Genomic DNA, 57,671 nt, shown 5'->3' on the forward strand with positions numbered 1-57,671 from the left:
CGTCGGCGGTGGAATTCTCGGGCCGGTCGCTCAATTTAGTGCCGGCGCAATTACCGGGATAGTTGACGCTGATGTGATTAAGGTTTACATGACCGTAACCGGTTCGGACGTTTAAGGGTTTTTCTCAATGCCGACAGCATATTATTCGATTGACCATACAAAGATAGATTCGGCGTTAACTGACTTTCCGGTTGGTATAAAAATCGAATCATCGACCGGGTTCATGTCCGGATTAGGATCGACCGACTGGCAGAACTTGCATGCCACGGTTGATTCGACGGAATGCTATGTTGAAATCGAATATTGGGATACGACCAATGATGAGGCGGTTTTATGGGTATGCGTTCCGACTGTTTCTTCTTCGGTTGCCACAGTTATTAAAATAGAAACCGGTGGGATAAATATTTCTTATGTTGGTGAAACCGGTGATTCGGCTGCACAGGCCGTTTGGGATGAGAATTTTTTATCAGTTTTGCACTTGAGAGATGATGCCACCGATTCGACCGACAACGGCAATGATGGGACCATCTATGGGAGTATGGTATTTGATGAGGATGATGATTTTGCTTACGCTCATTTTGATGGAATCGATGATTACATAAGCCTGCCGATTACCATTTCAGGAGATTTCACGATCAGTTTTGTGTATAACAGGCAACAGATTATCACGGGGCTTTTCCTGCCTGTTATTACAAGGAACGTGAGTGGCGGTAGTTATCAAGGTTTAGCTTTTTATGGTTTTTCAGATACCTTTCATATCGATTTAGATGTGACTGGTGGTACTGCATTTCAAACTAATCCGGCCTTTACTAATTATGAATGGAGTCAAATTGTTGTAACCAGAAATGGTAGTACTTGCTCACTTTATATTGATGGATCGTTTTTTGATAGTGGAACAGTTACAACAGATAATTTTTTATTGGAAGTTGTCGGCTATCGTCCAATATATGGTTCTAAACATGAGTTTTTTATGAGCAATCTATTCATCAGCAATGATGATAGATCGGCAGCATGGACCAAAGCCGCATATAACGTTCTAAACGGTTCACTACTCACCTACAGCGCAACCGATCCAAACGGCGAAAGCCTTTATGAACCCGATGTCGGTATAGATTCAATCTCTCTTGGCGAAATTGTTGGCCGGAGTATTGAGAAAAACGTTGCATCATTATCGACGATTCGCTTTTCAGAAATATCCGGCGCTTCTTTTGATACGGAGAACGAATTTGACGCGTTGCCTTCTGTTCTTGGCGTTCAAGACCAGGCGGGCGCCAATATTGAGAAAAATGTTTTCTGTATTGCCGGAATAGGCTTGGCCGAAGCCATCGGCAGGAATATTGAGAAGTCAATCGGCGTTGTTGAAAGCCTTGTCCTGTCCGGCGGGATAGGCGCGTCTGAAGAATTAACATATGACGCCGAATCAGACATCGGGATTGATGAATCAATAGGCGCTAAGTATGTCGCCACGCCAATTGGTCCACTTGACGATTTCCGGTTTAATGAAAGCGATAAATCAAGCCATATTGATCTTGAAGCCGATGGAATGCGTTTTGTTGTTGAGAACCAGACAGATGATTCAGCATTGGCTCGAACGGTCGGTTTTAAAAATGGCGGTCAATGGTATTTTGAAATCATTTTGGAGCAGTATGACGGTTCCGGGCATGGGTACGGGATAGGTTTAATTGACAGCGAACACGCGATAGATCAATATCGTATCGGTGGGGATAGTAGTAATACAGGAACGGGCTTTGACTGCAACGATGGGGACGTAAGATCTAACGGAAGTATTGTTAATACATCAACAACGGCGGCCGATTCTGGCGATTATTTACAATGTGCCGTTAATCTTGACAACGGAAGAATTTGGTTCGGAATAAATGACACATGGATTTTGTTCGGCAACCCATCGAGTGGATACAATCCAACAGACATCAATTATTCGATGGTTGGTGAAAACATGTATCCATGCGCAAGCGCTAATATTTCAACGGTATATGGAAATCGTCAACTAACTATCAAGACAAAGCGTTCTGAATTCCTTGGAACCATACCAGACGGGTTCAATGCCCTGTCTGAAGAATTGCCATTATGGATGTACGGCAGAGTTGGCCTTTATGGCTTTGCGTCGGGGCAAATGGTCGGTTTGGAACAAGACGCTTTTTCAGTGTCTGGTATCGGCTTTGTGTCCGGTTCAGGCGGCCTGAACTATTCCCTTTGGTTACGGAAGAACAAGGAACACGCCGTTTATCGTTATTTTGCCAGAATCACTGGCAACGCCAATGGTATTCAAGACTACGAATTGACGGCACCAAAGTCAATTCAATTACGGATGCGCAGCGGCGAAACGAAGTCTTATCTCTCTTTTGTAATCCCATACTCTCAAGCCGATTTAGAAGCCGTTCAGGGTAGGCCGGACGGTCAGCTTATCATTGATATGGTCGCGAGCATTGGCGGCTTAGAATCCTTACGAGAGGAATTATTGCGGGCCGATTTTTATTCAATCCGGTTTGATCGTGGACCGCGTTCTCAATCAATAACACTGGTTGGTTATGGCGATCAGTCTTTCGGGCCTGGTTTTGCCGAGCTTGATAACATTGTTTCTGAATTCATGAATGCAGATGGAACCTTACGCTATCGATGCGCGCAACCTGATTTTTACTTAAAACCAGGCCATACGGCAAAATTCGGCGAAAACGAAATTATCGTGGACACAATCACATGTTTCATCGGTGAAAAAAACCAATATATGGAAGTTTCCGAATAATGGGGAAGGCCGTCATAGTTCGAGATAATGGCGCCGGCCATTATGTGGTGCGCGTTTCTCTATATACTGACAGGGCCAACATGCGCTTGAACAGGCTAAACGGGATACTGGCGGCTGTTCAGACCGAAATTGATACAGGCGCGATAGGTGCAAGGTTTATTTTTCTTAACGCAAGAAAAGTCGCGCTTGAGAAGGAAATAAACCGGCTTGAAAGCGCTGTTGATGCGGCTGAAGAGGTTGATGCCTGGTGTGCTGATTTGTCGCCAGGTTTAGCCGGTGAAGTAGGCACCATTGAAATAGGGACGGAACGCAAAAACGGCATCCAAATACAGCCAGGCTACCAGGGTATGAACGCATATAACGGCGCCAGGGACGGTATTGAAACGCCGGTAAAAACATTGCCCGTTTCAACAGCTATTTTTAATTTTGCCTTGATGCCGGCCATCCAGAAATGGCGGCCAACATACCGTTATGGCGAAATCATTTCGATTGACCATGATAATAATCGATGTGATGTCGTTCTTGATCAATGCAACAGCAGCATTATGGGTATTGATATTAACGTCGTTAATACGATCACAGGCGCGCCGATAGAGTATATGTCTTGTAACCACGTTGTTTTTGAACCTGGTGATGCCGTTCTCGTTCGATTTGATCCGTACAGCATAAACGGCCAACCGAAGGTTATCGGCTTCAAGAACAACCCGAAGCCTTGTGAATCAAGATATATCAGGATCCAGACCGGAAGCGCTATTTTGATTTATGACATTGTTGGCCAAAGAATAGGCGGGAATTTACCTGATAACCCGCCGACCTTCCCATGTGAAAAGACAACGCAGGTTAATAGCTGGTTGGCGGCGCATGTATCAGAGTCGGCTATAAATACCGATGTCGCCAGTATTTCGAATACTATCACAGAAAGCTATGTTGATCCTGTAAATTCGCTGAACGATTTGGTCGACGATTATCACTTTGATATTTTTCCTACATATGAGGACTCTTTCCGTTCGTGGTCTCTTGGAACGCGCACAGTATATGATGAAGGTGAATGGGATTGCGATGAAGTTTTTTATGACGATGGGCCGCCAAGTCATACCGGTGACACGCTTCAAAGCACATATGGTCCGTACAAAACCGACGTGACAACAGAGGCGGTTGGTTATGATCTTGGGCCAAACAATGAACCACGATATTTTTTATACTGGAATAGGTATATGGATTGCTTCCAGCCATTGGTTTGCAGGGGCGGCATGTGTAAAGTTGTTTCTTGCATTAATCAACAAGACAGATCTTTTATAGTTTCTTCTGATTCGGAAGGGACAACACTTGAAGACTATCAGACACCGCCACTAGAAACACACGATATTTATAGTGATTTAATCTTTCATAGTCCATTTGAAAATGCTTCCGTCCATATACAACAAGTCTACCATAACGCCGATCCAAGCGCCTGGTGGGGTGAATCGATAGCGGCTTTTTCAGTCGCGATAGGCGCGAAAAGAAGTGGCGACGATATGCTTAACTTCTGCATTTTTACGTATTTAATCCATGAAAATAATGGTGATACATACACCAGACCGCAAAACCTTCCCGTCGCTAGAATGATGTCAAAAACCGGTATCGATAATTTTAACGATGTCAACCCTTTCGACGATTTGAATTTCGATCCTGTTTTAAGCTCTGCCGTAGTTGATTTTATAAATAATTTTAATAATGGCGCGCTAACAGGTTTATCAATAGACTTTATCGATGTGTCTTAGGGAGAAAAAAAAAGGGGGGGGGCATGTCACCAGACAACGACGACACCTGTAGATGTCACGCCGCACATACAGAACTTTTGCGGCAGCATGAAAAACGAATAGACGAAAACCACTTTAATCATGTCGACATGTGGGCGGCGATCAAGGCGAAGGTCGACTTCAAACTTTTTTCATTGTTGGTTCTTCTGGTCGTGGGAAACCTTGGGTTCCAAATGGCAATCTATAACACCGTCAAAGAGACCGAAAAGGATGTCGCCGTTATCAAGTCGGAACTTAAAACCGTCGGACTTGGGAGGATAGGAAATGTTAAAAAATAAAAAACTTGCTGTTGGTCAATTATCGTAAATTTTTGGTTAAGTGAATTCAATGGTTGAAGAATATATGAGATCGGAAAGGACAGACCGGCATGGAAAACATTAGAAGGCAATTGATAAGACATGAAGGCCTTAGGCTTAGGCCTTATAAATGCAGCGCCGGTAAAATAACCATTGGCGTTGGCAGAAACATCGAGGACAGGGGAATCACCGAAGCCGAGGCCATGGTCATGCTCAAGAATGACATTGCCGGCGCCCGGGCGGATGTGGATTCCCTGCTTGATGAATTTGGGATCCGGAAATGGGAGTTGAACCAGGCGCGCCTGGATGCCTTGACCAATATGGCATTTAATCTGGGGCGAAAGCGGCTGTCCGGCTTCAAAAAAATGATCGCGGCCATCAAAGATAGAAACTTTGACCTGGCGGCGGCCGAAATGCTGAACTCGAAATATGCCCGGGACGTTGGGCAGCGCGCGGTTGAACTGTCAAACCAGCTTTTCAGCGGAAAATACCAGGATCAGAGAGGATAGGGGGATGGGGTTTTTCACATCACTTTTTTCAACGAAAAAGGTCATTGACGCGATCCCTGAAACCGCCGGCAAGGTCGTTGACGGGGTGGTCACGGGAGTCGACAAGCTGTTTTTTACCGACGAGGAAAAGACCGAGGCCAGCCAGAAGGCAATGGACTCGATCTATTCCTTTATCAAAACGACCATGGATGAAAGCTCGATCCGGTCGATCACCCGGCGGGTCCTGGCAGTCGAAATCGTCTCGGCGTTTGTGTCCCTTCTCTTGGCCGGCGCCATGATTTACATTTGGAACCCAACCTGGGCGGCGCATGTGCTGGCCTGTGCCAAAGCGCTTTCCAACCTGGTCCTGGCGGTCTCGGTGTTTTATTTTGGGCCTTATCAGGTTGGTGGAATGATTAAAAAGATAAAGGGGGATAACAAGGAATAGGGAACCAGTCAATCTGGAAAACAAAGCCTGGCATCCCCCGAGCTTTGTTGTTTTTAAGTGATGGTAATTTAGAAAGTGGTTAGGATACCCGGTCGATTCCATTAACTCCCGACCCCATTTGGCATATCCACCCTTTCCTTCAGCTCTTTTCCGGCTTTGAAGAACGGCAGTTTCTTGGGTTTGATCTTTACCTTTTTTCCGGTTTTAGGATTCCGGCCAATATATTCATCGTAATGTTTGACAAACATACTGCACAGCCCGCGTATTTCAACTCGCTCCCCCTGGGCCAGGGCCTTGGCCATTGAATTGAAAAAGATGTCTACAATTTTATGAGCTTGGGACCTGGGCAGGTCGGTGGCTTCACTAATTTTTTCGATCAGTTCAAGTTTGTTCATTTAAATGATTCCATCTGTATTAAATTCTTCGATTCTTGTGAATTGAACCCCCCCGTTTCTTAGCTTTGGCAAGCCAGGTGTCATTCCTGGCAACCGGGTCTCTTCGTTCCGTAGCATTTGGCTACAAGGCGTGAAGATGAAATCCCTTTGTTGGCCAAACAACCGACTACGGATTCAGCCCGATTTTGTGATAGATGATAATTATCGTCCGATGATTCCATATCATTCGTGTGTCCTTCAACGATAAAATTCAAGTTCGTGCTTTTTCCCATTATTGCCGCTATCCTATCGAGCATTTTGGGGAAGACGGGCGTTAGGGTTGCCTTGTCTATATCGAAGGCAGTCTTCGTGCACCTGTCCAACGAATTCGGTAAGCCGTCACCATCCAAATCCAGTTCATTGCCGATAATTGGCCCAATACTAACATTCGTGACCCCTACGATTGCCTCTTCAATCCCTTTCTGTGTATTCTTTTTCAAAAACAAGGAGACCGTCAGTCTGCTGCTAATTAAATATTTAATATAAAAGAATATATTGGCGTTTGTTCTGGTTTTTATACAAAATATAGCTGCTTCAGAAAAAGATTCTTAATTATGATTCAAGTGTCCCGCCAAACAGACGATTCATTATTCAGAATGATTGATAGAACCACAATTGATGAACACTTTATTTTCATAATTGGATAGCGGAATATTCACTATATGGCCCAATCTATCAAGGAAAAGCTTAAGAAACTTGAAAATCAGAATCGTATCCTGACAGACAACCTCATGGAAGCCGTTTGGCTTGTAAATGCTGGGAATTTAATATGTGAATACATTACCCCCTCTATATACCGAATAAATGGATACACTGCCGAAGAAATTATAAACAAACCGGTCAGTGACGGCCTTGTTCCTGAATCGTTTAAAAAAGCGATGGTGTTGTTAGAAATATCCTTAGACGACTATGAACACGGCAATAAGGGTATACGGACGGTTGAAGTTGAGATGAAGCATAAGAATGGAGGAACTTATTGGGCTGAGATACGAGCGGCATTGATGGAAGAAGCTGGCTCTCCACTTAAAATCGTTGGTGTCATGAGAGATATCACGGCCAGGAAGATTACTGAGCTGAAGCTGGAAGAAAAAAATCGAAAATTGATTGAAGCTTTGGCAGAAAAAGAACGACTCACGAAAAAAATAAAGGTGTTAGAGGGGCTGTTGCCAATTTGCAGTGGCTGCAAAAGGATTCGTGATGATAACGGAAAGTGGTGGCCCTTGGATTATTACATCAGGGAACATACAGAGGCTGATATCACTCATACCATTTGCCAAGATTGTAGGAACGTGATTTACCCTGATTATTAGAAAAAAATAACAAAAAGCTGATGTGAAAATTTGATAACTTAATGGAAATTTAGAGGAAAAACCATTTCTTCCGTTTCCGGATAGAGTGCCGGTTTAGGTTCAGATCTGTGCACTCGTGCACGCTAAGGTGCCGCCTACTTAACACTGGGAATTAAGTTCGTCATGCCGGTTCTGGATACTGATCCCAGAACCGGCCATCAAGATCGCGGCCGGCGGCTTTCTTCTTCAGGCCACCCCATTGTTTAAAAAGGAAAGGGACGCCGGTGGTCACACACTGATCCCGGAGCGATCGCACCCAATCCGGATTCATCTGGTGAGCACCGGTTATGGCTGAATTTTATTTCAGGGGATCTAATTTAAGGCTGCCATACGCCATGAGATGCCAGGCATTTTAATATCACCGCGCTCGTTGTTTTCTACGGTAATCTCTGTGACAAGTTTTGTGGTATGCGTAGCTTGTTGATATCGTTAAGTTTGTGGGGCTGTCGTGTTCATGACAATACTTGCATCTTGGCCAATCTGCATGCCCAAACGCATCATATGCCCGTTGCCTTTGGTGTAATAATAAATGGTACCCTTGGTCCTGGCATATAACTAAATTATTAGGTGAATTATTTTTGCGATCACCATCGACATGGTGAACAACGGCACCGTCCGGAAGGGGCTTACCGAGGACCTTTTCAGCAATTATTATGTGCTCAAAAACATAAACACCATTGCTCGCCCTATTGTAGGCTGGGCGGTACAACTGTATATACCCATTTGAATGAAGACGTGGATCGAAAAATTTTTCATATCTGCAGGCTTCATTTTTTTGGTCTATCACTATTTGGTTATGGCTGTATTTAAGGCTGTTGCTGACATTATCATATATTTCATTGGCAATTTTTTTGTCTTTTGTTCTTAAGGAAACACGTTTGCCTGATCCATAGCGAATATAATATGATAAAAATCTGCCTTTTTTGAACCGCTTATACAGCCTAATTGAAATCATCAAAATCACCTTTTTTTGTGTGTCGCTCGTGTGCTGAAAAGTGTGTTCCAACCTAGCACACAAAGGGCTATTTCGGGTATTTTTTACCCGGTTTGCGAAAACCGCTTGACGGAGCCTAAAAGGCCGTGATAGTAGGCTTTTCAACGATTTGCCACCGTAGCTCAGCTGGTAGAGCAGCTGATTCGTAATCAGCAGGCCCGCGGTTCGAGTCCGCGCGGTGGCTCCAGTGTCTATTTTCGGGTTCCCCCAGCTTATCTTGTGGGAACCCGTTTCTTTTGGGCTGCTTTGTTTGTTGTAACCCGCATTGCTTTTGCAACCGCCCTTTGCGATCGTGGTCTGGCCATACCGTTTTTATGCCTGCTCTATACAGGCGCCTGGCAGTCGGCCACCTGGCCAATGCCGCCAGCATGACAGGAGAAAGAAAATATGCAGCTTTCCGCCGAGCAGCAAGCCGCTGTGGAACATACCGGATCACCGGCCCTGGTGGTGGCCGGCGCCGGATCAGGAAAAACCCGTACATTGACCGCCAAATTTGCCCATCTGGTGAAAAACGGCATGGCACCGGAACAGATCCTGGCCATTACCTTTACCAACAAGGCGGCCGACGAAATGAAGAGCCGGCTATTGCAGATGACCGGGCTGCCATTGGCGCGCTTTCCCTGGGTGCGTACCTATCACTCGGCCTGTCTGCAGGTGCTCAAGATTCACTGCCGGCGCCTGGATTACCAGCCGCCGCTGCAGATTTTTACCGCCTACCACCAGCAAAAAACGATCAAGGAAATCCTTCTGGGGCTCAATTACGATAAAAAACACGCCATGGGCGTATTGAGCCAGATCTCCAACGCCAAGAACAGCGGGAATCCCAGGGCCTATTTTGACCGGCATCCCCGCCAGGGTAACGTTCGGTTGATTGATGTGTTCGATCGGTACGAACACACGCTTAAGACGGCCAACGCCGTTGATTTCGACAACATCCTTTTGCTCACGCGGAACCTGCTGCGCGATCATGCGGACATTCGTGAACAGTACCAAAACCAGTTCAATTATATTCTGTGCGACGAGTACCAGGACACCAATGATCTCAACGAGGAGATCACCCGGCTGCTGCTCAAGAACGGCAACCTGTTTGCCGTGGGCGATGACTGGCAGTCCATTTACTCGTTTCGTATGAGCAACGTGGGCCATTTTTTGTCGTTCGAGAAAAAATACAAGGGTGCCAAGATTTTTCGATTGGAACAGAACTACCGCTCGGCCGATGAAATCGTGCAACTGGGCAACCGGATTATCGGCAACAATGAAAACCGCATGGAAAAGGAATGTTTTTCCGCAAAAGAGGGCGGGGTGGTACAGGTCCACGAGTTTGACAGCGATCAGGAGGAGGCCCGCTGGGTTGTGGACAAGGTCAGAAGCCTTGGGCGCATGGATATCCCCCTGGAGAAGATGGCGGTGCTCTATCGGACCAAGTTCTGTTCCCTGCCGTTTGAACAGGCGTTTCGCCGGGGGAACATTTCCTACCACATGATGGGGGGCAAGGGGTTTTTCGAGCGCATGGAAATCCTGGACCTGAACTGTTACCTGACAGCGGCGGCCTTTGACAAGGACGATACGGCCTTTGAGCGGGTCCTCAATACCCCCAAACGGGGGATTGGACCCGGTACGGTGAAAAAGATTTCACAGATGCGCAGCGGTGACATGAGTCTGAAGGAGGCCGCCCGCAAGGCTGTGGCCGAAAGGGTGCTTACCCCCAAACTATACACATCCTTGAACGAATTGTTGGCCCTGCTCGATGACATTCGTGACCTGAAACCCGACGAGGCCATCAAACGCACCATTGCTGGCACCGGGTATATGGATTACCTGGAAAACTATGTACGTCGCAGCAATATGGACCTGACCACCAGACAGGAAAATATCGAGCAGCTGATTCACGCCGCGGCGCAGAAGGAAACCATTGTCGAGTATCTGGAAGAGGCGGCCTTGATTCGGGAAGACAAGGACGAAGAGGAAGAAACACGGGGAATCAACCTGTCCACGGTTCATGCGGCCAAAGGGTTGGAGTTTCACACGGTGTTTGTCGTGGGCTGCGAGGAACAGCTTTTTCCGCACTGGCGCAGCATGGAGCGGGCCGAGGATTTGGAGGAAGAGCGCCGATTGATGTATGTGGCCGTGACACGGGCCGAAAAATGTCTGTTCGTCACCTCGGCCAGTTTTCGTAAAGGACAGTTTAATCCCCGCAGCCGTTTTCTGGATGAGATCGAAAGCGTGTTGGATCGGTAATACTATTAAACTTGACATCATCTGGTCTTGCGGTTATTTAATAGCTGTATGATTTTATTGAACAAAGCGATCTTTTAATGCTATTGGCGCAGACGCTTCGCACCGTTGGTGTAACCATGGGAAGTAGGACCGATGATCGATGAACTGTATTGAGGCTGTTGAAGGAACGGCAAAAGCGGTGCTGATCAAGCTCCTTGATCTTGCCACGGAATACCGGATGGACGCCAGTGAGTATATTCGCAATGTTAAAGCCGTCATGGATGCCATTGCGGTATTTGTTAAAAACAATCCGGAAATCAGCGTGAAACCCGATACCCTTCGGGACGTTTTATATGATTTTGCAAGAGAGCAGTGGTTGGCGCGCTATCAAAAATCTGTGGAACTTGGCGAAATTCAATCCGAAAAGGCTGATATTGAATATCAAACCTATTGCTATGATTATATTTATGCCCACGGCGACTATCCACGTTGATCGGCATGGGATATCGTGAGGCGCATAAATCCAATTGAAAATGGAGAATGGAGAATGGAGAATTAAGGATTCAAAACGAATGGTGATGACTTGTCATTCCCAATCCTTAATTATCCATTTTCCATTTTTTAATTATCCATTAAATAAAGGGGCGTGCCAGATGACCGAATCAGATGATCAAACACTCAAAGCCGAGATTGATGAGATCATGAACCAAGTGGACGCAATTATGGAAAAAGTGGCCCGGGTCATCCCCAAAGACGAGCAGGAGACGGACGGCCAGGAGTGACGAATCGAGCTCCATGATCCGTTAACATAACCTAATTGCTGAGAGGCAACTGGAAACCATTTTTCTTCAGGAGGCGCAATGGCATTGACCAAAAACGATATCGTCGCAAAGGTGAACGACCTGGGCTTCACCAAGAAAAAATCCATTGAAACCGTCGAGTCCTTGCTTGAAATTATAAAAGATACCCTTGAAAGCGGAGATGATGTGCTCGTATCCGGGTTCGGCAAATTCTGTGTCAAAGAAAAAAAGAAACGGCGCGGCCGTAACCCTGCGACCGGGTCCGACCTGATTTTACGAGAGCGTAAGGTGGTGACCTTCAAATGCTCTGGGAAATTGCGCAACAAAATCAACCAGGACTAGGACTACCCCCTTGAATCCACCGCTGACCCCACAGCCAAGCGGGGCGGTTCAAACGATGTTTTTGCTTCTTTCATGCCAAGCGACCGGAATCATGCTTCTACACACGGTGTGAGACAGGGAAAGAAATAGCCTGTCTCACACGCCTTTTTTGACTCCCATCCCATGTGACAGGTCAACGCCGCATTGTAGATCCCGCTTAACGAAACGGCCGAATATATTCAGGCGCTTATGATGGTGGTTGGCCCAGCTTGCTCAAATGGGTTCTGCGCCTCAACTTCAGCAGGGTTTCATCTTCCTGCACAAGGTAATGGACCGGATTGTTGTTCTCATCATAACAGGTATACAAGGCGGTATATCCTGTCTGGTCGCTAACATCACGCATTCGTCTGACATCGTTATCGAACCGCTCGCAGACCGTTTCCCACGGTTCCGGTTTTGCATTTTCAATCCGTTCGATGGTTCCGGATGCATCATCGTAGTTGACATGAAGAGATTGCATGAATTCTCCGTTGGGTGAATTTAAAATGTCAATAATTGGTGGTGCGGTGAGTTCGCATTTTGTCTTCAACGGCTTCGACAAACATGAATGTGCCGTTGCATTGAAATCAAACTCGTCTTATCATTTAAACATTAACCTCTCAATGTCTCAAGGAGGAAATCATGCGCTGGCAACCACAAAAAACAATAGTGCTTTGGGTTTTGCTTGGCCTTTTGGCCGGATGTTCCAGCGTCCAGGTGAGCCAGGACTATGAACCTGGATGGGTTGCTGACCGTCCCCAAACCTGGCAGTGGGAACACAGCGTTCAGCCTGCGACCAATGACCTGCGTGTTGACAATCCGCTTTTGAACAGCCGTATCCGCCGTGCCATTGAAAGTCATCTGGCAGGCCGCCGTATGGAGCGAAATCAAGAACACCCTGATTTGTCGATTTCCTACCATCTTGTCATTCAGCCGAAATTGCAAAGCTATTCGTCCTATTCGACGCTGGGTATGGGGGGCTATTATTATCCCTGGGCATGGGACTATGGCACCGACACGCACATCTATCAGTACGATGAATGTCAGCTGACCATCGACATCAAGGAGGTCGGCACCGGGTCCTTGATATGGCGGGGGACGGGGGTTTACCGTTATCATACATACAAAACGCCGGATGCGGCGGCCGAGGCCATGCAACATACCGTGGACCGGATTCTTGCTCAATTCCCGCCGGGCAATAGTTAATTCAGTAGCAGTTCACGATGGGGTCCGATCCGAATCGTTTCGATGGTAACACCCGCCTAGGCGGTTTGCCGTGTTGAAATCAGCCAAATGCAATTCTGTTGAAATGACTTGCCAAATGATTTGTGGTATGCCAGTAGAATTAAGCGGTTACACCTGTTTCCAACCCACCGCCGTTAACCTGTCACAATAAGGAGAGGGGACCCCATGAGACGATCTGTCTTCTGCATGACTATCATCGCAGTGTTGTTTTTTGCCGGCGCTGCCATGGCCGAAGTCAATATCAAGCTGGCCGTGGTCACCAAGCCTGGATCGGCTCAGAATATCGTGGCCGATAAATTCAAGGAATTCATCGAGGCGCGCTCTAACGGGACGATCAAGGTCAAGGTTTACCACTCCGCGTCTTTGGGCAACGAGACCGAGATTCTTCAGCAGGTCCAGATGAACACAATCCAGATGGCCGTGGTGACCGGCGGGCCGTTCGACACCTTTGATCCCATTACGCGGGTGATCAACTATCCTTTCTTATTCAAGGACAATGCCCAGGCCGATGAAATTCTCGATGGTCCCCTGGGGGCGGAAATTCTCAAGAGTCTGGAACACTCAAAATTCAAGGGCCTGTGTTTTTCCGAAAACGGGTTTCGCAATCTGACCAACAACAAACGCCCGGTGGGCACCCCCGACGACATCAAGGGGCTTAAAATCCGGGTCATGGCCTCCACTATCCACCAGGCCATCTGGAAAGCGCTGGGCGCCAATCCCACGCCCATGCCCTGGCCGATCTATACCGAATTGGAGCAAGGGGTTATCGATGGGCAGGAAAATCCCTTGTGGGTCATGGAGGTTTATAAATTCTATGAAATCCAGAAATACATGACCCTGACCCGGCATGTCTATTCGTGTCATATCGACGTGGCTTCCCTTGACTGGTGGAATGGTCTTTCCCCGGCGGATCAATCGCTGATCCAAAGGACAATTTATGATGCCGCCGTGTTTCAGCGTCAGGACAACCGGTCTAAAAATGCTCAGCGTCTGGTGATGCTCAAGGAAAAAGGCATGCAGGTGGTCGAGGCGCCGGACATCGCGGCCTTCCGTGCCAAGGTGGCGGGCCTGAAGGACATGGATCTTTACAGTGATCCCAAAGTCAAGGCGATGCTTGATAAAATCATGGCCGCTACACGTTGAAGCCCTGAACGTATCTATCGCTTGTCGGAGCGCATGTGACCGCTTTACATCAATTCAGTACATGGATCAACCAGCGCATTGAGTACCTGCTGTTTGGTTTAGGCTTTTCCATGGCGATCCTCGTGGCTGTGCAGGTCTTTTTTCGCTATGTGCTCAACCAGTCCTTGTTCTGGTCCGAGGAACTGGCCCGTTATCTGTTGGTCTGGCTCACGTTTTTAGGGGCGTCATGCGCCTATTACCGGCACGCTCATCCCGGGGTGGACATCCTGTACAACCGTATGCCGCCGGCCTTGCGCAAGGCCTGTGCACTGGTGATCCATCTGGCCTCGATGGGCCTGTTTGTGGTGATGGTCGTTTACGGGTACCAGTTCGCCCATTTTGTACGCCTGCAGACAACTCCGGCCCTGCAGTTGCCCAAATGGCTGGTGCTGGGGATCATTCCCGTGAGCGGTCTGGTGCTCTTGATCCACGGCACATCGTTTCTGATCGACACGCTCAAGCGGAGCAGCCATGACCTCTGAAGTGCTGCTCATCTCACTGTTGGTGCTGTTTGCCATCAACACCCCCATCGCCATTGCCATTGGCGTGGCCTCGGTGGTGGGAATCCTTGTCCAGGGCGATTTCAGTCCCATGATGATGGTGCAGCGGATGTTCGGCGGCACCGATTCGTTTCACCTCATGGCCGTGCCCTTGTTCATGTTTACCGGTACGATCATGGAAGCCGGCGGCATCAGCCGCCGGATCATTGATTTTGCAAACGCCCTGGTCGGCTGGCTGCCGGGCGGTATGGCGGCGGTGACCATCGTATCGGCCATGTTTTTTGCCGGGATTTCCGGATCAGCGGCGGCCGATGCAGCGGCCGTGGGTGCCATTTTGATCCCGGCCATGAAAAAATCGGGCTACGCATCTGATTTTGCCGCGGCCGTACAGGCCTCCGGTGGATCCATCGGCGTGATCATTCCCCCGTCCATCCCCATGATCATTTTCGGTTTTCTGACCGGTGCCTCAATCGGTCAGCTTTTTGCTGCGGGCATATTACCGGGGCTGCTGGTCGGTGTGTCACTGATCATCGTGGCTACCCTGATATCATGGAAAAAAGGCTACAGTGCCACGACCCGCTTTTCCATCGGCGATGTATGGCGGACCTTCCGTCGGGCACTGCTGGCCTTGGGCGCGCCGTTGATCATTTTGGGGGGGATTCTGTTCGGTATTTTTACGGCCACCGAATCGGCAGCCGTGGCCGTGGTGTATGGTCTCGTGGTGGGGATGGTCGTCTATCGCCGGATTGGACTCAAGGACCTTTACCCTTTATTCCGGGACGGCGCCATTACCTCATCCATTGTCATGCTGATCATTGCTACGGCCTCGGTGTTCAGCTGGCTGGCGGCCATCGAGGATATCCCCGCGCGTCTGGCCGGTGGTCTGCTCGGGGTCACGACAAATCCGGTGGCCTTGCTGCTGTTGATCAACCTGGTGCTGCTGATCGCCGGAACGTTTGTGGAAACCACGGCGGCTCTGATATTGCTGGTGCCGATGATTACCGCCATGCTGCCCGCTTTGGGGATCGACCTGGTTCAATTGGGGGTGATCGTGGTTACCAACCTGGCCATCGGCATGCTCACCCCGCCCATGGGTATCTGTCTGATCGTCTCCTGTTCCATCTCCGGCGACAGCCTGGCCGCCATCAGCCGGCGGGTTTTGCCGTTTTTAGCCATTTTGCTCGTGGACCTGTTGATCATTACCTTTTACCCGCCCGTTACCATGTTCATGGCCCGCTTGGTGGGTCGATGATATTTGGGAACAAGCCGTAAACAAAAAATCCAAAGTAAAAAGACGAAGGACGAGGGAAGACCGCTTCGCTCGGACGAGGGACGTCCGAGGTCGTCCCTCGTTTTTTTGGATCGCGACACCCTGTCCAAAAACAAGGGGGTGTCCGTCATGGCAATGGCGGCTGAATAAAATTCATCTTGATGCGAAGCCTAACATAAGGTAAATGATCGTTTTGCCCAGTGAACACCTTTTTCACAAAGGATAAACCCTATGGACTTTTGGCGTGAACCGCTAGATGCGAAAGTAGTCGATATTACCCGGGGTATCGTTCATATCATCACCGATCGATGCAAGGGATGTGGTTATTGTATTGAATTTTGTCCCCGCAATATTCTGGCTTTCTCCACCCAGTTCAATAAAAAGGGCTATCATCCCCCTGAGGTTTTGGATCCCGATGGCTGTGTCAATTGCCATTATTGCGAAATCATCTGTCCGGAGTTCGCCATCTATTCGGTTGCCGATTCCTGACCATTGGTGCTTTTGGGTGGGATTGATCTTCCGTTTGGCCCTTGCAAAACCATTAACACTGGAACCTTTGTCTCATGAGTAATAGACCCGCTGTCTTGACTGGAACCCATTACATCACCGGCGATGAAGCCTGTGCCGAGGGCGCCCTGGCTGCCGGCTGCCGGTTTTTCGGTGCCTATCCCATCACTCCGGCCACGGAAATCGCCGAACGCATGTCCATCCGATTGCCTGAAGTGGGGGGGACGTTTATTCAGATGGAAGATGAAATCGCCGCCATGGCCTCGATTTTAGGGGCGGCCTGGTCGGGCCAGAAAACCATGACCGCCACGTCGGGGCCGGGATTCAGCCTGATGATGGAAAACATCGGCCTGGGGGTGGTTACCGAAACGCCTTGCGTGGTGGTCAATGTGCAGCGTGGCGGTCCATCCACGGGACTTCCGACCATGACCGCCCAGGCCGACATGATGCAGGCGCGTTGGGGCTCCCACGGTGATTATGAAATCATCGCCCTGGCGCCGTCTTCGGCCCAGGAGATTTTCTACCTGACCATCACGGCCTTTGACCTGAGCGAGATCTATCGCACGCCCGTGTTCATCATGACCGATGAAGTCATCGGCCATATGAGCGAAAAAGTGGTCATCCCCGAGGCATCCGTCATCAAGCCCAAAAGCCGGCCCAAGCCCAAAGGGCGCAAGGACCGCTTTTTACTCTACAAGCCGGATAAAAACGGTGTGGCCCCCATGCCGGCCGCAGGTGACGGATACCATGTGCATGTGACCGGTCTGACCCACGATGAAAAGGGCTATCCGGTCATGGCTGTGGAGGCCCAGGAGCAGATGATGCAGCGGTTGATGCATAAAATTATGGATAACCGTGAGGATATCATTCTGACCGAGAGCCACAACCTTGACGATGCCGAGATCGTATTGATTTCCTATGGGATTTCGGCCCGTACCAGCCAGGCGGCCATGGTTCAGGCCCGGGCTCAAGGCAAAAAAGTGGGCTTGCTGCGCCTGATTACGGTATGGCCGTTTTGCGAGGAAAAGATCCGGGAATTGGCCGAGCGGGTGCGCGGTTTTATCACCGTGGAGATCAATCTGGGGCAGGTTCATCTGGAGGTTCAGCGCTGTGCCGGCGATCGGGCGGCCTGCCATCTGGTGGGGCATGCCGGCGGCACCGTCATCACGCCGGAACAGGTCCTGGCTAAAATCGAGGAAATTATAAGATGAACACAACCCATTCAATCGCCGTTGAAAAGCAAACGCCCGAGGCGGATCAACATCCCCTGGACGATTTGATTCGTACCGACCGTATTCCCCATATCTGGTGTCCGGGATGCGGCATCGGTACCGCATTTGCCGCGTGTCTGCGGGGGATGCAGGCCAGCGGAATCGATCTTGAAAAAACCTGTATGGTTTCCGGGATCGGTTGCTCGGGCCGCGCCGCAGGCTACATCAACCTGGATTCTTTCCATACCACCCATGGCCGGGCGATCCCTTTTGCCACCGGGCTCAAGCTGGGCAATCCCGAACTCAACGTGGTGGTTTTTTCCGGGGACGGGGATCTGTTTGCCATTGGCGGCAATCATTTCATTCACGCCGCCCGCCGCAACATGGACCTGACCGTGATCTGCCTTAACAATTTGAACTACGGCATGACCGGTGGGCAGGTGGCGGCCACCACACCGCATCAGGCCAAAACCACCACGACCCAGCACGGCAACCCCGAGTCGCCGTTCAATCTTCCGCTGTTGGCCTTTGCTTCCGGTGCGACCTATGTGGCCCGCTGGACCATCCTGCACACCCGCGAGATGACCAAGTCCTTTGAAAAGGCCCTGCAAAAGCCTGGATTTTCCTTTATCGAGGTGCTGGGGCCGTGCCCCATCAATTACGGCCGCCGCAACCGTGAAAAGTCCATGGATACCCTGCGCCTTTATCAGGAACGGACCATCATCGCCAATCATCCGGACATCACCGATCTGGACATTGACTTCAAGAAACGGGTGACCCTGGGAGAATTCGTGGACAAGGAAAGGCCGACGTGCATTGAGAATTATGATCGGACGTGTCGGTTACTATAGGCCGAAGGTGTTTAGGCTGAAGGCTGAAGGAAAATAAATGAATAAACAAATCGTAATCACCGGTTTCGGGGGCCAGGGCGTTGTCCTGGCCGGGCGCATCGTGGGCAAGGCCGCGGCTATTGTCGATGGCCTGGAATCGACGCTGGTGCAGTCCTATGGCCCTGAATCCCGGGGCGGGGCCTGCAGCGCCCAGGTGACCATTGCTGACGGCGAGATCCATTACCCGTATATCGAGCAGCCGGATATCCTGGTGGCCATGTCCCAGGCCGGATACGAAAAATACAAAGACGCACTGGTCCAAGACGGTATGCTGATCGTGGATCAGGATCTGGTCAAGCCCGAGGCCGAACAAAAGGCGTTTTTCAGCGTGCCGAGCACCCGTTTTGCCGAGGAAATGGGGCTGATAATGATGGCCAACATCATCATGGTCGGTTTTTTTACCGCCATTACCGAGGCCGTTACCCTGGAGGCCGCCCGTCAGACGGTGCTTGAATCCGTTCCCAAGGGCACCGAGGAAAAAAACCTGAAGGCCTTTGAAAAAGGATGGGAATATGGTCGGGTTACCCTGAAGGCCCGCGCCAAGACCGCTGCCGGACAGACAGGAGTGTTTGCATGAAAAGTCCCAAGAACCGTTTGCACAGTGCCATGGTGGTGGGCGCCACACCCGCCGGTGTATCGGCCGCCAACAAGCTGGGCGAACTGGGCATTGCCGTGACACTGGTGGATAATGGTATTGACCTGAATCAGCGGCTGAGCGATGACGCCTACCGGCTGCCCGGTGGGATTCCTTTGAATTTTGCCCATCGTCCGGGGCTGATCCGGATTTTGCGCAACCCGGGCATCAAGTGCATCCTGCCGGCCAAGGTGCTTGGCATTCGGCACAACCAGCAGGGGTTTGCCGTTACCATCGAGCGGGAGCAGACCTTTGTGGATCCGTCGCGCTGCACCTTGTGCGGCCGCTGCGTCGAGGTGTGTCCGGGACAGGGCGAAGGGAGCGAAAAACCCATTGGTTTTGAAAGTCGCATGGTCCTTCCGGGACGCGCGGTAATCGATAAACGGCAGGAGCCCCTTTGCCAGGCCAACTGCCCCTTGGGAGTCAATGCACAGGGGTATATCGCCCTGGCCCGGGCCGGACGCTATGCCAAGGCCCTGGAGCTGATCCGCAAGGACAATGTCCTGCCGGGCATTTGCGGCCGGGTGTGTACGCATCCTTGCGAAAACGCCTGCCGTCGGGCGGAGGTGGACGGGCCGCTGGCCATTCGGGACATCAAGCGCTTTTTGGCCGATGTGGAGGCCGGGCAGGGCAACACCGAGACCCAACAGGATCATAGGCCAGCTCCCACCCGTTCGGAGACCATTGCCGTGGTCGGGTCCGGTCCGGCCGGTCTGGCGGCTGCCGCGGATCTGGCGCGCCAGGGATTTGCGGTGACCGTTTTTGAAAAAGAGGATCAGGCCGGCGGACTGTTGCGTTACGGCATCGGCTCCCACCGGTTGCCCCGGGACATTATCGATCGTGAACTGGACGTTATCCAGGCCATGGGCGTGACCATTTTTACCGGCCATGGGATCGACCTCGATGGAGGACTGTCTGATCTTACCAACCGCTTTTCCGCCGTGCTGCTGACCGTGGGATCATGGGCCGACCGCCGCCTGGGCGCACCGGGGGAAGACCTTGACGGCGTGCATGGCTGCCTTTCCTTTTTACAGGACTTTTATCGCGGTAAAATTGACGGCCTGAACGAAGACGTGGCGGTTATCGGTGACGGCAATGCCGCCTTTGATTTGGCCCGGGTACTGAAGCGCTTGGGCGCCCGGGTGACCCTGATCTCCTGGTTCCCGGAATCAATGATTCCGGCTGACGCCGAGGAGGTGGACGCAGCCCTGGCCGAAGGCATCACCATTGTCAGCAGCCGGCAGGTAACGGCATTTAATGGTGCCGGCAATCGGCTGCAGGACCTGACCCTGATGCCCACCCGTCCGGGCGAGCCCGACGCAAAGGGAATTCACTGGCCGGTGATCGTGGATGACGGCACCGCGTCCACACTGGCCGTGGATCGCGCCTTTGTGGCCATCGGCCAGAGCGGTGCGCATGCAGGGATAGACGGCCTGCTAACCGCTACGGCCCACGGCTACCTGGCGGTGGACGAAAACGGGCGCACCGCCACGTCTGGTATCTACGCGGCTGGCGATGCAGTAACCGGTGCGAGTTCGGTGGTCCAGGCCATGGCCAATGGCCGGCAGGCCGCGGCAATGATTTTTACGGACCTGACCAGTGAGCTTGCGGATTTCATTGCCGCCAAAACCCTGCGCCCGGCCGATCGGGACTTTACGGCCATTGATCCGGCCATGCCCACCTGTTTGCGTACCCCCATGCCGGAAACGCCGCCGGGTGCCCGGCAGGACAGTTTTCAGGAAGTGGCCCGGGGGTATGACGAAAAGCAGGTTCAACTGGAGGCGGCGCGCTGCCTGCAGTGCAGTGTCTGCGCCGAGTGCATGGAGTGTGTGGAGGCTTGCGGTGACATTCAAGCCATCCGCCACGATGAACCGGCCACCCGGACCACTCAGAACGTGGGCGTGCTGATTGTCGCCGATCCGTTGCTTGTACCGGCCACGCGCGGCGAGGATGTGATCCGCGCCTATGGACCACCCACGGCCAAAACCGATGTACTGGCCATGATCCTGCGCGGTCAGGCAGCCGCGGCCAGGGCCCTGGTGCTCTTCAAGGGAACCACGGCCAGCCCCAAAGGCCATGGTATTTCTTTTATGCCCCCGGATCCAGGACTTCAAAAGACCATCCGCATGGGCGTCTTCGCCTGCCGTTGCAACGATTCGCTGGGCTGGTCCGATGGCATGGACGACTATTTGAAAGGGCTTTGCCAGCGGCCCATGATCACCCATGCCGAAACCCTTAACGCGGCCTGCACACCGGCAGGCATCGCTCACATCCTGGCCGAGGTTCGGGAGCAGGGACTGACCCGGGTGGTATTGGCATCCTGCGTGTGCTGTCCGCTCAATTTTGTTTGCAGCTCTTGCACGGATCAGCGCAGTCGGCTCAAGGAGGGACTTTTCAATGGCACGGGGATCAGTCGTTCCATGGTGCACACCGTCAATCTGCGTGGCGAGGTCCTGCGACTTCTGAAAGATGATCCGGAACTGGCCCTGCAGCGGTTTACCGGGTTCCTGGACCGGGCCATTGGTCATGCGACCAATCTTTTGCCGTTCCCGACACCGGCCCGCAATTACAATTTTACCACTGCTGTGATCGGCAGCCAGGAAGCTGCGCTGACTGCCGCCACCACCCTGGCCGAGGCCGGACAGGACGTGCTGCTTTTTGACGGTGATGGGCCGGCTGATAGCATGGTGGCTGATCATCCCAATGTTTTCCGTGTAACCGATGCCACGGTGACCGGCATCAGCGGCACCATCGGCAATTTCAAAATTCGTACGCGTAGTGAGACCATGGCGCGCAGCTATTCCGTGGGCAGTATCATCTGCGGTGAGCGCAACCGTAGTCTGGCCCTTTACCGACGCCATGAGGGGCACCCCGAGCGCACCGTGCACACCACTGCCCTGGACGGGGCGGAAAACGGGGCGCCGTTTCTCTATCCGGGAATGACCTCCATTTCGGGATTGTTCCTGGCTGATCCGCCCGGCGTGCAAATTTCAAAACGCACCAAGGGGGCGGCTTCGGCCATTCAGGCTGCGGCTGCCATGCCACGGGGTCCGCGCCACAGCCGGGGGTTTTCGGTCAAGGTTAAAGAGAATTTGTGTCGCGGTTGCGGCCGCTGTCTGGAGGTCTGCCCATACCAGGCGATTGCCTTCCGGCCCAATGATGTGGGCGGGTATTATGCCGAGGTGGACGATGCCCTTTGCAAAGGCTGCGGCAACTGCATTTCGGTCTGCCCGTCCGACGCAGCTGATAGCCCCTACCGGGACCATGTTTATCTGGAACAGACCGTTGAGCGGTTGTTGGCCTGATGGGTTGAAAGGACGAGGGAAGAGGGACGTGGGACGTGGGAAGATGGAAGAGGGAAGAGGGAAGAGGGAAGAGGGAAGAGAGAAGAAGTGGCGCGGGTACGATCTTTTTCGTCCATCATCCGAGCGAAGCGGTCGTCCATCGTCCATCGTCTCTATGAGGGCGAACAACGAACCACAAACCATAACTAAGAACTATTAATCCGGAACTTACGTTAAATGCCAGATTTCAACATAATCGTTTTCCTTTGCAACTGGGGCCCTCATGCCGCGTTTCAGACCCTGCAGGATCAGTGTGCGGATATTCCCCGTGAAATCAAAATGATCCGTATTCCCTGCAGCGGTCGTATCACCAAGGCACTGCTGCTGCGCTCCTTTGAAATGGGGGCTGACGGCGTGCTGCTGTTGGGATGCAAACCCGGCAGTTGCCGCTATGGCAGCGGTACTCAGAGTGCCCGGGACAATACCTCGGGAACCTGCCGGATTCTTGACCTGATGGGAATCGGCGCCGAGCGTTTACAGTTGGGCAATGTCCTGCCCGATCAGCCCCAGGCCCTGCTCGATTTCCTGAAAGACTTCACAAGCCGGATTCGTAAACTGGGCCGTAGCCCGGTGGCCCGACGACCGCTAATCGATGATCAGGCGATACCGGCAGACCTGACACCGGCGGCCATTGTTGCCGCCCATGACGTCTATGCCTGCCAGGATTGCGGCAAATGCACCTCAGCCTGTTCCCTGGCCCTGGCCGGCAAACCTTATTCCCCCCGCGATCTGGCCAATCGGATTATCGCCGGGCAGGCAGATGATCCGGATGTCCGTCAGGCGGTCAATGCCTGCCTGACCTGCGGCGTCTGTTACGAGCGCTGCCCGTCAGCGGTCAATTTCCCGGAATTTATTCGTTCCATGCGCACCTATTATCACAGCCGCCAACTGGCTGAAGCGCCGACCCATGGCGGTTTCTTTCAGAGCATGATGCGGGCCATGACCGCCGACGAACTGGTCCCCCGGCGCTGGCAGGATCTGCCCGAGAAGATCCATACCAGCAGTGGCAAAGGGGACATATTGTTTTTTGGCGGCTGTGCGCCGTATTTCGATATTTTTTTCAGCAAATTTCTCGGTGTGCAAACCGACCGTATTCTCGAGGACAGCCTGCGTTTGCTCAACTTCTTCGATGTCCAGCCCGTGGTGATGGAAAACGAGGTCTGTTGCGGCCATGATTTGCTTTGGACCGGCGACCGGGAGAACTTTTTGCGCCTGGCTAGGCGCAACGCGCGAGCATTTGCCGAGACCGGCGCCAGTGAGCTGATCACTGCCTGCCCGGAGTGTTATCGCACCCTTCGCCATGACTACCCGGAGCACGGCGTGACGCTGCCATTGACCGTGACCCACATTCACACGTTCCTGGAACGCGAAATCGACAAGGGCGCCGTGGGCTTCAAACCCTTGGGCCGCACCGTGACATTCCAGGACGCGTGTCGTCAGAGCCGTTTTGAAGACCAGGCCGATCTGCCGCGCAAGCTGTTGGCACGCATGACCGGCACCCCGCTGGCGGAGATGCCGGAATCGGGTAAAGGGGCGGTGTGCTGCGGTAACAGCGCCTGGACCGGCTGTGACGCCTATTCAAAAGCGTTGCAGGTTAAACGGCTGACCAGTGCCCGGCAGACCGGCGGGGATCTCATGCTCACCGCCTGTCCCAAGTGCCAGATCCACCTGCGCTGTGCCATGGAGGATACCATGCGGGCATCCGAGTTGCAGATTGAAACAATGGACCTGGTCAGTGCGATTGCTCAATGTATTTATTGGGAGTCGGTTTAAGCGACTGGAAAAGAGTGCGCTTATCTCAAAAACAACCGTAGGTTCTACATATCTTTTTAACTTGTTAAAAACTTATCACTTCAAGAAATATTATATATAGGTATCCCCATGACGACGAAAGCCCCTATATCAACCTCAACCCCTGATGTGAACGCTGCGCAGGATGCCCCGCGAGTAGGCGTTTATGTGTGTCATTGCGGCCTGAATATCGCCAAAACCGTCGATTGCGACGGGATTGCCGCACGGGCAGCCGATCTTCCCGATGTATGTATGGCCAAGGGCATTGGCTACGCCTGCAGCGAACCGGGTCAGCGGGAGATTCGCGATGATATCGCCGAGCACGGTCTCAACCGCATTGTGGTGGCCTCTTGCTCACCGCGTCTGCATGAACCGACGTTCCGGCAGATGCTCACCGATGCCGGCCTCAATCCCTATCTCTTGGAGATGGCCAACCTGCGTGAGCAGTGCAGTTGGGTGCATATGCACGACAAGGCCGCCGCCACGGCCAAGGGCTGGGATCTGGTCAAGATGGCCGTGGCTCGGGTACGCCGCTTGACGCCCCTGAGCGAGACCCGCCTGCCCATGACCCAGCGCGCTCTGGTGATCGGTGGTGGTGTGGCGGGCATCCAGTCGGCCCTGGACCTGGCCGACAACGGGTTTGATGTGGTCATGGTAGAAAAACAGCCCTCCATCGGCGGGGTCATGGCCCAGTTGGACAAAACTTTTCCCACAATGGACTGCTCCATTTGAATCCTGGGGCCTAAAATGACGGATGCCGGTCGGCATCCCCGCATCACCATCCACACCTTGAGCGAGGTGGTGGATGTCAATGGCTACGTGGGTAATTTCAATGTCAAAATTGTCAAAAAAGCCCGCTATGTGGATGAAACCGCATGCACCGCGTGCGGCGAGTGTGCCAAGGTATGCCCAGTGGTTCGGCCTGACGAGTTCAATATGGGCCTTAGCTCGCGCCGGGCGATCTACTCGCCGTTTCCTCAGGCCGTGCCGTCGGCCTATGTGCTCAATCCGCATGAGTGCCTGGGCAACAACCCCACGGTATGCACCAAGTGCCTGGAGGCCTGCGAAAAGCAATGTATCGATTTTCACATGTCCGACCAGACCCTGACCGAGCAGGTCGGCACCATCGTCGTGGCCACCGGCCTGTCCCCTCACGATCCGCGGGCGTTGGATGAGTACGGCTATACACGCTTCAAGAATGTTCTCACCAGTCTGGAGTTCGAACGCCTGGTCAATGCCGGCGGCCCCACGCAAGGGGAACTGGTGCGTCCCACCGACCGCCAAACGCCCAAACGCATCGGTTTCGTACAGTGTGTGGGATCACGGTCGGCCCGCAGAGGCAAGTCCTATTGCTCCAACATCTGCTGCATGAACACGGTCAAAAGTACATTGGTGCTCAAAGAGCACTATCCGGACATGGAGATCAAGGTTTTTTATATTGACATGCGCGCTTTTGGAAAAGGCTTCGAGGATCTTTATACCCGCAGCCGCCGTAAAGGGGCGCATTACGTGCGCGGCCTGCCCGGTCACGTGGAGGAAATGCCGGATGGAAGCCTGCGGGTGGCCGTGGAGAACACCGCCACCGGACGTCTAGACACCTATGATCTGGATATGCTGGTACTGGCTGTGGGTATTGAACCGGCTCCCAGTACGCAGCGATTGCAGGAGATGCTGGGCCTTCAACTCACATCGGACGGATTTTTTCTGGAAGCCCATCCCAAACTGCAGCCCGTGGACGCCGCCACCCGGGGCGTTTTTTACGCCGGCTGCGCCGAAGGACCCAAGGATATCAAGGAGAGTGTCACCCAGGCCTCGGCCGCCGCGGTACGTGCCATCCGACTGATGCATGCCGGGCATATCACTGCTGAGGCCATCACCGCTGAAGTCATCCCAGAGCTGTGCAAATCCTGCGGTAAGTGCGCTGATGTATGTCCCTACAATGCCATTAGCGTGGATGTGAAGTCCAAACAGCCGGCTGTGATCACCACCGCCGCTTGCAGCGGCTGTGGCACTTGTGCGGCCGAATGTCCCTTTGGCGCCATCACCACCAATCATTTTACCGATCCACAGATCACGGAGCAGATCGATGCCTTGTTGGAAGAGGCGCCCGAGGAGAAAATTCTCACCTTTGCCTGCAACTGGTGCTCCTATGCCGGGGCCGATTATGCCGGCGTATCGCGGCTGCAATATCCACCGAACGCGCGGCTGATTCGCACCATGTGCTCAGGACGGGTGGATGACGCCTTTATCTGGCATGCCTTTAAAAAAGGGGCGCCGGTGATCCTGGTCAGCGGATGTCATATCGGCGATTGTCATTACATCGACGCCAACCACTGGACGGAAAAACGCATCAAAAAAGTCCGCACCAAAATGGAAAAACGCGGTATCCGGCCCGAGCGGCTTCAATTGGAGTGGATCAGTGCCGCCGAGGGCGTGCGTTTTGCCGAGGTCATGAACCGTATGGAGACGTTGCGGCAGACCGTCAGCATGGATGAAATCAGCGAGACAATTGCCATGCTCACAAAAACGAGATAATAGTGATGGATTCGAAAGCCTTGATCTCGGGTTTTTTACGAATCCGTCTGAACGGCGACTTTTTACGGGCTCATCAATATTGATAATATCTATATTTTTAGGAGGACCCCATGGCTAACGCGCGTTCATCGGCAGATACCGCTACGCAGTCCGCTCCAGACACCCATAACGTGTCCGTTTGTCCCAATGGCGAATATTTCGAGCTTCCCCAGCCGGAAGACTATGCGGCTGAATTCGAGCGGCTCAAGAAACTTGCCGACGAGCAGCGGCAGCAGGGCAGGAAAGTCGTTGTTGTCATGGGGGTGGGATTCGTCGGGGCGGTCATGGCCGGTGTGGTGGCCGACTCCACCGACAAAACCGCGCAACAGCCGCTTTATTTTGTGATGGGCATGCAGCGACCATCGACGCGATCGTATTGGAAAATCCCTTATCTCAACCGGGGCATTGCGCCGGTTGAGGCGGAAGACCCGGAAGTTGCGCCGATGATCGAAAGATGCGTCAACCAGCGCAAGACCTTGACGGCAACCTTTTCCTATGATGCGCTGTCCTTGGCCGATATCGTGGTCGTCGATGTTCAGTGCGATTATCTCAAGGATACGCTGGGGGATGTGAAACAAGGATATGCCGATATCGCCGCCCTTGAAGACAGCCTGAAGGTCATTGGTGAAAAAATCTCACCCGAATGCCTGGTACTGATCGAGACCACCGTTCCTCCGGGGACCACTGAATATGTAGCCTACCCGATTATCAAAAAGGCTTTTGCCAAACGCGGTATCAATGAAAAGGAGCCCTTGCTGGCCCACTCCTTCGAGCGGGTCATGCCCGGGCGAAAGTATGTTGCCTCGATCCGGGATTTCTGGCGGGTTTGCTCCGGCATTAACGACAAGGCCAAGGAGAAGGTGGTTGCCTTTTTGTCCGATGTGCTCAATGTCGATCAATACCCCCTGACGGTATTGGAGCGTCCGGTTGAAAGCGAGACGTGTAAAATCGTGGAGAACTCCTACCGGGCCACGATCCTGGCTTTTCTCGACGAGTGGAGCCGTTTTTCGGAGAAAAACGGGGTGGATCTGATCAAGGTGGTGGATGCCATCAAGATTCGGCCCACGCATTCCAACATGATTTTTCCGGGGCCGGGCATTGGCGGCTACTGCCTTCCCAAGGACGGGGGGCTCGGTGTCTGGGCCTACCACACCCTTTTGGGATTTGAAGACCAGATTTTCAAAATTACCCCCCAGGCCATCGACATCAACGATACGCGTGCCCTGCACGTCACGCAGCTGGTGCGCGACGCCCTGCGCAACATGGGGCGGATCGTGGCTGCCAGCAAAACGACCCTGCTTGGCGCATCGTACCGTGAGGACGTGGGGGACACCCGCTACAGCGGCTCAGAGTTGATCGTGCGCAAGTTGACCGAAATGGGCGGGGAGGTGACGATTCATGATCCCTATCTCAAACACTGGTGGGAGCTGGAAAAACAGGACACCTATCCGGCGCCCGGCCATTCGTGGGCCCGTTTTTTCCGAAACCAGGAGTCGCTGACAGACACCCGGATCCGGCATGAGTTAAAAGATGCCCTCAAGCAAACCGACGCCGTGGTATTTGCCGTTCGCCACGAACCATACATGGCCTTGTCGCCGGACGATGTGGTGGAGATGATTGGCGGTCCGGCCGCCATTATCGACTGTTTCGGTATCCTCGACGATGAAAAGATAAAGCGCTATTTTCAGCTGGGGTGTGAAGTCAAGGGCCTTGGAAGAGGGCATATCCAACGCATCAAGGAGGCCGTACGCAAGGAGAAGGCAAAAAATTAGAGCAATTAATTGTTCACCGGTTTGCCAAGAGCCATTGGGCCGCTTCGTAACGATTGGTGACCTGGATTTTTCGAAAAAGATTATATACGTGGGTTTTTACCGTATGCGGGCTGATGCACAGTGCCTTTGAAATATCAATGTTGCGCATCCCCGTTGTCAGCAAATTTAAAACCTCTCGTTCTCTTTTCGTAAGTAATATTTCTCTTGTCATCGACGGGCAGCAGGGAGGCGGCTGGCTATCGATCAGGTGCTGCTCCAAAAGATGTCGAGGATACCAGAGCTCTCCGCTGAGAACGGCGCGTATGGTCTTTATAAAAAGCGTGACCGACTGGTTAGGATAAATAACGCCGTCCACACCCCGCTTCAGCGCTTTTTTATCCCGATCGGTATTGGGATCGATATTAAAGCAGACGGTCTTGTGATGCGGGTTTAGAAAAAACTGTTTTTGAAAACAGGCGTGGTCGCACGCCTTGCGAACACCCTTGGCGGCGCAGTCGAGAAAGAGGAAAACCGGCTTTTCCGATCCGATTTTGCAAAGGCGCTTTAATTGGCTGCTATGGATGCCATGGCAGGGCATTTCGGCTTTTTCAGATATATGGCCGGCCAGAACATCGTTGTTGAATGAATAATCTCCAGCAATATAAAGATCAACACCTCCCGATAAAGACGGTAAGGCCAGTGACCCCGCAGATACTTTTAGATGTTTCATCCCCGATCCTAAACGTTTAACAGGTGCATTGCCCAGCGCGAGGCGTGTAGCCGATTCGGGACGTCGATTTTTTTGTATATATTGTAAAGATGGTTTTTGACCGTGTTCAAGCTGATCAGCATGGCGTCGGCGATTTCCTGGTTACTTTCGCCGAAAGCCAGATGCTCAAGGATTTCCAATTCCCGATCCGACAGCAAGGTTCTTGAGCGCATGGATATCATGGACGTCGTATGGTTGACGGTTCGAATGCATGCGGTGAGCATTCTCCGAGAGAGCCACAGGTGCCCGTCCAATATAATTCGAACGCCTTTGACGATCGCCGCCCGGCAATCCCCCGTGTAGAAAATACCTCTGATTTGATAGCATTTGATCATTGTAACCAATTGATTGTGGTGAGTGACGTTGTAAAGTGCGATCCGAATATGGCTTGGCACCGGTGTGGGCAGTGTCTCAAGAATGGTGTAAATCGCATCGATGTCCGCCTCAAGGCAGTCAATCAAAAAGAGACAAGGATTGTTAAGCGGAACCGAAAATACCGGTCGGGGAGGCATATGATTGATTCGGTGAACCGTTGCCGAGAATTCTTGCTCCAAGAGCATTTTTAGTCGCTTTGCCGGGCCCGGGTTAGGGCTAACAATGAGAAATGTATCTAAATTCATCATGAAAAACGGTTCGCTTGGAACATTTACAAGTCACCACCAATCAATCATCTGCGAAGAAAACCGGAGTAGAATTCGAATTTGCCGTTGTACCGATTCTCATCAAACCAGATCTTGGCCTGTAGACGATTAAAGACATTGATTTTCCTGTAGATATTGTACACGTGGGCTTTGACTGTATGCAGACTGATTTGATACTGATCGGCAATACTGCTATTGGTCATGCCTTTGGCAATACAGTCGAGTATTTCTAATTCACGCTTGGACAGTCGCCCCCGTCCGTCTTCGTGAGTTGGATTATTTTTTTGCGTTGCCGCCTTTCGTGGCGGTGCACAGGCGTTTGGGGTAACCCAGGTGTCACCCTTCAGGATCGTTTTTATGCCTTTGATAAAATTGGTTTTTGATTCGTTGTGGTAGAAAATACCATGAATGCTACCTTTATCGAGAAAGGTGGATAAGGTTTTGTCGGCATCAGCGTTGAACAGGACCAGTTTTGTTCCCTTGGCAATGGCTTCGGAATAGTGTCGTATCCGGTCGTTGATGGTACGCCTGTTACAAGCCAGACAGTCGATCAGATAAATCGTTGTGTTTACGGATTCTGAATTCATCTCAGACGTTGACGGACCACTATTGCTCCAGCTGCACCAGACATCTTTGAAGGTTTCCAGTAGGAAGACCAAGGACTGATTCAACGGACGATTGGTACCGATAACGTGAATTCGGGTTAATGCCGTATCAACGGTTAAACGACCATTGTCGGATGGCGCACCGGCAATCTGCTGATGAACGCATTTTGCTTTCATGCTGCCAACTATTGCTAACTATGGGTTTTGTAACGCTTGGTGATTTTTTGAACGAAGATTATACTATGCATGTGCGATGGAGATGAAGGCAAACATAGTAAATATAAAAATACATTACCCCATTTTGTTAAGAATATCAATATATGAATTATCGATGATCCTCGAGAAGTCCATCATTGATGATGAACCCCTCACTGCTGTTGAATACCGTGAAACGGTCACCAATGTGAGGGGAATAAAGTACTAATACTTTCGTATTAGACCCCATGCCTACTCAATAGGAAGAAAATCAGTTGTTATACTGATTGATCTATTGACCGGTTATAGTAGAATTCCACACGATCCGATCAAATCTCAAGGGGCGGCGTATTCCCCGATTTTAACAGCGTCTGCTCCGAATAAACACGCACCATACACAAAAATTCCTCTCCTATGATTCACCATGCGCCTAGCCGGGTGGAATCGAAGCGGCGGAGCTATACACTGCGAGATGCCCCTTCTTTTTTTTAGGGCTTTATTACATCATAATGTAATAAGGATGTAATCATCTCCTATATAATAAGGAAAGATTTCATTGGGGCCCCAAAAAGGTTCCAGGAACCGATCCTTTGTCTTTTTAAAATTCAGGACGACTATGAAACGCACCCAGATTCAACTTCACGATGAGCAGTTGAAATGGTTGAAACACGAGGCATTGGAGAAAGGCGTATCCATGTCTCATTTGATTCGTAAAAGCGTCGACAGATACCGCTTGCAAGTTGAAAATCATCGGCAGTTCAGCCTCCAGAAGGAGAATGCCTTGAATGTGGTAGGGCGCTTTTCTTCAAAACGATTAAAATGAGTAGTAAAGCAGTGCTGTGTGAAAAGGCGCAAAGATGGGAAGGATGGCGACCCCCACAACTTCTTCAATGGTTGTTGAGATCTGATCAGTATTTTAAGGCGATGAACGCTTTTTAGAAAGGCGAACAACGACATCCATGCAACCCGATCTGGTCTATATCGATACCTCCGCGTTTTATGCATTGATCGATCGTGCCGACCCATACCATAAGCAGGCTAAAACACTGTGGCCGTCGCTTCTGGATGCGCGCGTTACCCGCATTACGAGCAGTTATGAGGTTGTCGAAACCATGGAACTGGTGCAAAAGCGCCTGGGCTGTGAGGCAGCTGTAATCTGGCAAAGGGCTGTGCTTGCGGTTGTGGATGTCAAGTGGGTGGACCAATCTCTTCATGACTTGGGTTATGAGCTATGGTTGAGTCTGGGACGCCTTGGTTTCAGTTTTACCGACTGTGTGGGGCAAATCCTTATGAGCCGTTATCAGATAAGCACGGCATTTTGTTTTAAACCCAAGTTTGCCGACCGGGGGATCGCTGTGGTGCCATCGTGTAGCCATCGTCAAGGAAGCGCGAGGAGATAATCATGAAAGTAACACAGCAATCCGATACTATAAACAGCAAATCCTTTCCTTAGGTAAGGCCGCTGATCTTGCTGGAATTACGCGTATCGAATTTATAGATTTGCTTAAATTCTGTGGAGAACCAATCTTCGATTTTTCTGCAGAAGAGCTAAAGGAAATTAATCAGGACACGGAGCGTTTAGGAAAGATATTGGATGCCCCCCTAAATATATCGTTGCAAATGCAACGCCTATTATCAGCCTAAGCGCTGTCAATCAGATTTTTATACTTCAAGCTCTTTTTCAACGCATAACATTCCCGAAGGCAATGGATGAAGAACTAAAAGCCGCTGAGAAACCAGGCGCGGATTTTAGTGAAAATGCTTGGGTAGATGTTAGCACAGTAAAAAACATTGCGCTTGTCCAAGTCCTTGAAAAAGATCTCGACAAAGGAGAAGCGGAAGTTATTGCATTGGGAAAAGAGCTGAACGCCGATGCTGTAATTATTGATGAAAGCATCGGGTATCGTATCGTAAAGCACCTCGATTTGCCGGTTGTAAGGACGCTTTCCATCCTATCCGCAGCAAAATCACGTGGAATAATAAAGAAAGCCTCGCCGATTCTCAAAGAGATGGTTGAAAAAGGCCGATGGTATTCGGATGATGTCGTTGCTCGGTTTTTAAAGAGCATCGGTGAATAATCCCATCTGATCTTGAGCAAACAAAACCGCAAAAGGGATGAACGCCTGTTAGATATTTAGGACCGTTTCTTCCTGTCGTTATAGTAAACAACAACGAAACATCGTCGCCGAAAAATCCATATCCATCAAAACGCCATAAAACGCTATATATTTGGGATTTCAGCCAACATTTTTCAATCAGCGCTCATCCGCGAAGATCCGTGTCCCATTTTCAGATAACTGGCAACTGGTAACTGATAACCGTAAGCTGCATCAACCTTCTTTATGTTTCCAACAGCAATGGCAATTTTATTGAGTTTAATTAGAGACGCCCGCAATTCCCACTATCAGCCATCGGCCTATAACGCGATTTTTAGGCCTGAAAATCGTAAAATAGACCCCAAATAGACCACCCTTTTCAGCTTTTTTATTTTAATTGCAGTTGCTGGCCCGTCCCCGGACCAATTTGTCAACAACGTCCCCAAAAAATCACAAAAAATCCGTACCCCTGATTATTGACGGTCAGCCGACATTGTTATAACATTTGGTAAAACAATGGAGGTGGGCCCATGCGTGCGACCGTAACAAAAATCGGCAATTCAACGGGTGTCATTTTGCCGAAAGAAGTCGTTGCCAGACTCAAGATTAAAAAGGGGGATAGTGTTTATTTAACAGAAACGGCTGACGGATACACACTATCACCTTACGATCCGGAATTTGAAGCTCAGATGGTGGCGGCCAGAAAAGGCATGGCCAAATACCGCAATGCGCTGCACGAGCTTGCCAAAAAATGACATGGCAATGGCTGAGGCAGGATGTTGCCATTGCCATCCATGACGAACAGATTGCAGAGCACGGTGGTCACCCGGGGATTCGTGATCTCGCTTTATTGCTATCCGCGCTTGCACGCCCCAAAAACAAGGCGGCCTACCAAACATCATCGGTATTCGATCTTGCCGCTGCCTATGCCACTGGCATCATTTTGAACCACCCTTTCGTAGATGGTAACAAACGAACAGGATTCCTTGCCGCATATGTATTTTTAATCCTCAATGGATGGGCGTTGACAGCATCTGAAGCAGAAGCCGTCGATGCGGTATTGGCTTTGGCCTTGAAAGATATGGATGAAACCGTTTTTTCGAAATGGTTGAAGGATAGGGCGATAAGGGTCCCTGCTGATCATTGATCTATCGGCCCAGCAAAAAAGAATTAAATCGACAATCGATGCCAATATCCAAACGGTTCTATCCCATGGCAAGTACATCATGGGACCGGAGGTTGGCGAACTGGAAGCGAAATTGGCAGATTTTGTGGGTGTCACGCATGCGATTGGGTGCGCCTCTGGCACCGATGCCCTACTGATGGCCCTGATGGCATTTAACGTCGGTTCCGGCGATGCGATTTTCACAACACCTTTTACATTTATAGCCACCGCCGAGGTGATTAGACTGCTGGGCGCCACACCGGTATTCGTGGATATCGATCCGGTCACTTTTAATATGGATTCCGTTAAATTGGAGAAGGCAATACGTGCTTTTCATGCGGATGATCGATCCCTGTACCCGTTACCCAACCAAGGCGCATCACCCCTCACGCCGCGTGGCATTATCCCCGTGGATTTATTTGGTCTGCCTTCTGACTACGATCAAATCAATGCCATTGCCAAGGCAAACGATCTTTTTGTCATTCAAGACGCCGCCCAATCCTTTGGTGGACAGTACAAAGGCCGCAATGCCTGTGGTCAGGCAGACATCGGCTGCACATCCTTTTTCCCCGCCAAACCCCTGGGGTGCTACGGTGACGGCGGGATGTGCTTTACCGATAATGAGGAGCTTGCCAAGACTTTGTTATCGATCCGTGTGCATGGCAAAGGCACCCATAAATACGATAACATGCGCATTGGCATCAACGGCCGGCTGGATACTCTGCAAGCCGCTATTTTAAAAGCCAAATTCGATATTTTCCAGGAAGAAGTATCGCAGAGAAATCAAGCGGCACAACGATACACCGAATTTTTATCACCCATAACGCATCGCACACCCCCCATCAACTTGCCCACCGTCCCTTCGGAAAACAAATCTGTTTGGGCCCAATATTCAGTGCTGGCCACTGATGAAAACCATCGCACGCAGATACAAAATGCATTGAAGGAAAAGGGCATCCCAACAGCCATTTATTATCCTAAACCGCTGCACCGGCAGACCGCTTTCGCTTCACTGGGCTATCAGCCTGGTGATTTTCCGATCAGCGAAGACTGCTCAGATCGGATTTTCAGCCTTCCCATGCATCCGTATCTGCGATCAGAGGATCAGGAGATGATTGCGCGGGTGATGGGTAATGGGTAAAAACGATGGCCGGATTTCGTGATTTGATGGTGTGGCAAAAGGCAAAAGAACTTGCGGTTGAAATTTACCGCATCAGCCAGAGCGAACATTTCTGTAAGGATTTTAGTTAAAAGGATCAGATAAGAAGAGCTGCTGTCAGTATCCCGAGCAATATTGCAGAAGGAGATGAGCGAGGTTCGAATAAAGACTCGATAAGATTTTTTTATATCTCCAAAGGATCGCTGGCAGAGTTTCAGACACAATTGGAAATTGCATGCGAGATTGGATACCTGGATCGACTAAAACTGAAATACCTTGATGAAAAATGCGTAACAATCGGCAAGATGCTCGGTAGCCTCATAAAAACACGTTCCATGCAATGATTAAAAAGAGAGTATGAACAATGTATAGTCAAAACCTCTCATCAAACACCTATGACCCATCACCTATAACCGATAGGCCACCATCTGTTCCTTCCATCGCAGTCATCGGAAGCGGCTACTGGGGTAAAAACCTCGTTCGCAATTACCACCAAATCGGCGCCCTCAAACTGATTTGTGACAAGCGTGAAGAGGTGCTGGCGCAATTCAAAAGCCAATATCCGGATGTGGATACCTGCCTGGCGCTGAATGAGATTTTGAGCCGTGATGATATCGAGGGGCTGGTCATCGCCACCCCGGCGGAAACCCATTATGCCATTGCCAGAGAAGCCTTGCTGGCCCAAAAGCATGTGTATGTGGAAAAACCGCTGGTTTTGGACGAATCAGAGGCCTTGGAACTGATCGATCTGGCAGAGAGGCAAAACAGGACCCTGATGGTGGGCCACCTGTTACAGTATCATCCGGTATTCATCAAATTAAAAGAACTGGCATCCTCGGGCGAATTGGGGAAAATCAACTATATTTATTCTCACCGTCTCAATTTAGGGAAAATCAGGCGTGAAGAAAATATTCTTTGGTCTTTTGCGCCTCATGATATCTCCATGATCCTCGCCTTGGCGTGCGAAGAACCGGATACGATTGTGGCTACCGGCGGCAATTACCTGCACAAGCAGATTGCCGATGTCACGACCACTCACATGGAATTCCCATCCGGACTGCGTGCCCATATTTTTGTATCCTGGCTGCATCCGTTCAAGGAGCAAAAGCTGGTCGTGGTCGGAGACCGAAAAATGGCGGTGTTCGACGATACTTTGCCTTGGGCGGATAAATTGTTGCTCTATCCGCACAAAATCAAATGGCAGAACAACGTTCCCATCCCTGAAAAATCAGAGGCCGAACGGTTGGAAATACCGCAGGCAGAGCCGCTGCGCAAGGAATGCGAGCATTTTTTGAAAAGCTTTGCCAATGGGAACCGGCCGCAGACCGATGGTCGGGAAGGGTTGCGTGTCCTTAAAATACTCAACGCCGCGCAAGCATCCCTAAATAATGAAGGTCGCAGTATTCAACTAAAGGCTTCCAACCTCGAATTTCAAACGGCTACTGTTTTTCCTCAAGAAAATCAAACTGTTAATCACTTTGTCCATCCAACGGCTGTCATAGATGACAATGTCACTATCGATAGCCGAACCAAAATCTGGCACTTCTCCCATGTTCTGCCCAACTCGGCTATCGGCGAGGACTGCAATATCGGTCAAAACGTGGTTATTGGCCCGGACGTGAGTATTGGAAAACAGTGCAAGATTCAGAACAATGTCTCGGTTTACAAAGGGGTAACAATGGAAGATGGTGTGTTTTGCGGTCCGTCAATGGTGTTTACCAATATATATAACCCGCGCGCGGAAATCAGAAAAATGGATCAGGTCCGTCCCACCTTGATCAAACATGGTGCCACCCTGGGGGCCAACAGCACAATTGTATGTGGAAATACCGTTGGGCGGTATGCCTTCATCGGTGCCGGCGCCGTGGTCAATAAAAACATTCCGGATCATGCATTGGTGGTCGGAAACCCGGGACGCCAGATCGGTTGGGTTTGTAAATGCGGGGAACGGCTGGCTGATGATCTTACTTGCCTGGCTTGCGGCAGCGCTTATAACCAGACTGATGATGGGTTGATGGTGCAAGGGGAGGGGAGCGCGTGAAAAGTGAGGGGTGATGGGTAGGGTTTGATAGAAACGTATGAAGCATGGACGTCCCCGAGTTTACCCAAGGTCAAGATTGAAAAAGAACATGAGATTGGCTATATTATTAATTTAAACGGGATAATCCTCTGGTTGAAAACTATACCTAAGGGATTTTTATTTTATAATATATTCAATTGGATATATTTATTTAAGTAGTCGCAGTCTGTCATGGAGGACGATATGAAAGGCGAACTTACTGCAATTATTGAAAAGGCACCGGAAGGTGGTTATTGGGCGATTTGTCTTGAAGTGCCCGGGGCGAATGGTCAAGGAGAGACCATTTTTGAAGCCAAAGAGAATCTTAAAGAAGCAGTCTCTCTGATACTGGAAGACCGCATGGAAGATATAAAGCGGGGCCTGCCTGCTGATGCAATAATAGATGCAATTGCGATCTAATGAAAAGGAAGGACTTAGAAAAAAAGTTGCGTATTGCAGGCTGCTACCTAAAGCGGGAAGGGCTTGCCCATTCTTTGTGGATAAACCCCAGAAACGGCGCGATAGAAGCCGTACCCCGGCACAATGAAATTAAAGAACCTTTAGCCAACAAGATTCTGAAGAATTTAGGATCGAATTGATTTGATTTCCCAAGTTTCCCAGCCTTTTGTTTCACCGTTCCCGATAACCCTAAATGTCTTTTCTTGGCGTCTTTGCGTCTTGAGTGAAGCGGGCGTGAGAATAAAAAATAAAAAACCGGTCAATAGTGGACGTTTCCGAATTCCGGAAACTGCCAACCGATAAGCCGTAAACTGGCAACTGTTTCCCGCGTTTCTCGCAATTTTCCTTTTCAATCCGCGCGCATCCGCGAAGATCCGCGTCCCATTTTTGTAAAAGCCAACAGATCATTAGCTGATGCTATTTCCCGAATGTCTCTCGGACCCACTGTTTTCATGACATATTGATACCTGTATTCGCAAGTTGATGGCGTGATCACTTAAACAGCCCTTTTGGGACGCAAAAACATCGGTTTAAGACCGAAAAACGGCCCTGTTTTTGACCTAAACTCCTGATAATTGGGACTTCAGCTTGGTCCGACCCCGGATCATACAACAATTTGTCAACAACGTCCCCAAAAAATCTATAGTGGAAAAGTGAAAACAGGCAAAATAGTACGATTCGAAGATCTTGTTGCTTGGCAAAAAGCGCGACAGTTAACGCAACGGATTTATCTGGTTACTGGAAAAGGTCAATTTGCCAAGGATTACGGCCTTCGTGATCAAATTAGGCGCGCTAGTGTGTCTATAATGTCAAATCTTGCCGAAGGTTTTGAAAGAGGCAGCCAGGCAGAGTTCCACCAATTTCTCGTAATTGCCAAAGGCTCTTGTGCAGAGGTTCGATCGCAACTTTACATTGCAAAAGATGTCGGATATTTGGACGAATCTACCTTTATTGATTTAATGTCTCTATCGACAGAGGTATCTAAAATAATTGGCGGATTAAGATCATCGGTGCAAAAACGTCGAGATGCTAATAAATGAAGTGGCACAATGATGTTCATTCTCAGCACCCAGCACTGCTTTTTGTCTCTCAGCACTCAGATCTCGCGTCTCAGCACTATTTTTTGGCACTCGCGTCTCAGGTCTCAGCACTCAGTACTGGTTTTTATCAACTGCATCAAACTTTTTTTACGCTCCCAACGTTCTAAACGCTCTCAACGAACTTAGCGGATATGTATAATTTGTCAACAACGTCCCCAAAAAGTCCTGAAAGCATGGACCGATTTCCTCTTTTACCAACTTATTCTCCATACATATCAGTAATAAGCTTTCGCACCTGAGCCGCTTTGCTATTGGGTAATTGATCGATTTTCTGTCTTATTCTTTTTTTGCTGATTGTGCGAATTTGGTCAACCGCTATTTCAGCGTCTTTTTTAGCACACTTAATTTGAATTCGGCTTCTCCAAAGCGGGTGCAAGCTTGAGGTAAGCGGGCATACAACTACCGTTTCCAAATATTTATTCATTTCATCCTGGCTGATGATAACAACGGGGCGAACTTTCTGGATTTCGCTTCCAATCGTTGGATTAAGGTCTGCGAAATATATTTATTACCGTTTAATATTCAAAATCATCATCCTCTAAACCGTCGAGAACGGTTGAATCAAAATCGTCCCAACTTTCTTTCTCATCGGCCATGGCTTTGTAAGTTTCTTCCCATGACAGCTTGTTTTCTTCTTTTTTCCGAAGAAGCAGACCGCTTTCCGTTTCTTCAATTAAAAGTCAGTAACTTCCGGATAGGAAATTGCATTTAACTAACCGACATAATTTTAAAAAATGTGTTTTTTTGCTTGACAAATAGCGGCTAATGTGAATCGCGGTTTTGTATAACTAATAAAACCAGGAGGTTATACATGCCGCGCGCGTTTAGCCCGTTTAAAGCACCAAGTTCTTTATCTTTTGCTGATTTTTTGAAACCCGCCCTTGAGGCCATGAATGATATGCCTGAACTTAAATCCAGAGGAAACCGAAAGCTAAAAATGTCCTTCGAAGACCAACTCAGGGCTTTGGTCTTTTTCCATCTGGAAGAACATACATCTGCTCAGCATCTGCTGCAAACGCTCAAGGAGGATGACTTTGCCAGAGAACACATTGCTCCTGAAGACGGAATTGAAAAAAAGCAGCTTTTCTGAAGCCACCAACAGTCGGGGTCTCGATCAATTCATGCACGTATTTCAAAATCTCCAAGCTCAAGCCTCGAAGATTTTACCCAAGGCTCATGAAGAACTTGGGAACCTTGTTGGCATTGACGGTTCTTTAATTGATGGCACTTTTTCCATGCTCTGGGCCGATTACCGTAAAGGAGTCAAAAAAGCAAAGGTACATGTCGGCCTTGATCTGAACCAATCCATCCCCAAAAAGGTGTACCTGACCGACGGTAACGGTGCTGAAAGACCTTTCGTTTCCAAAATACTCTCCGAAGGCCAAACAGGCGTTCTGGATCGAGGATACCAGTGCCACGATCTGTTTGACCAATGGCAACAAGAAAACAAGTTTTATATCTGCCGGATCAAAGCCAGCACGACCAAAACAATCATCTCTCAAAATCCTGTGCCAGCCGGCAGCATTGTTTTTTTCGACGCCATGGTGCTTTTGGGTACCAACGGTGTTAACCAGAGCAAAACACCATTACGGTTAGTGGGCTACGAAGTCGACCGCATTCAATATTGGATTGCCACTAATCGCTATGATTTGTCAGCTGAGCAAATTGCCCAAGCCTATAAGCTCCGCTGGGACATCGAGAACTTTTTTGCCTGGTGGAAAAGGCATCTTAAAGTTTATCATCTGATTGCCCGTAGCCCCCACGGACTGATGGTCCAAATCCTTGCCGGATTAATTACATACCTACTGCTGGCAATATATTGTCGAAAACATTTTAACGAAAAAGTATCTATCCGTCGTGTAAGGCAGCTACGTACACAAATTGAGAACGAGCTCCGTTGCTGGCCAATGAGCGAAGCTAACTCAAATTATGGGAAAAAAATGAAATTACAAATGGTTAATGCAAAAGTTTAGCCGGAAACTACTGATTAAAAGTGAATTTTTCAAGCCGTATTTCTGAAGGAGGGCTTTGGGGATACGCACCCCCCTTGAGTTGCCGATAGGGACCAGCTTTGCGTCTCTGATTCTTACATGGTTTTCCATGGAATGGCCCCTGGCAATTAATCGTTATTTTTGTAATCACTGTAATTACAATTGGCCTGTGTGTCAAGCGAATCAGGAAAAATCGATTAAGAAGGGCAAAAACGCATAAAATCATGCCCGTTACCCCAACGTTCCTAACGTTCCAAACGCTCCCAACGTTTATGTATAATTGTTCGTGATAGTAAGAATTCCTAAAGAATCTGAAAAATCAGGTAACAATTAGTAAACAACGTCCCCTAAAAATCCCAAAACTTGACACGTTGCAAAATTTGCTGGATATTTATGGCAATCAGGCAAAGAAACCAATATTGAGGGAATTGCATGCAATCCTATGAAATAAAAATGAAGGTTCCCCGGGAGTTACCTATAATCCTTCACAAGCGTCCCGAAGAGGTAGAAGGGGATATAAGAAGGCAAGCTGCAATCCGATACTATAAACAGCAAATCCTTTCTTTAGGCAAGGCTGCTGATCTTGCTGGAATTACGCGTATCGAATTTATAGATTTGCTTAAATTCTGTGGAGAACCAATCTTCGATTTTTCTGCAGAAGAGCTAAAGGAAATTAATCAGGACACGGAGCGTTTAGGAAAGATATTGAATGCCCTCTAAATATATCGTTGCAAATGCAACGCCTATTATCAGCCTAAGCGCTGTCAATCAGATTTTTATACTTCAAGCCCTCTTTCAACGCATAACAATCCCCAAGGCGGTGGATGAAGAACTAAAAGCCGCCAAGAAACCAGGCGCGGCTTTTAGTGAAAATGCTTGGGTAGATGTTATCACAGTAAAAAACATTGCGCTTGTCCAAGTCCTTGAAAAAGATCTCGACAAAGGAGAATCGGAAGTTATTGCATTGGGAAAAGAGTTGAATGCCGGTGCTGTAATTATTGATGAAAGCATCGGGTATCGTATCGCAAAGCACCTCGATTTGCCGGTTGTAAGGACGCTTTCCATCCTATCCGCAGCAAAATCACGTGGAATAATAAAGAAAGCCTCGCCGATTCTCAAAGAGATGGTTGAAAAAGGCCGATGGTATTCGGATGATGTCGTTGCTCGGTTTTTAAAGAGCATCGGTGAATAATCCCATCTGATCTTGAGCAAAAAAAACCGCAAACAGACCTATGTCTGCTATTTCTGATCTGCTTACCGATCACAGTCCTTTGTTTTACAACCGTTGGCCTAATTCAATAATAGTCGGGACAGAAACGCATAAAATCATCCTCGTCCCCGAGTTCCCCCTGGACAACCAGAAAAATGAATATACCGAAATTTTTTAGGGGAAAAAAAATACTTCGTAAATGGGTTCAAGATGATCATTTACATCGTCTTTTTACAAATGCTTCTGTTTTGTTTAGTGGAAATGTGATTTCATCACTAATAGGAATTGTTTCTATGGCCATGACTGCTCGATCCCTTGGGGTTGAGCAATACGGTATTTTGGTGTTGATAACAACTTACGTGGTAATTGTGGATAATTTAGTCAATTTCCAGAGTTGGCAAGCTATAATTAAGTATGGTTCTGATGCTTTGGAACAGAAAAGTGAAAAAGATTTTAAAGCATTAATAAAGTTCGGATTTTTGATAGACATTTCAACCGCTTTATTAGGTACTCTCATAGCTATTTCTTTCGCATTGATTGTTGGCAAGCTAAAGGGTTGGGATGATCATATTATTACTATGATCAATGTTTTTAGCATTACAATACTATTTAATTTAAAAGGGGTTCCGATAGCTATTCTTAGACTGTTTAACAAGTTCCATAAAATTGCTAATCAAAAAGTTTTTTCAGCTGTTATTAAATTGTTAGGAATAACAATTGCATATTTCTTTGGGGTTGGTATTTGGTCATTCCTTTTGATCTTTATTTTGTGCGATATTATTGGAAAATTAATTTTAATTTATTTTGCGTATAATGAACTGGTAAAGAGACGCTACCATAACTTTATGTTAAGCAAATCAAGAAATATATCTGATAAATTTAGTGGAATTTGGAAATTTGCCTGGACAAGTAATATACATTCTTCTGTAAGATTAAGTATAAGTGAAATTGATATAGTCATTATTGGAGCTATGGTTGGAGCAAGCAACGCGGGCTTATACAAGATTGTTAAAAAAATTGGTTCTACTTTAATGAAATTATCAAGTCCATTGTATCAGGCTATATACCCAGAAATAGCTAAATCAATAAGTGCCTCTGATTATTGTAACACTGTTAATTTGATTCTTAGCCCTATGAAAATTATAACAATTCTGGCTGGTTTTCTTTTATTGCTTTTTTTAATTACAGGGAAAACGTTAATTACATTAATATTAGGTGCTGAGTATATAGGAGCATACTTGCCAACAATGCTGTATTTAATTGGAAGTTGTATCGCAATAATAACTTTTTCCTTTCAACCCACAATGTTATCTTTGAATAAAGCACAATTGTCATTATTAATATTACTTTTTACTTCGTTAATCTATTTAGTTTTTGTGTATTTTTTAGTAAATAGAATTGGAATAATTGGTGCTTCATTATCATATATTATTTTTTATATGTTGTGGGCATTTATTCAGGGATTTGCAATTATTAAAGCAGTAAAAGGGCGTAATAATGCATAATAAAATTATAACTAATAAAAGAATAATACAAGAAAATGAGTATGAATTTCCATATCATTACATACCATATTTTAAAAAAAAAGGATCTCCTTCACTAATAAGAAATTTTCCTAATGGTTTAATTTATTTGTGTTATCAGCAACACGTTCTTAAAAAAGTAACTTTAGAAAGCCCAGATTCCGTTCTCGATTTTGGTTGTGGGGATGGCTATTTTATTGGATCTTTACCTTCAACGATACCTGTTCGTATAGGACTTGATCTGTCTGCCAAAGCAATTGCCTTTGCTAAAGCATTTAATTCAAAATGTATTTTCTATTCTAATGTTGCAGAGTTATCAGAAGTTAATCAAAAATTCGATATTATAACTGCAATTGAAGTTATTGAGCATATTCCTGATGGCGAGATGAATAATTTTTTTATTTCATTATATAATTTGCTAAATGATACAGGAAAAATAATTATAACTGCCCCAACCAAAAATGTGCCATTAATTGAAAAGCATTTCAGGCACTATGATATTGATCTTTTGGAAAAACAGGTAAATAAAAGTAGGGTAGGCCTAAAAATAATGGAGGTTGCCTATCTTTTTTCGAAGCCTTGGTGGTATGACATTTTTAAAAAGTTTGTCAGTAATAAATTTTTTTGTTTAGAGGTTAAATTTTTGATGCATTACGTCTGGAATAAAATATGGAAAACTTATAGGTTTGCTGATAAATACACCGGACATAAGATAGTTGTTGTTCTTGAGAAAAGTTGAATCATCAGAAGTATGATCCGGAAGAGATGGCGGAATTTAAATTTTATAATCATGGTATTAGCAGAAGCACCATTAGTATTTGAAATAGTTGATATGAAAATGAAATTATAGAATTTACCAAAAAGATTTTCTGAATGACGATATTGTCTCATAATACTCCATCCGCAGATCCTGAACATAGAGTCAATCAATTTGTTCTCAACTTTTCAGAGAATTAATAGGTTTCGATTTTTGTCAGAGTAAGTGGATACCTATGGTAGTGACAATAAACAGCCTATTTCGATCTTTTTGTGGGCAATGACACCTCCTGAATCTAAATGGCAATCACTATAATCGCAAATTTAACGATGATAATTATGACAGATAGGAAATGACTATTAGTTTGCCTTCCCCCAAAAAAAAAGTCGTAATTTTTCAAGGGTCTGATTTTAAAGCTAAGCTTTGGAAAAAACATAATAATGAAGAAAATATAATAATCTTGATAAAGGGCAGCAGAATTGTTTTTGGCATTAAGGTTATTAAAGAATTGTTCAAGCAAAGAAAAAATGATGCTACAGTAATCTTTAGGTACTTAAATGATTATAAACAACTATGGAAATCGATAACTTTATTTTTATCAGAAGTATGTCTTATAAAGATTTTGATTTTAATAAAAATTGATATCTATTGGATATGCCACAATATAGATAGAGAAACACAGACTAATTTTGATAAGTTATTAAGTTTTAGAAGAAATTTAATTGTACGAAATGCAAAATATATTTTTGTTACTGATAAAATGTTAGATATTTATGCAAAACAAATTTTTAAATCTTTTTCTACAAAAATAAGATATACAAACTTTGGTAAATATTATCCTGATGAAATGAAAGAATATAAACTTTCGAAGACGGAATATTTAGTCGAAAATAATGAAATAAATTATTATAAAAATATAGATAAACAAAAGTTATTATTCTTAATGTCTCCTTTGAAAAGGCGATATGATTATGTTGGGTTTTGTGCTGGAAAATATTCATCTAAAAAAATATATTTTAAAGAGTTGATAAATTTCATAAAAACTTCGAAATACTTTAAAATTAATTTGTGCGTAGTTGTTGTAAGTGATTTAAGACAAAAGAATAACAAATATTTATTTGATTTCTTAAAAAATAATAAGCAGATAATTTTTATTAATAATCTAATGTCTTTTGACGAGTATGAATTGTCTAACTATTTTGATTTTTATTGGATTGGCTATGATGATATTTCTATCCCCTATAGTGTTTACACGGCTGCAAGTATTAAGAAACCATTAATTTGCTATAATATAGGCGTTTTACCACAGGTAATTAAAAAGTACAAAATAGGAGAAGTGATGGATAAGGACTACTCAAATTTAAAGGGTATTTTTAACAAAATAAACTCAAAAACATATTTATATGATAAATTTTTAATTGAACATCGTTGGCAAAATGGAATAGACAAAATTATTAACGTAAACTAAATTTTTCAAAATTTATTCTTCGTGTAATAAAAAAATATCCGCCGTTTTGTAGAATAGCGAAACAAAGATTAGAATTTGGTGAAATATAATTGATATTGATATGTGGTACCTTATAGAATGTGACTTTGATGAATAACATTTTAGGAAATATTATAATTTATTTAATAATAGGCGGATTTACCCTGACAGGTTTGCTATCTGATAAGTACTCAATTGCAGGTTACGATATTTTTGATACAATTATATTTTTCACATTCATTATATCATTAGCGAGAAACAAAACAATTAAGTACTATAAAATTGATATATATTTGCTTTGGTTTTTTCTTTTTATTGTAATTATTCCAATAATGATAAACCTAGAAAAATTTTTATTTTTGGGAGAAAATCAAAAAGTTATCATTTTACCTATTAAGATGTATTTAGTGTATAGAATATTCGTTAATTTTAATTTTTCAATAAGAATTAATTATTTTAATAAAAAAATTATAAACGCAATTATTTTTTTTTCTTTGATAGCTTCAGTGATTGCTTTACTGAGATATTTAGGGCCTACTATCATTGTTAAATTTATAAATAATATGTGGCCAATTGATCAAGGTCGTGGAACAAATCCAATTGAGTACGGAAGACTAGTCTCAACTATGAGCGGTACCAATGGTGGAGCAGCATTTTTTAGTATAGTAGCAATTTTGTGCTTTTTTTGTTTTTATGAAACCAAAATAAAAATATATTTATACATTTATATTTTTTTCAACATAATAGTTTTTTTAACAGGATCGTTAACATCAATTTTGTTAATGTCTTGTTTCATATGTTATAGTTTACCGAAAATTTTAGAAAACAGAAATTTTTCTCAACTTATATCTGTTGTTATAATTTTTTTGGCAGTTTTCTTTTCATTGAATAATACTGACCAACTATTAAAAAGTATTTATCAATCTAGAATTCAGGGCAAATTATTAGGAGAAAGAGAAACAATAATGCCAAAAAATTTTATGGCTCGCTACTATAGATGGGGAGATCTTTTAAAAATTGGAATGGAAAGACCAATTTTTGGTCATGCTTGTATGGCTCCAAAAACATCGGTTCCAAACATATCATTGACACACAACTACTATGTCTATTTGTTTATTTACAGTGGGATTTTAGGCCTAATTTCATATTTGTTTTTTTATTTTAAAGTATTTAAATCCATTTTTAATAAAAAATATAATGACAATTATTTTTTATTCATTATTATTTTTATTCTAATTGCACAAACAACCCAATTAACTAGTCATTATGGCGGAATCTCAGAGCTTTTAGGGATTCTTTTTTATTTAAATAGGTACAATATAACATGAATGAAATTATTCACATTGGTTTTTCGAAATGCGCATCTACTTACCTTCAATCCATTATTAGAGCGAATAGAAATATAAATTTTATTTATAAATCAAAGCGGTTTGCTATTTTAAAAGAAAATGGAAGATCTATTCATGAATTTGAAATAACAAATCAAAAGTATAATGATATAATAGTTTTTGAAAGTGATGAGCATATTATTCTGCCGAGTTTTAACACAACATTAAGTGTTAGAGGTACGACCATTGATGATGTAAAGATAGTTATTGATAAAATATATCGGTATAATAAACATGTAAAAATAATAATGATTATTAGGAATCATTTTGAACTTTTGGCTTCAAGATATTCTCAATATATTATTGGAGCTGGTGGAACAGAGACATTTGATAACTTTATTAAAAAACTGAATGGATTTAATGATGATAGTGAAATAGATTTTTTTCAGAATTTTTATTACGAAATAAGAAGACTTTTTCAAGAAAAATTTGGAAATAATTTTTTATTGATTCTTTTTGAAGATATTAAGAAGAATAGTAAATTCGAACTAAAAAAAGTTCAAGATTTTATTGGTACTGATTTGGAGTTGCCCAAAAATTCCAAAAACATTTTTACAATGAGAAAGGGCCTTTCTAAATGGGCAACCTTATTTATAAGAAGATTAAACAAATTATTTGTTATTAAAAAACAAACCTATAACAAAAAAATTGATGTTGTATTACCAATATCTATGTATTTTAATATACTTAGAAGTATTAGAGTTTTGGATTACTATCTGCCTAATAACAATATCAAAAATAATCCTTTAATTGTAGAACGTGTACATAATAAATTTAAAGATGATAATAAAAAACTTAGTTGTTGTTTGAATAGAAAAATTGAAGAATTAGGATATTTATTATGAAAAATATTTTTTTGTTTGATCCCACATGTCTTTACTACAGACAACAAATCTACCTACATTTTATTAATGAATTTAAGAAATACGATTTAAATTTAACAGTTTATTATGATGCAAAAAAAACAGATATAAATCTTAAAGGATTTGTTCCAATAAAATATTCATTTTTTAAATTCTTTAAACTTCACTACTTAAAGAAACCTAATGTTTCTATATTTCATATTTGGCTCCGATATAAGTTTTCCTTACCATTTTTAATTTTTTGTAAATTCTTTTTAGAAACTAAAACTATAGTTTGGTCAAAAGGTATTAATATATCTAGAATTGATCGATCTATTATGAATAATTTTTATTATTTGAGACAAATCTTTGCGGATTCTCTTATTTTGTATTCAAATTTTGAGAAACAATTTATTAAAGCTTCCCAAAAAAAAGTGTTTATAGCAAATAATACTATTAACCAATATGTCTATAAAACTGACCTTAGCGATTATAAAAATATAAAAGCTAAATATGGGATATCAAACGAAAAAATCGTTCTTTTTGTTGGCCGTATAGAAAAGAGAAAGAATTTGGATATTCTTATTAAGGCCTTCGACGATGATTTTAGAGACCATGCCCTTTTAATAGTAGGACCAGGCCTACCAAATGAATTGAAAGATGTGATACTAAAAAAAGATAATATATTTTATTTAGGACCTATCTATGATAATAAAATATTATCAGAGATATACAGCATATCCTATTTGTTTTGTATTCCCGGTGAAATTGGATTAGGATTAAATGAAGCATTTTTATTTGGTTTACCTGTCATAACTACATACATTAGACCTACTTCAGAAATGTATCTTTTATTTAATGATCATGTAAACGGAATGCTTGTTGAAAGTGGTAATATTAAAGATTTAAAAAATAAGTTGATGAAATTGATAAATAATGACGAATTGTACATAAAGCTATCAAAAAATGCTAAAAAGACATTTTATGATAAAGGAAAAATTGAATATATGTTTAAAGGATTTTACGACTCAGTAAAATTTGTTATGGGTTAAGCAAATGAAAAGAGCCTTACTGAAATTACATAATTATTGTTACAAAGAAGACTATAAAGGATATAGTCTTTATGATTCACACAACGGTTACTTGGATTTTCATAAATTTGGGCCTAATATTTCTTTTATATCAAACCAAATAATTAAAAGGTTTCCAATAAACTTAAGAAGATTATTAGGTATAAAAAAAGGGTATAATCCCAAAGGCATAGGATTATTTCTCCTAAACTACACCCTTCAAAAAAAATATTCGAATTTCCTTAATCATAAGGATCTTGATGCTATACTTAAATTTTTTAGCAACTGGTTAAAAAAAAATTATAGTAAAGGATATTCTGGAAATTGTTGGGGATACAACTATTCATGGCCCAAAAAAGATGGCAGTTTAGTTCCACAATTTACGCCTAGTTCAGTTGTTACAGGTTTTAACATACGTGCGCTTTTTCACTATTTTTTATTGTCAAAAGATGCTGATTGCTTAACAATTTTCAAAGGTGCTAATAGTTTTATTCGAAATGACTTAGATAAAACCATTGAAGGAGAAAGTTTGTGTTATTCTTACACTCCTTTGAAGAGAGATATTACTATCAATGCTAATCTTCTAGCAGCAGAGGTGCTTGCCTACTATGATTTTGTTTTTAATAAAAATGAAAACCAAGAGATTTTAAAACGAATTTTGAATTTTACCATGAGTCGTCAGAATGAAGATGGTTCTTGGTATTATAGTTATGATATACACTCTGGGAAACCAAAAAAGCAGATTGATTTTCACCAGGGGTATATACTAGAATCAATTAAGCGAATTTGTACATTCTCTAGTCTCAAATTGAGCGACTATAATAATACTATAACAAAAGGTCTCAAGTTCTACAGAAATAATCAATTCTCCGAAAATGGAGTTTCTTGTTGGAGATATCCAAAAAAATGGCCTATTGATATTCATAATCAAAGCCAAGGTATTATTACATTTTCTTTGTTCAAAAAATATGAGCATAGCTACTATAGTTTCGCTCGAAAAATTGCAGATTGGACAATTTCGAATATGCAAGGTAAAGAAGGAAATTTTTATTATCAAAAATGGCCATTAATAACAAACAAGGTCTCATATATGAGATGGAACCAAGCTTGGATGATGCTTGCATTGACGACCCTTATGATTATGGAAAATCACGATGAAGATTCTTATTGATATTGGTCATCCTGCTCACGTTCATTATTTCCGTAATTTTATTAGAATCATGGAGCAGAAAGGTCACAGATTTCTTATTACTGCACGAGACAAAGACGTTGCGCACAGTTTACTTAAAAATTATCAAATTCCTTTCTTTACAAGAGGTAAAGGAAAAGATAATCTTTTTGATAAATTTTTTTACATGATTAAGGCAGATTTATTGCTGTATAAGTTGTCCAAAAATTTTAAACCTGATTTTTTCATGAGCTTTTCTTCACCTTATGCTGCTCAAGTCGCTTGGTTTTTTAAAAATCCGCATATTGCCTTCACCGATACAGAAACTGCAACATTAGGAAATTATGCGACCATACCTTTTTCTAATGTAGTTTGTACACCTACATGTTTTAAGTGTGATTTAGGCGAAAAGCATATTTGTTTCGATAGTTATATGGAATTGTGTTATTTATCAGAAAAATATTTTAAACCAAATCCTTCAGCACTTGATATGATAAATATTAAAAATGGAGAAACGTTTACAATCCTGAGGTTTGTTTCATGGAAAGCTAATCATGACATTGGGCATAAAGGCCTTTCAATGGAAAATAAGATCAAAGCTGTTAAAGAGTTTTCCAAGTTTGGAAAGGTTTTTATTTCGTCAGAAGAAAAATTACCCGACACAATTAAGAAATATCAAATTCGAATTCCTACTGATAAAATGCACGATATCATTGCATTTGCTTCATTGCTGTATGGCGAAAGCGCCACAATGGCATCTGAATGTGCTGTGTTGGGTACACCTGCGATATACATAGACAATGATGGTCGTGGGTATACTGATGAACAGGAAAAAAATTTTAAACTAGTCTATAACTTCACTGAATCTTTGGAAGATCAGGAAAGATCTATCCAAAAAGGAATAGACTTATTATCCCAAAAACTTCTTAAAAAGACATGGGATTTTCGTAGAAAGAAAATGCTTGCTACTAAAATTGACCCTACTTCATTTATGGTTTGGCTGTTGGAGAATTATCCCGATAGTGTGAGAGCTTTAAAAAATAATAAAGATCATTTTAAAAAAAAAGTTGAAGTTTGTTAGATTTATCTGTCAACATGTCGATTATAAACAAATAATTTATGTTTCTTCAGTAACTTCCGGATAGGAAATTGCATTTAACTAACCGACATAATTTTAAAAAATGTGTTTTTTTGCTTGACAAATAGCGGCTAATGTGAATCGCGGTTTTGTATAACTAATAAAACCAGGAGGTTATACATGCCGCGCGCGTTTAGCCCGTTTAAAACACCAAGTTCTTTATCTTTTGCTGATTTTTTGAACCCCCCCCTTGAGGCCATGAATGATATGCCTGAACTTAAATCCAGAGGAAACCGAAAGCTAAAAATGTCCTTCGAAGACCAACTCAGGGCTTTGGTCTTTTTCCATCTGGAAGAACATACATCTGCTCAGCATCTGCTGCAAACGCTCAAGGAGGATGACTTTGCCAGAGAACACATTGCTCCTGAAGACGGAATTGAAAAAAGCAGCTTTTCTGAAGCCACCAACAGTCGGGGTCTCGATCAATTCATGCACGTATTTCAAAATCTCCAAGCTCAAGCCTCGAAGATTTTACCCAAGGCTCATGAAGAACTTGGGAACCTTGTTGGCATTGACGGTTCTTTAATTGATGGCACTTTTTCCATGCTCTGGGCCGATTACCGTAAAGGAGTCAAAAAAGCAAAGGTACATGTCGGCCTTGATCTGAACCAATCCATCCCCAAAAAGGTGTACCTGACCGACGGTAACGGTGCTGAAAGACCTTTCGTTTCCAAAATACTCTCCGAAGGCCAAACAGGCGTTCTGGATCGAGGATACCAGTGCCACGATCTGTTTGACCAATGGCAACAAGAAAACAAGTTTTATATCTGCCGGATCAAAGCCAGCACGACCAAAACAATCATCTCTCAAAATCCTGTGCCAGCCGGCAGCATTGTTTTTTTCGACGCCATGGTGCTTTTGGGTACCAACGGTGTTAACCAGAGCAAAACACCATTACGGTTAGTGGGCTACGAAGTCGACCGCATTCAATATTGGATTGCCACTAATCGCTATGATTTGTCAGCTGAGCAAATTGCCCAAGCCTATAAGCTCCGCTGGGACATCGAGAACTTTTTTGCCTGGTGGAAAAGGCATCTTAAAGTTTATCATCTGATTGCCCGTAGCCCCCACGGACTGATGGTCCAAATCCTTGCCGGATTAATTACATACCTACTGCTGGCAATATATTGTCGAAAACATTTTAACGAAAAAGTATCTATCCGTCGTGTAAGGCAGCTACGTACACAAATTGAGAACGAGCTCCGTTGCTGGCCAATGAGCGAAGCTAACTCAAATTATGGGAAAAAAATGAAATTACAAATGGTTAATGCAAAAGTTTAGCCGGAAACTACTGATGTTTCTTTGGCAAATGATCCGACATTACAATTTTCAACCGTCTGGATTCCTATTGTCTATGGTCAAGGTGTTGTTTTCTTTATTGGTTGGTGGCTTTTTACTGGGAAATAACGTTGGGCTTGCTCAACCTCGCACGCTATATCGTCATATGGAAATTGAAAACGCTAAACAAAATCTGAAACGCTACTCTTGGGCCCAGAAGATCCTGAGCAAATGGAAGAATCAAGTTACATTCGCTATGAAAAAAGATCGAGTCTTTTTTGAGAAGTTGATTCCCGAACTGACTCCCGGTACCCATTATGGGCAGACCTGCCCTAAATGTGTAGGCAGGCAATCGCTCATGGGGCAGGCACGCTTCAATTGGAAAATCAACAAACCTGATCAGGTCACTTGCATGAATTGCGGAACAGTTTACCCCAACGAAGCGTACCCGGAAACCGGTGTGGTAGAGTGCCCGCGCATGGGGGTATCTTTTACCTATTATGAAACGCCTGAGGAGAAAGCAAATCCCGAAACACGTGCCAAGCATGCATATCAATGGGTAAACCGTCCTGTGATGACCAGCTTCAGCGGTCTGATTCGATTTCGCAAGGTCAAGTGGGCATGGGAGCAGATGCTGAAGCTGGCCAAGCTATATGCTTTGACTGGTGAGATTGCCTACGCAGAGCGGGCCATATGGATACTGAACCGGTTTGCTCAGGTGTATCCTAACTATCTCTATCATTCCTATGACGGTAGTGTTGCGGATTGGCCACCCGAAAAAGTTTCAGCCAGTATGGGTGAAGCCGAAGGCCCACGCGGCGGCCGTTTCCCGCTTGGGGTGGTCCGTCACGCCTACGGTCTGCACCAAAAAAAAGATTATTCCACGCTGAATAATGGTTTTTGGGGCGCTGGGCGGCTCAACACCCATGGGAAGGGCAGTGACGTCTGGCCGTTGCTTAATATGACAATCGCTTTTGACCTTATCCGTGATGCGAAATACCAAGATGGCCGTCCACTCGTGGACAACGATATGAAACGTAGCATAATCAACGATTTGATCTTGGCCGGTTGCACCGACATGGAGCAATGGAATTCCCTTAGCAACAAAGGTGTTGCGGTGTTATCGCTGAGTGCAGCCGTCGGCAGACTACTGGAGCAGCCCGAAAGAGTTCGGCGAGCTATCGATGGATTCAACCGAATGTTGGAGAAACGGTATCACTTCGATGGCTTTTATGGAGAATCGCCCCACTACGCAACTCACAACTTTTCGAACATAAGGGAACTGCTCGACCTACTCTACGGCTACAGCGACCCGCCCGGTTATCAGCCGGAAGAGGGTAAACGACTCGAAAAAATTAACCCTTATAAGATGGAGCAATTTCAACTGGCGCTGTTATCACTGATAAGGCCACTTGCTCCAAGGCAGCTCATGCCGGTCATCGGCGACACGCGTTATGACAAAAACAAGGTTAGCACGCTTTACAGCGAGATTTTAGCGGACCGCTTGGGAGAAAAGTATTCCGCCATGCTTGAGACAGTCCAAGGTGCATCCTTGACAGAAAAAGGGAACGAATATGCCCTGTGGTACCGTCCTGCCGATCTCAAGGCTGAAAACACGGAGACGCTACCATTATGTGCAGAGTGGTTTCCTGGATGGCACGTCGGGGTTTTACGTGGGGGGCGCGAGGAAAATGACACCGCCCTTTACCTTAACGGAAATGAAAACAAATGGACCATCAAAACCGGGCATCGGCATTTAGATGTTCTTGGCCTCAGCTACTGGGCATACAGTCAGGAGCTTGTTTCGGACCGTGGTTACTTTTCTGGCAGCGGCTATCGGTTAGAGGACGGCCGAACGGGACAGCATTGGATGCGAAGCACGCTTTCACACAATCTGGTAGTGGTGGATGAAAAGAATCAAGCCAGTAAAGGCTGCGGTTCTAAGCTGGAACTCTTTGGTGTTGCCGCAGGAATCGAAGTCGTGCAGGCCTCAGGACACAATGTCTACCCGCAGTGCTCAGTGTACCGGCGCACCACGGCTCAAATTCGGAGACCCGACTGGCAAAATTATGCCGTGGATTTTTTTAGGGTGAAAGGAGGCAAGACCCACCAGTACAGCTTTAATTGCAACGGCAAATTGGTGTCGATGAATCCGGCGTGGTTAGAATTCCAGCCGGTGACGCTGGCACCGGTCTGGAGCAATTGGCTTAATAAGGCTAAAGCAGTAAGGCCGCAGGGTGCATACACTTTCACATGGCGGAATGAAGATATAAACTTGGGCCTGACGCTTCTCAATACGAAAGACAATGTGGATCGAATTATCGTTGCAGATGCACCGGGATGGAGAGTGGCGAAACCTTCCGAACTCAAAAAACCACCAATCCAGCAAATTCTTGCCGAGCACCGCGCCAGCGATGCTGAGGATGCAATTACCACCCAGTACGCATCCATAATAGTGCCATACAAAACAGACGATTCTCCGGTTGTCGCGGCGCGAATGCTCAAGAATAATCCTGATTCTGGTGTTTTGGCTGTCGAAGTCAAACTTGCCGACCGCATCGATATTATCGTCTCCACGAGGGATCAGCAGCAGCGTGACTACGGTACCGTGAGTGCATCCGGTGAATTTTCTTTTGTGTCAATAGATAGCAAAGGCCGGGCAACTCAGGGTTACCTACTCAACGGAACTCGTCTGGAGTGTGGTGATCTAAAGATCGAACTTGCTAAGCCAAATGTCACTGTGAAGGTACAATCAGTTGAGGACCGAACGTTCCACCTTGCTGAAGGTTTACCTCAAGGAGTCTCGGTTGGTTCGTATATCCTCGTCGAGGAACCTCCTACATCTTTTGGCCGTAAAAATAAAGCCCGACCGATAACCGGATTTGAGATTGAGTCAACTACAGCAAATTCTATCACAGTTCGTGACTATCCTGCTGTTAAGTGTGATAAGGTTACTGTTTTGAATTCTAAATGGGTTGGGGAAAGTGATTAGAGGTCCGAGGTCAGAGGTCGGAGATCAGAAGCCAGAAGCCAGAGGTCAGAAGTCAGATGTCGGAAAGATAGTGATCAGTGATCTGTAATCGGTGAACAGAGATAGGAGAGGGGAGCGGGCTAACAGGCGGTAGTCGAGAGGGCGTGAGAGCGAGAGTCAGATTGTAATTGACGAGCAGGATGCAAAAACTTCGTAACAATTAGGATGTATGAAGATTAAGGATGGCTCCTTTTTTTTCGCCTCCCGCCTTTCACTCTTACAAATCACGGATTACAAAAAAGGCTGTTGAACAAGGGAGAAGGATCGGTCATCTGCCCTAACGCCTAACGCCTAACGCCTAACGCCTAACGCCTAACGCCTAACAACGGTTTCCCCCGTCTCCCAGTCATCAAGCTGCAGACCGGTCACGCGGTTGAACTCTCCTGTATTGTGCGTTACAAGTACTACATCATAGGCACGGGCAACAGCTGCAATAAGCATATCATTGGGTCCGATTAATTTGCCCTGGGCGGTCAGGTCGGCTCGGATGAGCCCATATTCATCCGCACAGCGGTCATCAAACGGCAGGCTTTGTAGAGGGGAAAAAAACATTTTTAAAATTTGAAGGTTTGCATCCACCCGCTGACTATTTCTGGCACCGAAAAGCAGTTCAGCTTTTACGATGCTGCAAACGGCAATTTCTGACGGTGATCGGGATCTGAAATGCTGTTCGACCGATGCTGACGATCCATTCAGAAAGTTGATGCACACATTGGTATCTAACAGGTACACTACTTGAGTCCGATTCTCGGTTCCGGATCCAACGGTTCAGGCCGCGTGATGGGCTCCCCCTGCCATGATCCAACCAGATCGAAATAATTATCCGGCCACTGCCCGGCGGTTTCCTTTTTGACAAGCAACGCCAAGTACTTTGATGTGGAAAGATTCGCTTTTTTGGCTTTTTGCTTGAACAAATCAGCGATTCGATCAGGGACGTAACAATGTAATTGAGTCATATATTCCTCTGCATATATTTGTTGTATTTGTCCAAGAATAGGATTTCTTGGTGCGTCAGTCAAGGCTGCATATTTCAATCCGCAGATCGGTCTTCACTAAGCGCTGCGCCCTGACAATGTTGCGCAGATTAGTAGGGGCAGAGGACTATAGTCCGTGAAATCGGAAGGCGGGAGAGTGGGTGGTCGGAGGTCAGAGGTCGGAGGACGGACCAGATAGATGGACGATGGACGACCGCTTCGCTGGGATGAGGGACGATATTGGTGAACAGAGGCGGTAAGATGGTGATCGGAGGTCAGGGGTCGATTGATGATTGATAATGGAGAATGGAAAATTGAGAATGGAGGTGGGAGGACGGAAAAGCACGATTGATGAGGGACGAGGGACAGATTTTGGTTGACCGTGAACCATTTCTCGCGTTTCCCGCATTTCCCGCGCGTCTCGCTCAAACGTCTCCCCGCCCTTCAGTCTAAACACCTTTCGGCCTAAACAACCCTATCATCACCGATCACTTATTGGTCAGCAACAGAGCTCAGAGTCAAACCTATAAAAAGGCGGATTCCTTTATTCCAAATACCTCTGCCAGTTTATGTCTTGTGCTTTTTCGATACACAGCGCCGTCCTTTTCCCATTTTGCCACAGTCGATTGTTTAACACCTAAACGTTCTGCCAGATCCTGTTGAGTCCAGCCGCGATCGAGGCGTTCACGTTTAACGGGATTCATGAAAATGTATTCTTC

General features: G+C 46.3%; 59 protein-coding genes, 1 tRNA gene and 1 pseudogene (2 of these 61 only partly in view). 49 read left to right on the forward strand and 12 right to left on the reverse strand.

Annotated elements, in window-relative coordinates:
• The 6 genes from Dvar_RS18460 to Dvar_RS18485 all read left to right on the forward strand — a co-directional run.
• Window positions 1-115, forward strand: the final stretch of a protein-coding gene (locus Dvar_RS18460) for a hypothetical protein (RefSeq protein ID WP_419663248.1). It extends 464 nt beyond the left edge of the window; 115 of the gene's 579 nt are visible here — the last part of the coding sequence; its start codon lies beyond the left edge, outside the window; the stop codon is at window positions 113-115.
• A 12-nt stretch (window positions 116-127) separates the two neighbouring features.
• Entirely contained in the window at window positions 128-2,764 is a 2,637-nt protein-coding gene (locus Dvar_RS18465) for a LamG-like jellyroll fold domain-containing protein (protein ID WP_419663249.1), read from the forward strand.
• Window positions 2,764-4,524, forward strand: coding sequence for a hypothetical protein (locus tag Dvar_RS18470; RefSeq protein ID WP_419663251.1), 1,761 nt, complete (start codon window positions 2,764-2,766; stop codon window positions 4,522-4,524). The genes Dvar_RS18465 and Dvar_RS18470 overlap by 1 nt, the downstream gene beginning before the upstream one ends.
• 23 nt (window positions 4,525-4,547) lie before the next feature.
• Complete coding sequence (locus Dvar_RS18475; protein ID WP_419663253.1) at window positions 4,548-4,841, forward strand: hypothetical protein; 294 nt, start codon at window positions 4,548-4,550, stop codon at window positions 4,839-4,841.
• An 89-nt stretch (window positions 4,842-4,930) separates the two neighbouring features.
• Window positions 4,931-5,368 carry a glycoside hydrolase family protein gene (locus Dvar_RS18480; RefSeq protein WP_419663254.1) on the forward strand — a complete coding sequence of 146 codons (438 nt, stop codon included), beginning with the start codon at window positions 4,931-4,933 and terminating at the stop codon, window positions 5,366-5,368.
• 4 nt (window positions 5,369-5,372) lie between these two features.
• Complete coding sequence (locus tag Dvar_RS18485; RefSeq protein WP_419663256.1) at window positions 5,373-5,795, forward strand: hypothetical protein; 423 nt, start codon at window positions 5,373-5,375, stop codon at window positions 5,793-5,795.
• A 101-nt stretch (window positions 5,796-5,896) separates the two neighbouring features.
• Here Dvar_RS18485 and Dvar_RS18490 read toward each other — a convergent pair whose 3' ends face one another.
• Together Dvar_RS18490 and Dvar_RS18495 are read right to left on the reverse strand one after the other, a co-directional pair.
• Window positions 5,897-6,190, reverse strand: coding sequence for an HU family DNA-binding protein (locus Dvar_RS18490; protein WP_419663258.1), 294 nt, complete (start codon window positions 6,188-6,190; stop codon window positions 5,897-5,899).
• 80 nt (window positions 6,191-6,270) lie between these two features.
• Window positions 6,271-6,675, reverse strand: a complete 405-nt coding sequence (locus Dvar_RS18495; protein WP_419663259.1) for an OmpA family protein — start codon at window positions 6,673-6,675, stop codon at window positions 6,271-6,273.
• Between the two features lie 216 nt (window positions 6,676-6,891).
• Here Dvar_RS18495 and Dvar_RS18500 point away from each other — a divergent pair, with 216 nt between their 5' ends.
• Window positions 6,892-7,539, forward strand: coding sequence for a PAS domain-containing protein (locus Dvar_RS18500; protein WP_419663261.1), 648 nt, complete (start codon window positions 6,892-6,894; stop codon window positions 7,537-7,539).
• 160 nt (window positions 7,540-7,699) lie between these two features.
• Here Dvar_RS18500 and Dvar_RS18505 read toward each other — a convergent pair whose 3' ends face one another.
• The gene (locus Dvar_RS18505; RefSeq protein ID WP_419663263.1) at window positions 7,700-7,849 is read right to left on the reverse strand and encodes a DUF5131 family protein; all 150 of its coding nucleotides are present in this window, start codon (window positions 7,847-7,849) and stop codon (window positions 7,700-7,702) included.
• An 87-nt stretch (window positions 7,850-7,936) separates the two neighbouring features.
• Complete coding sequence (locus Dvar_RS18510) at window positions 7,937-8,533, reverse strand: HNH endonuclease signature motif containing protein (protein WP_419663264.1); 597 nt, start codon at window positions 8,531-8,533, stop codon at window positions 7,937-7,939.
• Window positions 8,534-8,683: 150 nt separating this feature from the next.
• On the opposite strand from Dvar_RS18510, the gene Dvar_RS18515 reads away from it, so the two are divergent.
• From Dvar_RS18515 to Dvar_RS18535, 5 genes are all read left to right on the forward strand, one after another.
• Window positions 8,684-8,759, forward strand: a tRNA-Thr gene (locus Dvar_RS18515).
• A gap of 200 nt (window positions 8,760-8,959) precedes the next feature.
• Window positions 8,960-10,810 (forward strand): ATP-dependent helicase, encoded by a 1,851-nt coding sequence (locus Dvar_RS18520; RefSeq protein WP_419663265.1) that lies wholly within the window; start codon window positions 8,960-8,962, stop codon window positions 10,808-10,810.
• Window positions 10,811-10,949: 139 nt separating this feature from the next.
• Window positions 10,950-11,282 carry a hypothetical protein gene (locus Dvar_RS18525; RefSeq protein WP_419663267.1) on the forward strand — a complete coding sequence of 111 codons (333 nt, stop codon included), beginning with the start codon at window positions 10,950-10,952 and terminating at the stop codon, window positions 11,280-11,282.
• 160 nt (window positions 11,283-11,442) lie between these two features.
• Window positions 11,443-11,571, forward strand: a complete 129-nt coding sequence (locus Dvar_RS18530) for a hypothetical protein (protein WP_419663269.1) — start codon at window positions 11,443-11,445, stop codon at window positions 11,569-11,571.
• A gap of 78 nt (window positions 11,572-11,649) precedes the next feature.
• Window positions 11,650-11,931 (forward strand): integration host factor subunit alpha, encoded by a 282-nt coding sequence (locus tag Dvar_RS18535; RefSeq protein WP_419663270.1) that lies wholly within the window; start codon window positions 11,650-11,652, stop codon window positions 11,929-11,931.
• 226 nt (window positions 11,932-12,157) lie between these two features.
• Here Dvar_RS18535 and Dvar_RS18540 read toward each other — a convergent pair whose 3' ends face one another.
• Window positions 12,158-12,430 (reverse strand): hypothetical protein, encoded by a 273-nt coding sequence (locus Dvar_RS18540; RefSeq protein WP_419663272.1) that lies wholly within the window; start codon window positions 12,428-12,430, stop codon window positions 12,158-12,160.
• A gap of 161 nt (window positions 12,431-12,591) precedes the next feature.
• On the opposite strand from Dvar_RS18540, the gene Dvar_RS18545 reads away from it, so the two are divergent.
• The 12 genes from Dvar_RS18545 (at window position 12,592) to Dvar_RS18600 (ending at window position 28,869) form a co-directional block, all read left to right on the forward strand.
• Window positions 12,592-13,155 carry a DUF4136 domain-containing protein gene (locus Dvar_RS18545; protein WP_419663274.1) on the forward strand — a complete coding sequence of 188 codons (564 nt, stop codon included), beginning with the start codon at window positions 12,592-12,594 and terminating at the stop codon, window positions 13,153-13,155.
• A 204-nt stretch (window positions 13,156-13,359) separates the two neighbouring features.
• A complete protein-coding gene (locus Dvar_RS18550) occupies window positions 13,360-14,337 on the forward strand; it encodes a TRAP transporter substrate-binding protein (protein ID WP_419663276.1) in 978 nt (325 codons plus the stop codon).
• A gap of 35 nt (window positions 14,338-14,372) precedes the next feature.
• Window positions 14,373-14,858 carry a TRAP transporter small permease gene (locus tag Dvar_RS18555; protein WP_419663278.1) on the forward strand — a complete coding sequence of 162 codons (486 nt, stop codon included), beginning with the start codon at window positions 14,373-14,375 and terminating at the stop codon, window positions 14,856-14,858.
• Window positions 14,848-16,128, forward strand: coding sequence for a TRAP transporter large permease (locus Dvar_RS18560; RefSeq protein ID WP_419663280.1), 1,281 nt, complete (start codon window positions 14,848-14,850; stop codon window positions 16,126-16,128). The genes Dvar_RS18555 and Dvar_RS18560 overlap by 11 nt, the downstream gene beginning before the upstream one ends.
• A 249-nt stretch (window positions 16,129-16,377) precedes the next feature.
• Window positions 16,378-16,635, forward strand: a complete 258-nt coding sequence (locus tag Dvar_RS18565) for a 4Fe-4S dicluster domain-containing protein (RefSeq protein WP_419663282.1) — start codon at window positions 16,378-16,380, stop codon at window positions 16,633-16,635.
• A 74-nt stretch (window positions 16,636-16,709) separates the two neighbouring features.
• Complete coding sequence (locus Dvar_RS18570; RefSeq protein WP_419663283.1) at window positions 16,710-17,864, forward strand: 2-oxoacid:acceptor oxidoreductase subunit alpha; 1,155 nt, start codon at window positions 16,710-16,712, stop codon at window positions 17,862-17,864.
• The gene (locus Dvar_RS18575) at window positions 17,861-18,715 is read left to right on the forward strand and encodes a 2-oxoacid:ferredoxin oxidoreductase subunit beta (protein ID WP_419663285.1); all 855 of its coding nucleotides are present in this window, start codon (window positions 17,861-17,863) and stop codon (window positions 18,713-18,715) included. Before Dvar_RS18570 ends, Dvar_RS18575 begins: the two co-directional genes overlap by 4 nt.
• A gap of 37 nt (window positions 18,716-18,752) precedes the next feature.
• Window positions 18,753-19,331, forward strand: a complete 579-nt coding sequence (locus tag Dvar_RS18580) for a 2-oxoacid:acceptor oxidoreductase family protein (protein WP_419663286.1) — start codon at window positions 18,753-18,755, stop codon at window positions 19,329-19,331.
• Entirely contained in the window at window positions 19,328-22,693 is a 3,366-nt protein-coding gene (locus Dvar_RS18585) for an FAD-dependent oxidoreductase (RefSeq protein ID WP_419663287.1), read from the forward strand. Before Dvar_RS18580 ends, Dvar_RS18585 begins: the two co-directional genes overlap by 4 nt.
• Window positions 22,694-22,909: 216 nt before the next feature.
• On the forward strand, window positions 22,910-24,505 hold the full coding sequence (locus Dvar_RS18590) for a hydrogenase iron-sulfur subunit (protein WP_419663289.1): 1,596 nt from the start codon (window positions 22,910-22,912) through the stop codon (window positions 24,503-24,505).
• 108 nt (window positions 24,506-24,613) lie between these two features.
• Entirely contained in the window at window positions 24,614-27,058 is a 2,445-nt protein-coding gene (gene hdrA2 / locus Dvar_RS18595) for a CoB-CoM heterodisulfide reductase HdrA2 (RefSeq protein WP_419663291.1), read from the forward strand.
• Between the two features lie 110 nt (window positions 27,059-27,168).
• Window positions 27,169-28,869, forward strand: a complete 1,701-nt coding sequence (locus Dvar_RS18600; RefSeq protein ID WP_419663293.1) for a nucleotide sugar dehydrogenase — start codon at window positions 27,169-27,171, stop codon at window positions 28,867-28,869.
• Window positions 28,870-28,882: 13 nt separating this feature from the next.
• Here Dvar_RS18600 and Dvar_RS18605 read toward each other — a convergent pair whose 3' ends face one another.
• From Dvar_RS18605 to Dvar_RS18615, 3 genes are all read right to left on the reverse strand, one after another.
• Entirely contained in the window at window positions 28,883-29,578 is a 696-nt protein-coding gene (locus tag Dvar_RS18605) for a response regulator transcription factor (RefSeq protein ID WP_419663294.1), read from the reverse strand.
• An 8-nt stretch (window positions 29,579-29,586) separates the two neighbouring features.
• Entirely contained in the window at window positions 29,587-30,177 is a 591-nt protein-coding gene (locus Dvar_RS18610) for a LuxR C-terminal-related transcriptional regulator (RefSeq protein ID WP_419663296.1), read from the reverse strand.
• A gap of 107 nt (window positions 30,178-30,284) precedes the next feature.
• Entirely contained in the window at window positions 30,285-31,040 is a 756-nt protein-coding gene (locus Dvar_RS18615) for a LuxR C-terminal-related transcriptional regulator (RefSeq protein WP_419663297.1), read from the reverse strand.
• A 634-nt stretch (window positions 31,041-31,674) separates the two neighbouring features.
• On the opposite strand from Dvar_RS18615, the gene Dvar_RS18620 reads away from it, so the two are divergent.
• The 12 genes from Dvar_RS18620 (at window position 31,675) to Dvar_RS18675 (ending at window position 39,036) form a co-directional block, all read left to right on the forward strand.
• Window positions 31,675-31,881, forward strand: coding sequence for a CopG family transcriptional regulator (locus Dvar_RS18620; RefSeq protein WP_419663299.1), 207 nt, complete (start codon window positions 31,675-31,677; stop codon window positions 31,879-31,881).
• A gap of 136 nt (window positions 31,882-32,017) precedes the next feature.
• Complete coding sequence (locus Dvar_RS18625; protein WP_419663301.1) at window positions 32,018-32,458, forward strand: type II toxin-antitoxin system VapC family toxin; 441 nt, start codon at window positions 32,018-32,020, stop codon at window positions 32,456-32,458.
• Entirely contained in the window at window positions 32,394-32,702 is a 309-nt protein-coding gene (locus Dvar_RS18630; protein ID WP_419663302.1) for a UPF0175 family protein, read from the forward strand. The genes Dvar_RS18625 and Dvar_RS18630 overlap by 65 nt, the downstream gene beginning before the upstream one ends.
• 62 nt (window positions 32,703-32,764) lie before the next feature.
• Complete coding sequence (locus tag Dvar_RS18635) at window positions 32,765-33,136, forward strand: DUF3368 domain-containing protein (protein WP_419663304.1); 372 nt, start codon at window positions 32,765-32,767, stop codon at window positions 33,134-33,136.
• Between the two features lie 548 nt (window positions 33,137-33,684).
• Window positions 33,685-33,909, forward strand: coding sequence for an AbrB/MazE/SpoVT family DNA-binding domain-containing protein (locus Dvar_RS18640; RefSeq protein ID WP_419663306.1), 225 nt, complete (start codon window positions 33,685-33,687; stop codon window positions 33,907-33,909).
• Complete coding sequence (locus tag Dvar_RS18645; RefSeq protein ID WP_419663308.1) at window positions 33,906-34,301, forward strand: type II toxin-antitoxin system death-on-curing family toxin; 396 nt, start codon at window positions 33,906-33,908, stop codon at window positions 34,299-34,301. The genes Dvar_RS18640 and Dvar_RS18645 overlap by 4 nt, the downstream gene beginning before the upstream one ends.
• Window positions 34,302-34,323: 22 nt before the next feature.
• Window positions 34,324-35,460: a DegT/DnrJ/EryC1/StrS family aminotransferase gene (locus Dvar_RS18650; protein ID WP_419664131.1), complete on the forward strand. Its 1,137-nt coding sequence runs from the start codon at window positions 34,324-34,326 to the stop codon at window positions 35,458-35,460.
• A gap of 119 nt (window positions 35,461-35,579) precedes the next feature.
• Entirely contained in the window at window positions 35,580-35,822 is a 243-nt protein-coding gene (locus Dvar_RS18655; protein ID WP_419664132.1) for a four helix bundle protein, read from the forward strand.
• Window positions 35,823-35,842: 20 nt separating this feature from the next.
• Window positions 35,843-37,519 (forward strand): Gfo/Idh/MocA family oxidoreductase, encoded by a 1,677-nt coding sequence (locus tag Dvar_RS18660; RefSeq protein WP_419663310.1) that lies wholly within the window; start codon window positions 35,843-35,845, stop codon window positions 37,517-37,519.
• 222 nt (window positions 37,520-37,741) lie between these two features.
• Complete coding sequence (locus tag Dvar_RS18665) at window positions 37,742-37,957, forward strand: type II toxin-antitoxin system HicB family antitoxin (protein WP_419663312.1); 216 nt, start codon at window positions 37,742-37,744, stop codon at window positions 37,955-37,957.
• Window positions 37,957-38,136 carry a type II toxin-antitoxin system HicA family toxin gene (locus Dvar_RS18670; RefSeq protein ID WP_419663314.1) on the forward strand — a complete coding sequence of 60 codons (180 nt, stop codon included), beginning with the start codon at window positions 37,957-37,959 and terminating at the stop codon, window positions 38,134-38,136. Before Dvar_RS18665 ends, Dvar_RS18670 begins: the two co-directional genes overlap by 1 nt.
• 513 nt (window positions 38,137-38,649) lie before the next feature.
• On the forward strand, window positions 38,650-39,036 hold the full coding sequence (locus Dvar_RS18675) for a four helix bundle protein (protein ID WP_419663316.1): 387 nt from the start codon (window positions 38,650-38,652) through the stop codon (window positions 39,034-39,036).
• A 259-nt stretch (window positions 39,037-39,295) separates the two neighbouring features.
• Here the strand turns inward: Dvar_RS18675 and Dvar_RS18680 are convergent, their stop codons facing one another.
• Window positions 39,296-39,601 carry a type II toxin-antitoxin system PemK/MazF family toxin gene (locus Dvar_RS18680; protein WP_419664133.1) on the reverse strand — a complete coding sequence of 102 codons (306 nt, stop codon included), beginning with the start codon at window positions 39,599-39,601 and terminating at the stop codon, window positions 39,296-39,298.
• 306 nt (window positions 39,602-39,907) lie between these two features.
• Here Dvar_RS18680 and Dvar_RS18685 point away from each other — a divergent pair.
• The 13 genes and pseudogenes from Dvar_RS18685 to Dvar_RS18745 all read left to right on the forward strand — a co-directional run bounded on the left by Dvar_RS18685 (window position 39,908) and on the right by Dvar_RS18745 (window position 55,939).
• Window positions 39,908-41,069: pseudogene (locus Dvar_RS18685) on the forward strand (IS4 family transposase).
• Between the two features lie 450 nt (window positions 41,070-41,519).
• On the forward strand, window positions 41,520-41,807 hold the full coding sequence (locus Dvar_RS18690; protein WP_419663317.1) for a UPF0175 family protein: 288 nt from the start codon (window positions 41,520-41,522) through the stop codon (window positions 41,805-41,807).
• Window positions 41,797-42,279, forward strand: a complete 483-nt coding sequence (locus tag Dvar_RS18695; protein WP_419663319.1) for a DUF3368 domain-containing protein — start codon at window positions 41,797-41,799, stop codon at window positions 42,277-42,279. Before Dvar_RS18690 ends, Dvar_RS18695 begins: the two co-directional genes overlap by 11 nt.
• A gap of 173 nt (window positions 42,280-42,452) precedes the next feature.
• Window positions 42,453-43,802, forward strand: coding sequence for a lipopolysaccharide biosynthesis protein (locus tag Dvar_RS18700; protein WP_419663321.1), 1,350 nt, complete (start codon window positions 42,453-42,455; stop codon window positions 43,800-43,802).
• Window positions 43,795-44,559, forward strand: coding sequence for a class I SAM-dependent methyltransferase (locus tag Dvar_RS18705; RefSeq protein ID WP_419663323.1), 765 nt, complete (start codon window positions 43,795-43,797; stop codon window positions 44,557-44,559). Before Dvar_RS18700 ends, Dvar_RS18705 begins: the two co-directional genes overlap by 8 nt.
• A gap of 370 nt (window positions 44,560-44,929) precedes the next feature.
• Complete coding sequence (locus tag Dvar_RS18710; protein WP_419663325.1) at window positions 44,930-46,045, forward strand: hypothetical protein; 1,116 nt, start codon at window positions 44,930-44,932, stop codon at window positions 46,043-46,045.
• Between the two features lie 128 nt (window positions 46,046-46,173).
• The gene (locus tag Dvar_RS18715) at window positions 46,174-47,391 is read left to right on the forward strand and encodes an O-antigen ligase family protein (protein WP_419663327.1); all 1,218 of its coding nucleotides are present in this window, start codon (window positions 46,174-46,176) and stop codon (window positions 47,389-47,391) included.
• Window positions 47,388-48,296 carry a sulfotransferase domain-containing protein gene (locus Dvar_RS18720; protein ID WP_419663329.1) on the forward strand — a complete coding sequence of 303 codons (909 nt, stop codon included), beginning with the start codon at window positions 47,388-47,390 and terminating at the stop codon, window positions 48,294-48,296. The genes Dvar_RS18715 and Dvar_RS18720 overlap by 4 nt, the downstream gene beginning before the upstream one ends.
• Window positions 48,293-49,345, forward strand: a complete 1,053-nt coding sequence (locus Dvar_RS18725; RefSeq protein ID WP_419663330.1) for a glycosyltransferase — start codon at window positions 48,293-48,295, stop codon at window positions 49,343-49,345. Before Dvar_RS18720 ends, Dvar_RS18725 begins: the two co-directional genes overlap by 4 nt.
• Before the next feature lie 4 nt (window positions 49,346-49,349).
• Window positions 49,350-50,534 carry a hypothetical protein gene (locus Dvar_RS18730; RefSeq protein ID WP_419663332.1) on the forward strand — a complete coding sequence of 395 codons (1,185 nt, stop codon included), beginning with the start codon at window positions 49,350-49,352 and terminating at the stop codon, window positions 50,532-50,534.
• Complete coding sequence (locus Dvar_RS18735; RefSeq protein ID WP_419663333.1) at window positions 50,518-51,612, forward strand: DUF354 domain-containing protein; 1,095 nt, start codon at window positions 50,518-50,520, stop codon at window positions 51,610-51,612. The genes Dvar_RS18730 and Dvar_RS18735 overlap by 17 nt, the downstream gene beginning before the upstream one ends.
• 177 nt (window positions 51,613-51,789) lie before the next feature.
• A complete protein-coding gene (locus tag Dvar_RS18740; protein ID WP_419663335.1) occupies window positions 51,790-52,950 on the forward strand; it encodes an IS4 family transposase in 1,161 nt (386 codons plus the stop codon).
• Between the two features lie 13 nt (window positions 52,951-52,963).
• Complete coding sequence (locus tag Dvar_RS18745; RefSeq protein ID WP_419663336.1) at window positions 52,964-55,939, forward strand: heparinase II/III domain-containing protein; 2,976 nt, start codon at window positions 52,964-52,966, stop codon at window positions 55,937-55,939.
• Window positions 55,940-56,290: 351 nt separating this feature from the next.
• Here the strand turns inward: Dvar_RS18745 and vapC are convergent, their stop codons facing one another.
• The 3 genes from vapC to Dvar_RS18760 all read right to left on the reverse strand — a co-directional run.
• A complete protein-coding gene (gene vapC / locus Dvar_RS18750) occupies window positions 56,291-56,710 on the reverse strand; it encodes a type II toxin-antitoxin system tRNA(fMet)-specific endonuclease VapC (RefSeq protein WP_419663338.1) in 420 nt (139 codons plus the stop codon).
• On the reverse strand, window positions 56,710-56,934 hold the full coding sequence (locus Dvar_RS18755) for a hypothetical protein (RefSeq protein WP_419663340.1): 225 nt from the start codon (window positions 56,932-56,934) through the stop codon (window positions 56,710-56,712). Before Dvar_RS18755 ends, vapC begins: the two co-directional genes overlap by 1 nt.
• Window positions 56,935-57,476: 542 nt before the next feature.
• Window positions 57,477-57,671: the 3' portion of a helix-turn-helix domain-containing protein gene (locus tag Dvar_RS18760; RefSeq protein WP_419663342.1), read on the reverse strand. 156 nt of this gene lie beyond the right edge of the window; only the last 195 of its 351 coding nucleotides appear in the window; its start codon lies off the right edge, out of view; the stop codon is at window positions 57,477-57,479.

The sequence above is a fragment of the Desulfosarcina variabilis str. Montpellier genome (assembly GCF_048565275.1).
GTDB lineage: Bacteria > Desulfobacterota > Desulfobacteria > Desulfobacterales > Desulfosarcinaceae > Desulfosarcina > Desulfosarcina variabilis.

Coding starts and splice junctions, on each gene's coding strand:
- Dvar_RS18465 (WP_419663249.1), top strand. CDS start 128: ATGCCGACAGCATATTATTCGATTGACCATACAAAGATAGATTCGGCG.
- Dvar_RS18470 (WP_419663251.1), top strand. CDS start 2,764: ATGGGGAAGGCCGTCATAGTTCGAGATAATGGCGCCGGCCATTATGTG.
- Dvar_RS18475 (WP_419663253.1), top strand. CDS start 4,548: ATGTCACCAGACAACGACGACACCTGTAGATGTCACGCCGCACATACA.
- Dvar_RS18480 (WP_419663254.1), top strand. CDS start 4,931: ATGGAAAACATTAGAAGGCAATTGATAAGACATGAAGGCCTTAGGCTT.
- Dvar_RS18485 (WP_419663256.1), top strand. CDS start 5,373: ATGGGGTTTTTCACATCACTTTTTTCAACGAAAAAGGTCATTGACGCG.
- Dvar_RS18490 (WP_419663258.1), bottom strand. CDS start 6,190: ATGAACAAACTTGAACTGATCGAAAAAATTAGTGAAGCCACCGACCTG.
- Dvar_RS18500 (WP_419663261.1), top strand. CDS start 6,892: ATGGCCCAATCTATCAAGGAAAAGCTTAAGAAACTTGAAAATCAGAAT.
- Dvar_RS18505 (WP_419663263.1), bottom strand. CDS start 7,849: ATGAATCCGGATTGGGTGCGATCGCTCCGGGATCAGTGTGTGACCACC.
- Dvar_RS18510 (WP_419663264.1), bottom strand. CDS start 8,533: ATGATTTCAATTAGGCTGTATAAGCGGTTCAAAAAAGGCAGATTTTTA.
- Dvar_RS18520 (WP_419663265.1), top strand. CDS start 8,960: ATGCAGCTTTCCGCCGAGCAGCAAGCCGCTGTGGAACATACCGGATCA.
- Dvar_RS18525 (WP_419663267.1), top strand. CDS start 10,950: ATGAACTGTATTGAGGCTGTTGAAGGAACGGCAAAAGCGGTGCTGATC.
- Dvar_RS18530 (WP_419663269.1), top strand. CDS start 11,443: ATGACCGAATCAGATGATCAAACACTCAAAGCCGAGATTGATGAGATC.
- Dvar_RS18535 (WP_419663270.1), top strand. CDS start 11,650: ATGGCATTGACCAAAAACGATATCGTCGCAAAGGTGAACGACCTGGGC.
- Dvar_RS18540 (WP_419663272.1), bottom strand. CDS start 12,430: ATGCAATCTCTTCATGTCAACTACGATGATGCATCCGGAACCATCGAA.
- Dvar_RS18545 (WP_419663274.1), top strand. CDS start 12,592: ATGCGCTGGCAACCACAAAAAACAATAGTGCTTTGGGTTTTGCTTGGC.
- Dvar_RS18550 (WP_419663276.1), top strand. CDS start 13,360: ATGAGACGATCTGTCTTCTGCATGACTATCATCGCAGTGTTGTTTTTT.
- Dvar_RS18560 (WP_419663280.1), top strand. CDS start 14,848: ATGACCTCTGAAGTGCTGCTCATCTCACTGTTGGTGCTGTTTGCCATC.
- Dvar_RS18565 (WP_419663282.1), top strand. CDS start 16,378: ATGGACTTTTGGCGTGAACCGCTAGATGCGAAAGTAGTCGATATTACC.
- Dvar_RS18570 (WP_419663283.1), top strand. CDS start 16,710: ATGAGTAATAGACCCGCTGTCTTGACTGGAACCCATTACATCACCGGC.
- Dvar_RS18575 (WP_419663285.1), top strand. CDS start 17,861: ATGAACACAACCCATTCAATCGCCGTTGAAAAGCAAACGCCCGAGGCG.
- Dvar_RS18580 (WP_419663286.1), top strand. CDS start 18,753: ATGAATAAACAAATCGTAATCACCGGTTTCGGGGGCCAGGGCGTTGTC.
- Dvar_RS18585 (WP_419663287.1), top strand. CDS start 19,328: ATGAAAAGTCCCAAGAACCGTTTGCACAGTGCCATGGTGGTGGGCGCC.
- Dvar_RS18590 (WP_419663289.1), top strand. CDS start 22,910: ATGCCAGATTTCAACATAATCGTTTTCCTTTGCAACTGGGGCCCTCAT.
- Dvar_RS18600 (WP_419663293.1), top strand. CDS start 27,169: ATGGCTAACGCGCGTTCATCGGCAGATACCGCTACGCAGTCCGCTCCA.
- Dvar_RS18605 (WP_419663294.1), bottom strand. CDS start 29,578: ATGAAACATCTAAAAGTATCTGCGGGGTCACTGGCCTTACCGTCTTTA.
- Dvar_RS18610 (WP_419663296.1), bottom strand. CDS start 30,177: ATGCTCTTGGAGCAAGAATTCTCGGCAACGGTTCACCGAATCAATCAT.
- Dvar_RS18615 (WP_419663297.1), bottom strand. CDS start 31,040: ATGAAAGCAAAATGCGTTCATCAGCAGATTGCCGGTGCGCCATCCGAC.
- Dvar_RS18620 (WP_419663299.1), top strand. CDS start 31,675: ATGAAACGCACCCAGATTCAACTTCACGATGAGCAGTTGAAATGGTTG.
- Dvar_RS18625 (WP_419663301.1), top strand. CDS start 32,018: ATGCAACCCGATCTGGTCTATATCGATACCTCCGCGTTTTATGCATTG.
- Dvar_RS18635 (WP_419663304.1), top strand. CDS start 32,765: ATGGATGAAGAACTAAAAGCCGCTGAGAAACCAGGCGCGGATTTTAGT.
- Dvar_RS18640 (WP_419663306.1), top strand. CDS start 33,685: ATGCGTGCGACCGTAACAAAAATCGGCAATTCAACGGGTGTCATTTTG.
- Dvar_RS18645 (WP_419663308.1), top strand. CDS start 33,906: ATGACATGGCAATGGCTGAGGCAGGATGTTGCCATTGCCATCCATGAC.
- Dvar_RS18660 (WP_419663310.1), top strand. CDS start 35,843: ATGTATAGTCAAAACCTCTCATCAAACACCTATGACCCATCACCTATA.
- Dvar_RS18665 (WP_419663312.1), top strand. CDS start 37,742: ATGAAAGGCGAACTTACTGCAATTATTGAAAAGGCACCGGAAGGTGGT.
- Dvar_RS18670 (WP_419663314.1), top strand. CDS start 37,957: ATGAAAAGGAAGGACTTAGAAAAAAAGTTGCGTATTGCAGGCTGCTAC.
- Dvar_RS18690 (WP_419663317.1), top strand. CDS start 41,520: ATGCAATCCTATGAAATAAAAATGAAGGTTCCCCGGGAGTTACCTATA.
- Dvar_RS18695 (WP_419663319.1), top strand. CDS start 41,797: ATGCCCTCTAAATATATCGTTGCAAATGCAACGCCTATTATCAGCCTA.
- Dvar_RS18700 (WP_419663321.1), top strand. CDS start 42,453: ATGAATATACCGAAATTTTTTAGGGGAAAAAAAATACTTCGTAAATGG.
- Dvar_RS18705 (WP_419663323.1), top strand. CDS start 43,795: ATGCATAATAAAATTATAACTAATAAAAGAATAATACAAGAAAATGAG.
- Dvar_RS18710 (WP_419663325.1), top strand. CDS start 44,930: ATGACTATTAGTTTGCCTTCCCCCAAAAAAAAAGTCGTAATTTTTCAA.
- Dvar_RS18715 (WP_419663327.1), top strand. CDS start 46,174: ATGAATAACATTTTAGGAAATATTATAATTTATTTAATAATAGGCGGA.
- Dvar_RS18720 (WP_419663329.1), top strand. CDS start 47,388: ATGAATGAAATTATTCACATTGGTTTTTCGAAATGCGCATCTACTTAC.
- Dvar_RS18725 (WP_419663330.1), top strand. CDS start 48,293: ATGAAAAATATTTTTTTGTTTGATCCCACATGTCTTTACTACAGACAA.
- Dvar_RS18730 (WP_419663332.1), top strand. CDS start 49,350: ATGAAAAGAGCCTTACTGAAATTACATAATTATTGTTACAAAGAAGAC.
- Dvar_RS18735 (WP_419663333.1), top strand. CDS start 50,518: ATGAAGATTCTTATTGATATTGGTCATCCTGCTCACGTTCATTATTTC.
- Dvar_RS18740 (WP_419663335.1), top strand. CDS start 51,790: ATGCCGCGCGCGTTTAGCCCGTTTAAAACACCAAGTTCTTTATCTTTT.
- Dvar_RS18745 (WP_419663336.1), top strand. CDS start 52,964: ATGTTTCTTTGGCAAATGATCCGACATTACAATTTTCAACCGTCTGGA.
- Dvar_RS18755 (WP_419663340.1), bottom strand. CDS start 56,934: ATGACTCAATTACATTGTTACGTCCCTGATCGAATCGCTGATTTGTTC.